Raw genomic sequence first — 55,833 nt, forward strand, 5'->3', positions numbered from 1 at the left:
CGCTCGCCGCCGCCCCGGCCGCCGCGGCGCCGGTCGGGGAGCCGTCCTTCCCCTCGGTGGGTGACAGATTCCTCCTCAGCGTGCGGGGGCCGCTCGACGGCGGCCGCGAGCGATTCGCGCGCCTCTACGCGTCCCCTGTCCGTGGCACGGACTATTGGACTACGACGGTGGTCTGCGGGACCAGGGACGTCCGGAGCGGAAAGGAACGCATCGAGATGCAGGGCGCCGGGAACGCCTGGCTCAACCGGGGCAAGCTCGGGGGCAACTGGTCGCCGGTCGGCGGCGGCGGCGGGTATGGCGAGAGCCAAATGCGGGCATGGAGCGTCACCCAGCAGGACGGGCTAAACGTGACGGTCGCGATGAGCGGGCCGTGCCCGCCCCTCGGCGAGGGCGACGTGAGCTCTGGTGACTAGCCAGCTGCCCACCTAGGCTGTCGCAACACCGGAGCCCCCCATGCGTCTCGCCATCGACGACCCGACCGTGGACGACCCCGAGCTCTCGGCTGAGGAATGGACGGCCCGCGAAGCCGCTCGCCGCCGCCGCGAAATCGGGGATGTCGTCGCTCGCTGCCGGGCGGCCCGGCGCATGCCCGTGCGGCGCCTCGCCATCGAGACCGGCGTCTCCGAGAGCACCATCCGCGACCTGGAGGCCGGGCGACCGGTTGACGTCGGGCATGCGGTGCTGATCGCGGAGGCGCTCGGGCTCGACCTGATGACGGCCCTGCGCCGCGCCGCCGCGGCGACGCCGGCCCCGGCCGAGCTCGACGACGAGGCGCTGCCGGCGCCGGGGGACTGACCGTGGACCAGACGCTCGCGGTGGCGCTCTTGCTCTGCGCGCTGGGTCTGGTCGTCGCCGGCGTCGCCGCGACACCCCCGGCGCCATCCGCCGCCACGGTCCTGGCGGCAAAGGAAAGGCCCGGCCCCCTCTCGGGAACCGGGCCGGTTCGGTAGCGAAGTCGGTTTCGCTACCCTTTACGTGCGCTGCTCCAAACCGGGCAGTTCGGCCTGGCGGTTGGCGACGGCGGCCTGGAGCCGGAGGGCCTGCCCGGGGCCGACGTACCAGCGCTGGCGTAGCCATTCGAGGCCCGGCTTCGTGACGTACGTCCGCCACTCCCGCCTCGTCGGCGTGACGTCGTGCCAGCGGATCTTCATGTAGCCCGACTTGCGCAGGTCGGCGCGGGGCTGGGCGAACCCGTCGGCGTCGAACAGGTAGCCCTTCTTGCGGAGCCAGGAGAAGAACAGCTTCTGGGGGGCGTCGATGGCCCGGGCCGCGGTCGACAGCGTGCAGAGCCCATCCGCGTCGAGGAATGCCTCGTAGGCCTCGATCTTGGGGCGGACCTCCTCGATGACCGCCTCGGCGAACGCGGCCCGCTTCTCGGTGACGACGAGGGCCTGGCGGGTCTCGGCGACCTCGGCCTTGGCCGCGATCAGCTGCTCCGAGTAGCCGAGCAGGAGCGTCCGGAGGGAAGCGGGGTCGTTGAGGTCGACGGCCGGGACCTGCGTCCGGCGCCGGAGCTCCTCCTCCATGCGGTTGAAGGCGTCGATGTAGGCCAGCTTCCACTGGAAGGCCCTCTCGCCCGTGAACCCCATGACGATGAGGCTGAAGGCGTCCCGGTCGAGGCGGTAGGCCAGGACCTCGCGAGAGGCACCGTTGCCGGTTCCGACCTCGTCGAGCATCGGCACAATTTTGTGCCCAAGAATCTCGGGGCTGCGGACCAGCGCGGTCCGCACGGCCACCAGGACGGCCTTATGGGTCCGCTTGAAGTAGGCGGCGATGTCGCGGGTGTCGGCCACAGCCTTGTCGCCGGCCAGGGCGACGGCGGGAAGGGAGGTCGTGGTAGAAATGAGAGCAGCCTGATTCACGGGTTCCATCCGTGTTCGGGTCAGGCCCCTGTCTTGGTGTTAGCGCACCGGCAGGGGCCGCCTCGCGGCGCGAGGTGCCCCCCATGATACCGATTCGCACGCAACCCACCTGGCCCGTCGCTTCCGAGCCCCGCCGGCGCCGATGTGAACGCAGTTCTGCGTCGACGTCTGCTCAAGATTGAGCACCCCCCGTCAGGCCTCCCGGGACGCTCCGCAGGCCCGCCCGGCATCCTCCGCCAGCTCGGGGAACAGGGCGCCGACGGCGAGCATGGCGAACACCGCCAGGTAGGCCTCGCCGGCCGCATCTGCCGGATTTCCGGCAAGGACGCCCCGGGCGGCCCGAAGCGCGTCCCGGGCGAACAGCTTGGCCTCCTCGACAGGCGTCAGCGCCCGGCGGCAGGGATCAGCCTCGGCCACGGTCGGCATCCTCTTCGTCGAGGGCTCGCACCGCCCGTTCGAGGGCGGCCTGCATGGCGTCGGGGAGGTCGCGGTCGGCCGGGAGGTCGAGGAACCAGCGCCTCGACCGGACGAGCTCCCGGGCGGCGTCGACGACGGCCCGCGCGGCCGGGGTGACGACGTCGGGGACGTAGGCCCTCACGCCGCCCTCGGGGGCCAGCGGGGCGGGTCGTAGAGGCAGGCCCCGATCAGGAACCCGACCATGAAGGCTACGGTGACGCTCACGGGTGCCTCCGGCGATGGCGGGCGGCCTCCCGGGCGGCCGCGGCGACGTCGCCCCGGGCGGGGGCCGCGGCGACGGGCTCGCCCCGGAGCACCCGGTTGACGTCGGACGTGACGAGGGGCGCCGGCGCGGCCGCGAGGCAGTACAGGGCGACGAGGGCGACCGGGGTCATTGGCCGGGCCTCGCGATGGACCTGACCGCGCCGAGCTTGCCCTGGCAGTCCCCGTGGGCCGCGCGCAGGTCGGTGACGTGGACGGCGACGTCGCGCTGGGTGCCGCCTCGGCGCCAGGCCAGCGCGCCCTGGCAGGTCAGGAGCTCGTCCGGGATCTCGGCGAGGGAGCCGCCACGGCTTTGGCAGCCGCCGAGGGCGAGTGCTAACAGAGCGGTGGCGATGATCGGCTTCACTGTCCGGCCTCCAGGGCATCGCGGAGAACCGGGGCGACGGGACCGTCGTCGGACGCCGGGGCGCGCCGGATGCGGTCATGGGCGGCCGCCGTCGCGCGGGTCCGCTTGGCCGCGGCCTGATGCTCGCGCTGGAGGGACTCGACGACGCGACCGCGGACCTCGGCGAGCTCGCGGGCCTCGGCGAGGTCCCGGCGGGTCGAGGCGACCTCATCCCGCAGCCGGGTGACGTAGGCGACACCGACGAGGATCACCGCCACCAGCGCGACCGGCACGGCCAGCCGGGGCACGTAGACCGCTGCCAGGACGGCGCCCGCCGCGGCGGCCAGCGCCGCAATTCCGGCAGGCGTCAGGGCAAGGGCGAGCGCCAGGTCGAGCATCAGACGTGCACCCCGGCGCGCAACAGCTTGATGCGGAGCCGGTAGGAGTGGACCGCCAGGGCGGTGTCGGCGGCAGCGAAGATCTCGGCCTCCAGGCGGTCCGCCATCTCAGGCGCGCCTGCCGCATGGAGGTGGTCCCCGATCCTGCGGGCCACGTCGAAGACCGCTTCGGGCTCGGGGTCGGGGCCGTCCATGGGCTTGTACCGGGTCGCACGCAGTGCCCGCGTGAGCTCCTCGGTCACGTCAAGCTCGGCCTTGGTCCAGGCGGCAGCTTCGAGGGCTTGGGCGTCCATGTCATTGAACCTCTCCGGCGCGACGCGCCATGCGGGCGAGGTCCGGGTGCAGGGACACCGCCTCCTTGGGCTTCTGGGTGAAGGAAACGAACCGTGGGTCGGCCTCGGTCGCCGGGGGGATCACCGTCCCGGGCGAGAGCTCGAAGACGGTCCCCGGGGTCAGGGTCAGGCTGGTGAGGTCCCGGCAGGGGCAGGCCGGGGGCTGCGCCCGGGCGACGAGGACCTCGCGGACGGCCTGGACGAGGACGCACCAGCCGATGAGGGTGCAGGCCGAGACGGCCAGGATCGCGGCGGTCGACATCAGATTCCCTTCAGGCAGAGAGCGCGTTCCTCGGCGCGCCGGCGGGTCAGGCCCTTCGAGACCTGGCCCTTGGCCTTGTTCCAGAGGAGGAAGGCGTCGCAGGACGCGCGGGTGTTGCCGGCGTTCGCCTGCCGGGCGACCGACGAGCCGCAGTAGCCGGCCCAGCCGATGTTGTAGGCGAGGCTCACGTGGGCGGCGTACCGCTCGACCGGCATCGTCACCGCCGACGGGACGCAGGCCTCGACGTGGGAGGCGAACTCGTCGAGGCGCTGGGTGAAGAGCGCGTTGCACTCGGCGACCGTCTTGGTCATCCCCATGCGGACGCCCTGGGTCTCGCCCCAGCAGATCGTGGGAATGCCGACGATGTCGCGGTAGGCCGTGGTCCGGAGCGCCTCGAAGCCCCCGACCAGACCGGTGCACGCCGCGGCGGCCGCCGGCACCAGGAGGATGCGCGACGGCTTCCGGCCGGAGGTCCTCGAACGGGTGACGGCAACCGTTGCCGGATTTCCGGCAACTGCCCGGGGCGCTGCGTTGGCGGTGCCGACGGCGACCGCGACGCCGAGGCTGCGAAGGAAGGCGAGCATCAGGCCTGGTCCCCGGAGAGGTGCCGGTTGGCGAGGAAGGGGAGGACGAGCGCGCCGAGCGAGACGACGGCGGTCGCCACCGCGAACACAGGCGGGCTGAAGGGCGGGTCGGCCGCCAGGCAGGACATGCCGGCCTGGACCGCGGAGAAGACGAACCCGGCGCCGGACAGCCAGACCACGCGGCTGTGCTTGGCGACCGTCTTCGGGTTCGGGACGAGCTTGGGCTTGCGCACGGTCAGGACCTCCGGCGGTTCGAGCGGGGCGGCCGCGGCGGCCGGGGCGGTGACCCGTCGCCGTCGTCGTCGTCACGACCGAACCGACGAAGGATCTCGCCGTGGTCGTGGAGGGCGCGGGTCAGGTCGGTGCCGGTCCGGACCAGCGTGAACCCGAGGTCCCGGTCGGCGGGGTCGAGGGCGATGCGGGGAAGCGCGAGGGCCTGCTCCGGCGGCCGGCGGGCTTCCTTGATCCGCGCGAGCACGTACGTGCCCCCGGCGAGCACGCCGCCGACGGCGACGGTGCCGATGGCCTTGAGGGCGTCGGCGGGCAGGCCGATGAAGGTGGCGACGAGGTCCATCAACGGGCGGCCCTCCGGACGATGGCGGCCCGGGCGTCGTTCGTGCCCTGGTCCCAGATGGCGCGAACGGCGCAGTAGGCGTCGACGAGCGCGAGGACGCCGTAGGCGCCGACGCCGGTGTTCCAGCCGGGGTAGCCGTCCCGGGCGAGGAGCCACGCCAGACCGGTCCAGACGCATGCGCCGACGGCGGCGGTGACGAAGCGGATCGAGGGGCTGTGTCGCTTGTCCCCGTTCGCCCAAAGGCCGAGCATGCGGACAACGGCCACGCCCAGGAGCGAGGCTCCCCAGGTGCCCTCGGGGGCGATGGCGGAGAAGGCGTCGAAAGTCGGACGGGAGAACGTCGCCCCGGGGAGGAGCAGCGCGAGCGCGACGCCCGCCAGCACCAGGGCCGCGACCCATTCGGCCTCGCGGCGCTGATGATAGCCCTGGAAGGGGAGACCTCGGTTCACGATGCGGACCCCTTGCCCTTGCCGGACGGGCCAGGCGCGGCCGCCGGGGCGGGGTCCGCCTCCGGGACCGGCTCGGACACGGGATCGGACGGGATGGCCTCGAACGTGTCCGGGAACGGCGACGGCGGCAGGAGCTCACCGTGCTTGACGATGCCTTGGCCGCCGCAGCGACCGCAGTGGACCTCGGACCAGTCCATGCCGGGGCGGATCACCGCCAGCATGCCAGTCTTGCAGGTTGTCGGGTCGGGGCAGGCGTCGAAGGGGAAGGGACGGTCGGGACGGTCGGGACGGTCGGTCACGCCTGGTACTCCGCGTCGAGGCACGTGCGCTGGCGCCGGGGCGGCACAGGCGTCGACGGGCCGGTGGGCAGGAGGTCGGCGCGAAGCTTCCGGGCCAGAACGGTCACCACGGCCCCGTCGGCGATGACGAGCTTCAGGCCCGTCTGGCCCTCGATGACGGCGCAGGCCCCGTTGGCGACCCCGAGGCCGCCGACGATGCTGAGGCGCCGGCGAATGGCCGCGACGTTGACCCGGCGGGCCTGCAGCGCCTTCACGGCCTCGGCGTCGTCGCCGTCGACCACGACGCCCAACGCCCGCTCGGCGTACCGGCGGACGGCATGGTCGGTGGCACGGGCGCGGACGCCGTCGGGATTACCGCGCTGGGCGGTGGTGGCGGTCGCAGGGGATGGCTGCACGAGACGCTCCTTGTGCAGGAAGCGTCCCCCCGGGGGCCGTATTCGGCCAGATGCGCGGAGCGATGTCGTAGGTGCGGCGGTCCCCGGGAAGGCTACCCGCGAGGGAACCAAAACGAGAGAGCCCCGCCGGCGCGAGGTGCGCAGCAGCGGGGCTCAAGCTGTGGTGCAGCTACCGGGTCACCGGATGCCCGCAGTGTAGGGCCACGGGGCGCGAGGGACAATGCCAGAGGGCAGCCCGGGGGCCACTTTTGGAGAGGGCGCGACGGGAGGCGTGTACGGGTCGTGCCCGGCGGCGATGAGGTCCTGCGCCATGGGGCGGAGCATGACCGGCATGCCACGGACCGGGGTGCCATCGACGTCGTAGATGACGTGAGGGTGCGGTGCGGGAATGGCGACGACGGCGGGATGGCAGGTGGTCATGTCGAGCCTCAAGGTCGGACAGAGACGGTCAGGGATGGCAGGTGAAGGGTCGCGAGGGTCTGATGAGGTCGAGACGGTTGAGGGGGCTGTACGGCCCGCCCTGGACGTCGGCTCGGGAGTAGGTTCCGAGGTGCTGGTGCGAGGGTCGCTAGATACGTCCTGCAAGGGCCAGGGGACGGCGAGGACGGCATGTGCGAGGATCCGGGTAGAGGTGCGCGGCTCCGGGTAGGAGACCGCGACGGACGCCTGCGGTCCATCCTGAGAGGGCGCGGGTGCGAGGGTCCGGGTAGAGACCGGGGGCTCGGACGGGGCCTCCCCGGAAGGGCCGGGGACCTCCACCGCGCCACGGTCCCGAGGTTCCACGGAAGCGTTCCCGAGGGGCTCCGCCCCCGGGCCGCCCGCCCCCGGGGGGGCATAGTGTAGGCGAACGACGGGATAAGTCGTTGTGCTCGTTCCAGAAAGCTTGTTGCGGGTCCGCTCCAGGACCTCGCCCATGACCCCCTTGACGAACCCCTCGTGGCGGCCCGGGACGGAGAAGCTATCGTGCACCGGCAAGCACGGGATGCTCGCCTTCGCGCAGGCATCCATGACCTGTCCGGCCATCTCGGCGTCGATGCGCATGAGCCTCACGCCGGCGTCGCTGCCGAACATCGCCCTGATGGGCTCGTGCCGCTCCTCGATGCGGGAAAGGACCTCCGCGGTCTGGTCCCATGTCATCCGGCGAGGCCATGCCGGCCGGCCGTCCTTGCCCGTCTCTCGCCGCTTCAGCATCAGCGACCGGATGGTGGCGGTGCGGTCGGCTGCGTTCATGTAGGCGTTGACGGCCATCTTGAGCTGACCGCGTCGGACACCCGTGGCGCCCCGCACCTCATAGGCGTCGCCGTCGAGCCGGGCGCCGCACATGGCGTAGGCGAGGTCGAGGTGCAAGCACCGCCAATCCGGCTCCTTCGCGCAGACAGCCTCACCGTTCAGGAGGAGCTCGGCCCGGCGCGCCGCCGGCAGGTTGCTCCACGGCCCGTACATGCGACCGTGCAGGTCGAAGCTGCGCCGGGCGAACATCTGGACCATGTGCGGGAACTCCTGGTGCAGGACACAGGTCCATTCGCCCTTGTCCGAGAGCGCCCACCAGTGGTGGTCCGAGAAACGCCAGAGCCCCTTCGCGACCGCCGCCGGGTCGACCGACAGACCGATGCCGGAGATGGCCTCGTTGCGGCGCTCCATTTTCCGCACGATGCGGTCGACCTCCTGGGCGCGCGGAAGCGGCATTGGATCGCCGTTCTCGTCCCGGAGCAGCACGGGCACGCGCGGGCGCCGGTGCTCGACGGCCTCGCCTCGCAGCGCCTCGACGAGGGATTCGGTCGCCCAGAAGGCCGACTGAAGCCGGTCCCGTTCCTCCTCGGCAAGGTGGGCGCCGGGCTTGGCCCTGAAGCTGCCGAGTAGCCCCCTGTCGGTGAGCGCATCGACCGTGCCGAGCACCCTGGACCGGCCGAAAGGGGTGCCCTCGTACCTGTCCAGCTTCCACCACTCGCCCGAGCGCGAATACGAGATGCGGCCGCCGCCACCATCGTGCCGGACGAGGGCCTGGCCGATGATGGCGCGCTGGACGGCGCGGTCGTCGCGCGTGCGACCGCGAGGGATGCCGAGGCGCGCGAGAGCGCTCTCCGGCACGAGATGGGCGAAACTCAAGGGCGCGTCGTCGCCCTGGACGAAATGCATGGAGATGATCCGTTGACCCGGTCTCGCGGCTCGACGGGGCACCACACCCGACGCGCGAACCCAAGCATCGTCCGCGCGTCGCAAGCATTTGAAAAGCCCGGGCAATCGGGCTCGGAAGGCAGGTCCGCAGACCACCCCTCGCAGAAGGCGGGGAAACGGGGTCTACGCCGGCCTCAAGGAACGGATGGGTCGCCAGTCGGAAAATAAAAATCCCCCCATCAGGCGAGCCTCCCTGGGCGCATCGGATGGCTGTTTCGCGCAGAAAAATTGCTCGGGGCGATGCGCCCCCTAGGAAAGGCCTTGCAATCCTGCCGACCAGCGCGTCGCGACCGGCTTCGGCGGGTCCGGCGGTCGCGTAGCCTGGAACGGGGCACGCATGCTCGGGCACCCTGCCGGGCATGACCTTCAAGTTCCGTGTCGAGATCGCCGCCGACGTCGCCCCCTCCATCGAGGCGTGGCGCGACCGCTTCGTGTCCACCGTCGGCATCGCCAAGTACCGGCGCGCCGCCGGCTGGGCCGTCGACGAGGTCGCCAAGCACGCCGTGCTCGGCATCAGGGAGCAGTTCCACAAGCACCTGAAGTCGAACACGCCGTGGACGCAGAGCGCGATCAAGTACCAGCGCTCGACCGCCGGGGGGCTGAACGCCATCGAGCAGGGCAAGGCCGACGGGCTGTTCTCGGCCGTCTACGTCATGCCGAAGCAGTCGACCTACCTGAAGTACCTGTTCGGCCTGCAGGACAACACGCGCCTCCCCGGCGACGTCGGTCTCGCCCAGCGCCACCTGCTGATCCCCTGGTGGGACAACATCAAGCTGACGCAGGGCGTCCAGCCCACGCGCTTCGGCGGGGTGCCCACGGGATTCCTCGCGCGCCTCGCCCGTGAGGCCCAGGGCACCAAGGCGCCGAAGCGCAGCGGCACCTCGTCGAGGTGGGGCGTCTACTTCGGCGAGATCACCCTGCACGGGCAGAAGCGCTTGGCTTACGTCGCCCGGCCGCCGCGCGTCGCCACGAGCGAGAGCATGTACATCCCCGGGCGTGATGGGGGTATGCGCCTCGTCGGCCGGCGCATGCGCGACATCGACCATCCCCGCGTGCTGTTCCTCGCCGTCGACCGGGCGACCTACAAGCCGATCCTAGAGCAGCCCTGGCAGGAGGCCTGCGAGGCGGCCGCCGCTCGCATCCCCCAGATCGTGGCCGAGCAGCTCGCAGACAATCTGTTCCATGCCGCCAAGATGGCAGCGGCCGGCGCACGACAGCCGTAGCCTGTCCGGAAATCCGGGCACGCCTCGGCCTCACGGATGCCGTGTGCGTGCCAGCGAGAAAATCCTCGACGAGATCGACAAGCGCGCCGGAAAACCGGCAACGCACCGGTGGAACTACAACTTAGGTCCGCGGCTTCGTTCAGATACCCCCACACCGCCGATCCGGACATGGCGCCGAAATCTCGCGTTAGGTAGCTCGCGACGGCCGGGCTAGGGATACGATGAACCGCGGGCTGGCAATGGTCTCGGCAGCGATCTTGGTCCGTCTCGCGCAGTCGGTTTTCCACCAAGCCTCGAAGCGCGCCAGCCTTGCGTCCTCCTTGGCTGCCGCCGCAGCTTTTTTCGCGGCGGCGACGGCGAGATTCCTTTCATGAATTTTTACTGCGCGCTCTTGGGCGGCGCTCCTTCGGCCCGCCTTGAGAGCGACCAAAGGGGTCGCGAGATCCGTTTCTCCAATGGCCACCAGTGCTTTGATCGCAATGCCAAGGAGATGGTCCCTCGCCTTGCCTATCTCCGCCTCGCCAGGCTTACCTTCCCCGTCTCGCCACCGTCGGATGATCCGCTCATCGCTGACACCGAGCTCGCCACTGGCCTTCCCGTGCCAGAGCGGGCCGAACACTGACGAGTACATGCGGTCGAGATTGGCGTAGGTTTGGTCCAACTCGGGCAGGGGAGCGATGACGGGATCGGCGGGAATAGGCTCGTCGGTCGGGGGGCCGTTCGCGCCGATGGAATGTCGTGCCGCCTCTACCTGCTGAGCAAGGATGATATTGTCGAGCAGGGGGATCATGTCAGTTTGTTTGGGGTGCTCGATGCGAGGACCGAACACTGGCGGGACTTTTTTTGTCATCAGCCCATCCTCGGCGTGAGATCGTTGTCCGCCTCCGGCTCGGCGTCCGGATCGGGCTCAAAATCGGGAAGTGGCGGAACTAGCACTCGCTCCAGGTGCTGGGCCTCGGCGTAGGTCGCTCGGGCCTGGCGCTGGAGTTCATGCGCCCGCCGTTTGAGCACCAGCACGATTGTGTCGGCGACCCAGGCGGGCACGGGCCTGGCACCTGACGTCCACTGATGGATCTGGGTGGCCGCGACGGTGCGACCGGCCTCGCGCGACAGGGCATCGGCGAGGGGAGCGGCCCAACGGAAGCCGAACGCGGTCGCCGCAGCGCCCGCGAGCTCATCGACTGTGAGGCGGCTCACCGGCGCGCTCCGGCAACGCGGAAGCAGCCGACGCCGTTCAGCGTTAGAGCGCCCTCAGCCATGAGGGGCAGACCGTTCGTAGTTCACGCCATCGTTGTCGAAGCGAACGAGCCTCACTGGACACCTCTCGTAATGCTGGGGCATTCCGGCAACCGCCTGTTCGGCGCTATTGGGCATATTTGATATGCCCAATAGCCGACAGAAACACAAGCCATTGAGATAAAAAATTTATGCCCTTGAAGTTGGGGGGCTATTAAGAAGCGGGTCGCCCCAATGATGGGAACTGGCCCGCTGAGGGAAGCGGTATGCCACGCTGCTCGGCTCCATCGCCTTCCGGGACCGGAGCGCAAACATTTACATGTACATGCCGCCCTCGGTGGAGGCCGCCCAAGCGGGGGCACCCTTACTTGCGCTAAAGGTACACCTCAGACTGCAACCGACGCCCGCTGCGTGCCGTCAGGCCCGAAGGGCGTTGTCGTCGGGGACGACAACCTGCCCGAATTACTGCGCCACCTGCTCCCGTCGCCGTGTAGCCTGGTAGCCACCACGCCTCGGGCCGCATGCTCCGGGCATGACTTGATCCATCGACATGGCCGTTCTGTCCGACTTGGGCTCGCAACCCGCCGTTTGGGAGGATTCCTACGTCTCGGCGGCGGGATTCGAGAAATACAAGCGAGCGTTAGCCTGGGCGGCGTCCGAGGCGGGCAAGAACGTCGCCACGCGAATGAAGGAGGCGACCGCCGAGGTCATCGACCGCCCGATGCCGTGGATCTGGCGCGCGTGGCGGTACACGCGCGCATTGAGTCAGGATGGCGACCGCGCGCTGGGGGCGATCCAGCGCGCCAGCGTCAGTGGCTTCGAGAGTCAGACCCAAGTGCTCCTCACGCAGGCCCGCGGCCCGCGCGCCTCGGCTGGCCGAGGCGCCTGATCGCGGCCGCGCCGGATTTTCGGACAAATGGATTTCTCAACCTTTGCTGCGGGTCAGGAATTAGTGCTCCCTTTGTTCGGCTGTGCGCCAGTTCCGGACCTCCCATTACAAACGCCGGAATGGCCGCTCTTCGCTCGCAAGCAGCCTCCCTATGGTGCGCTCACTCGACCGTTTATCGGCTGAGGAGTTCTGGAACCGCGTCGTGCAGGAGATAGCCGAGCTCCTCGTCGAGCGCGCCCCCCTGACGCCGACCGAGATCCTGCCGGAACTCAGAGCCGTGACGCTCCGCGGCGCCACCTTGCACAAGGAGCCGCTTACCCCCGGGACCCTCAAGAAGAAGATGGACGACCGCGTCTTCCACGGCCGGTACTTCGCGGCGAGGGACGAGGACCGCTACGCCCGCAGGGCCGGCTGAGGCCCGAAGACGCCTCCCCCGGGGGTGAGGCGCACGGCCGGCCGAACGGACACGACCGAGCCGCCGTCAGGTCGCGTTGATCGGCCCCGGGGGCTGCGGCGCCGGCGGCTCGGTGGGCGGGTTGCCCTCGGGCGGCGCCGGGTCCGGCGGCGGGTCGCCGATGGGCGGCAGCGGGTCGTCACCCGGGCGCGGCGTGTCGGAATGCATCGAGCGACCCCTGTCGGCTCCCGGAACGGAAGCCGAGGCCAACGCGCCAAACGCTCGGAAGTGGCGTGCGGCAAACCTCGTCGCCGCAGTCCGGCCGCGGGGTCGGTCCTCCTTCCATCGGCCCCGGCCGACCAGGGATGTGCCGCATCGTCACGACCGGGCTCCGGGGAAGATCCCACCCGTCGGGACCGCCGCATCGCCGGCCACGAGGCAACCGTCGTTCCTCGTCCTGGTTATGAACGACGATGGATTGGGTCGGCGCCGATCGTTCGCCGGCCGGGCCACCATAGCAGGTAGCGTCGAACGCCATGCCCCACACGACACATCCCGGCCCGAGCCGGCAGGACGAATCGGTCGATCCCGACCGGGAAATCCGTGCCTGACCTCCTGACGTTCCTGCCGCCCGGAAGCGAGACGGCGGCGGAGATCAGCGCCCGCGACTGGTCTGGCACCGCCCTCGGCCCCCCTGGGACGTGGCCTCCGACCCTGCGCAACGCGCTCTCGCTGATGCTCGACTGCCCGACGGCGATGTTCCTCGCCTGGGGGCCGGACCTGCTCTGCTTCTACAACGACGCCTACCGGCCGATCCTCGGCTACCGCCTGGACACCGCCCTCGGACGGCCGTTCCGCGAGGTCTGGGGCAGCATCTGGGACGACATCGGTCCCCTGGTCGAGGCCACCCTGGCCGGCGAGCGGCAGACCCTCACCGACGTGATGCTCGACCTCTCGCGCGAGGGACGGCCCGAGCGGAGTTGGTGGTCCTTCACCTACTCGCCGGTCCGGGACGACTCGGGCGCGGTCGCCGGCCTGCTCTGCGTCACCGCCGAGACAACCAACCGCGTGTTCGGCGAGGCCGCCTTGCGCGAGAGCGAGGACCATTACCGCCACACGGTCGAGCTCAACCCGCAGGTGCCCTGGACCTGCGACCCGGCCGGCAACATCACCTCCTACTCGAACCGATGGCTCGAACTCACTGGCCAGGCGCCCGGCGAACCGGATGGGGCCGGCTGGGCCAAGGCGCTGCATCCCGACGACGTACCGTGGACGATGACGGTGTTCGCGGCCTCGCTCTCCTCCGGCGAGCCCGTCGACGTCGATTACCGCATCCGCGTAGCCGCCACCGGCGAATACCGCTGGATGCGCGCCCGGGCGCGGCCGCGGCGGGACGGAACCGGAGCCATCGTCCGCTGGTACGGCGTCGTCGAGGACGTCCACGACCGCAGGCTCGCCGAGGCGCGGCTGCGCGAGGTGAACGAGACGCTCGAGCGGAGGGTCGAGGCGGCGCTGGCCCAACGCAAGCTCTGGGCCGATGTCTTCGAGACGACCGACGCGCTCGTCGCCGCCCTCGACCCCGACTACCGGCTCCTCGCCGTCAACCGGGCCTACGCGGACGAGTTCGCCGACATCTACGGCGTCCGCCCGGAGGTGGGTGACTGCCTCCTCGACATCCTGGTCGGCCATTCGGAACACAGGGACGCTGCTCGGGCCGTGTGGTCCCGGGCGCTGGCGGGCGAGGAGTTCACGACCGTCGGGGAGTTCGGCGACCCGAGGCGCAGGCGGTCCTGCTACGAGCTCAAGTTCACGACGCTGCGGGACGCCTCGGGCGAACGGATCGGCGCCTTCCAGTACGCGCAGGACGTCACTAGCAGGCTCCGGGACCAGGAACGGCTCGGTCGTGCCGAGGAGGCGCTGCGGCACGCCCAGAAGATGGAGGCGGTCGGCCAGCTCACCGGCGGCGTGGCCCATGACTTCAACAACCTGCTGACCATCATCCGCTCGTCGGTCGAGTTCCTCCGCCGGCCCAACCTCGCGGAAGAGCGGCGCGTCCGTTACCTGGAAGCGGTCTCGGACACGGTGGATCGCGCCGCCCGGCTGACCAGCCAGCTCCTCGCCTTCGCCCGGCGCCAGCCGCTCAAGCCCGAGGTGTTCGACCTCCGCGAGCGCCTGAGCGACGTGGCCGACATGCTGAACGCGGTCACCGGCGCGCGCATCCGCCTCGCCGTCGAGGTGCCGGACGGCGCTTGCCATGTCCGGGTCGACCAGGCGCAGTTCGAGACGGCGCTGATCAACCTCGCGGTCAACGCCCGCGACGCGATGGACGGCGAGGGCCGGCTGACCCTGCGCCTCGCCTGCGGCCGACCGCTGCCGGGCATCCGCGGCCACGCCGGCGCCCTGGGACCGTTCGCGGCGGTGTCCGTCGTGGACGAGGGCGTGGGTATCGCCCTCGGGCTACTCGACAGGATCTTCGAGCCCTTCTTCACGACCAAGGAGACCGGAAAGGGCACCGGGCTCGGCCTCTCCCAGGTCATCGGCTTCGCCAAGCAGTCCGGCGGCGACATCGAGGTGGCGAGCGAGGTCGGGCGCGGCACGACGTTCACGCTGTACCTGCCGCAGGTCGACCCGCCCGTTTGGAACGACGACGCCGGTTCGCCCGGGGCGGATGCCGAGGACGACGAGCGCGGCCTGTGCGTGCTGGTGGTGGAGGACAACCTCGAAGTCGGGCGCTTCTGCACCCAGCTCCTGGAGGATCTCGGGCACGGGACGGTCTGGGCGCACAACGCCGAGGCGGCGCTCGCCGAGGTGGAACGGACGCCGTTCCGGTTCGACGCGGTCTTCTCCGACGTGGTGATGCCGGGCATCGGCGGGGTAGCTCTCGCGCGGCGTCTGCGGACCAGCCATCCCGAGTTGCCGGTCATCCTGACGACGGGTTACAGCGATGCCCTGGCGCGGGACGACGCGCACGGCTTCGAGCTCGTGCGCAAGCCCTACTCTGCGGAGCAGGTCGCCCGCGCCCTGCGCGCTGTCGTCGCCCGGCATAGGCACGCCTCCCCTTGAAAGGCGGTGCCGGTCGCGCGGAAGCCCGGCAACGTCCCGCCCCGCATGGCGTCGGCTCGACACCGGACGACAGCCCCGGAATCCTTAGGGCCTGCTTAGGCCCCGGGGCCTGTCGCCATCGCTCAGGGCGGAGCGGCCTCGGCGCGATGCGGCTGCGGTCGGCGACGTGCCGCCGACCGCAGGGCGGCGTCCAACTGATGGGCCGAGTAGGGCTTGCGCACTAGGTCGAAGCCCTCGGCGTCGTCCGGTGCCGACACGTGGCTGTAGCCGGACGTGAGGATGACCGGCAACTCGGGATGCAGGGTCCGTAGGCGCCTGGCGAGTTCGAGCCCGCCCATGCCCGGCATCACCACGTCCGAGAACACGGCGTCGAAGCGGAAGGGGACGGCCTCGATCTCGGCCAGGGCGGCCTCCGCCGAGGGGACGAGGAGCGAGCCGTGCCCGAGGTCGCGCAGGACCTGGGTGCAGAAGCGACCGACCTCGACGTTGTCCTCGACGACGAGGACGCACAAGCCGGCGGGATCGGCACCCTCGTCGTCCCGGACCACGTCCTCCTCCGCTTCCGCGACCGGCCGCTCGGCCTGCGGGAGGTAGAGCGTGAACGTCGTCCCGCGCCCGACGACGCTGGCCACGTCGATGTCCCCGCCCGACTGCTTGGCGAAGCCAATGACCTGGGAAAGGCCGAGCCCCGTCCCCTTGCCGACGGCCTTGGTGGTGAAGAACGGCTCGAAGATGCGCCCGACATGGTCGGGGTCGATGCCGGAACCGCTGTCGGTCACCGAGACCGTCACGAACGGGTCCGCGGAGCCGGCGTGGCCGCGGATGGCCGGCTTCGCCCGGCCGCAGGCAAGGGCGAAGGTCAGAGTTCCCTCGCCGTCCATGGCGTCCCGCGCGTTCACCGTGAGGTTCACCAGGGCGGTGTCGAACTGGCTGGCGTCGGCCCGCACGAGGCAGGCGCCATCGGGTTTCTGGGTCACGATGCGGATGCGCGCGCCGGTCAGGGTGTCGAGCATGGAGGCCATGCCTGCGAGGCGCGCGCCGACATCGAACACCTCCGGCTTAAGCGTCTGGCGCCGCGCGAAGGCGAGGAGTTGCGCCGTCAACCTCGCGGCCCGGTCCACCGTGTCTGAGACCGCGTCCATGTAGCGGCGGCGGCGCTCCTCGGGCAGGTCGGGACGCCGGAGGAAGTCCATCGACGAGCGGATGACGGTCAGCAGGTTGTTGAAGTCATGCGCCACGCCGCCGGTGAGCTGGCCGATGGCCTCCATCTTCTGCGACTGCACCAGGGCGTCCTGCGTCTCGGCAAGGTCGCGGGTCCGCTCGGCCACCCGCCGTTCAAGGTCCTCGTTCATGCCCTGTAGAATCTCGCGCAGCCGTCGCTCGCTGACGATGCGCCGCTCGACGTCACGCGCGAGCCGGACACTCAGGGCCGCGAGGCAGATCGCCAAGACGATGACGATGAGCGCGGTCCCGGTCTCGGCCTCCAGCAGGCCCGAACGGGCGGCGTGGATCTGCAGCGAGCCGAGCAGCAGCGGCGCGACCACGACCACGGGCAGCAGCGCGCGCGCAACCTCGCCGCCGCCGAGGACGATGGCGGTCCACGGCCCATGCGGCCGGCTGAGCAGCACGCCGGCGGAGAGGACGCCCAGCGTGACGGCGGTGACCAGCGCCATCCGCGAGTAGGGACCGCCCTGGTGGAAGCCGCCGAGCCCGTAGGCGTAGCCGAGCGCCCCGACCGCGGCGCCGACGAACGCCGACAGGGCTGCCGCCGCGGCGACCTGGCGGAGCCGGCGGCTCCGCGCGTCCTGCAGCAGCAGGCCCGCCGCGGCGCCGAGGATGCAGCAGGTCGTCGCGAGGGACATCCCGTCCCCAGGTCCGAGCGGCCCTGAGAAGAGGCGCTGCACGCGGTCGTCGAGCCGGAACCCGTGCGGCGCGAGGTATTGGATGCCGCCGCCCAGCGCCAGCGCGCTGGCCCCGGCGGCGAGGCCGCGGCCGGCCCGCACGGCGAGGGACCGTCGCCCCGGCCAAGTGGAAAGCAGCAGCGCCCCGGACAGGAGGACGAGGGCCATGGCGGTCAGCGCCACCATCGGCGCCTCGCCCGGCAGGATGGTCCGCAGATCGGGGATGTCTAGCAGCCAGCCCGCCGTCACGGTCGCCGAGGCCGCAAGGCCGAGGCAGGCGGCCGCACGCGACGCCGCCCGCGCCTTGGCGACCGCACCCGCGGCCGGGCTTGCGGGTCGCTCGGGGTCAGCCATGCGCGACCGGTCCCGCACGGCAGCCGGGACCTGGTCCGTCCGTCCGTTCCATGTACTCAAACCGCCTCATCGACCTGTCGTCCCATCGTATCCCACCCGCCGGCATGGCCCTGAGGGAACGCGCCCGCCCACATGCCGTTCGCCGGCGGGGCACATGCTGCCCCAGGCACGTGCCCTCACCGGGTCGGGACCTCGCACGCGGCTGGGGACCCGGGACGCGCTGCCCGGGCACGGCCCACGGCCTCCGCGAGACGGCCCGGCGTGAACGGCTTCTCTAGGAAGGCCGCTCCCTCGGGCAGGTCGCCCGGCCGGGGCGTCACCGCCGCCGAGACCACCACGACGGCCAATCCTGGGTCGCGATCCGCCGCCAGCCGGGCCAGGGCGAGACCGTCGTGCTCGCCCGGCATGCGCACGTCGGTGAGCAGCAGCACGACAGGGCGTCCGCCGTCGAGGTGCGACAGGGCCGCAGCCGCGTTCGTCGCCTCGACGACCTCGTAGCCGGCCTCGTCGAGGAGGCTCTCGACGCCCAGGCGAAAGAGGACCTCGTCATCGACGACGAGGGCGAGGGGCCGGTCGGAATCGGTGCTCATGACGTCCGGCAACGGGCAGTCCGCGCCGGGGTTTCCCGTCCGCCGGTCATTCGGCCTGGAAGTTCCGGAGCGGTGCCTCGACGACACAGGTCACCCCCTCCGGCGGGTAGTCCAGCGCCAGGCGCCCGCCGACCTGCCCGGTCAGGCCGCGCTCGATCAGGCGGGACCCGAAGCCCTTGTGGGCCGGCGGGCTCACCGTCGGGCCGCCGGTCTCGCGCCAGGCGATGCGCAGCAGCGGACCTTCCTCGACGGCCGCGACGAGCGCCCAGGTCAGGTCCACCCTTCCCTCGGACACCGACAGCGCGCCGTACTTGACCGCGTTCGTGGTCATCTCGTGCAGCATCAGCGCCACCGAGAGCGCGGCCTTGCCGCCGATCTCGACCTCCGGCCCGGAGGCCAGAACCCGACCCGTGGCGTCCTCCTGCACCCCGATGCCCCCGCGCACCACGGTGGCCAACGAGGCGCGCTCGGCGGCGCCGCCGAGGAGCACGTCGTGAGCCTTGCCGAGCGCGACGAGGCGGTTGCCGAGCGCCTCGCGCACCACGTCGAGGTCGGTGGCGCCGCGCATAGTCTGCACCGCGATGGCCTGCACCATCGCCAGGATGTTCTTCATCCGGTGCGAGAGCTCGGAATTCAGCAGGTCCTGCCGCTCCGCCGCTCGCCGGCGCTCCTCGATGTCGGCGACCGCGACCACGGCGCCGGCGAGGTTTCCCGCGGCGTCCCGCATCGGCACGCCGACGATCTCGATCCATACCCGGCTGCCGTCGCCACGCCCGTACTCGCATTCGAGCGATGCGTGCCCGGCCCCGTCCCGGATGATCCGGCTGAGCGGGTATTCCCCGGGGGCGACCCGCCGACCGTCCGCGTGGAAGGCAACCCACTCGCCGTAGCTCTCCGCGTCGGCGGAGGGCAGGATCGGGTGGCGGAAGATCTCCTCAAGCCGCCGGTTGCCGCCGACGATGCGGCCGGAGGGTGCCTCGGCGAACAGGATGCCGACCGGCACGGTGTCGAGCACCGCCCGCAGCGTCGCCTCGCTGGCCTGGAGGGCCTGCTGGGACCGCCTCTGTTCCGTGAGGTCGCGCGTGACGGTGCCGTAGCCGAGCATGCGCCCGTCGGCGCCCCGAACCGGGAAAAGGTTGTAGTGCACCGGGACCGCCGCCCCGGTGGCGACGTGCCGGAAGTGCAACTCGCCCTCCCAGAAGCCGTCCCGCTCGACCGCGGGCAGCACCTCGTCGAGGACGCGGGCATGCTCTTCCGGAACGAAGTAGTCGACGATGGGCATGGCCCGGGCGGTGGCGAGGTCGGGCAGGCCGATGAGGCGACGGCCGGCCTCGTTGACGAAGTCGACGCCCCCGTCGGGGGCCGCCAGGCCGATGAAGTCCTGGCTTTGCTCGACCAGGGCGGCGAGCCGGCGCGTCTCGGCATCCGCCCGGCGCTGGTCCTCGACATCGACCAGCACGGTCACCGCGGCTTGGATCGCGCCCTCGGGGTCGCGGACCGGACCGCTCGACACCTCCAGCCGCCGGACCTCGCCGGTCACGGGGTTGCGGTAGCGCATCTCCTCGCCGCGAACGGTCTCGCCCTTCCGCAGGGCGCGCAGGGTCGGATAGTCCACCGGGTCGTAACGGCGGCCGTCCGGGTGCAGGGCGCCGTAGGATACGTAGCGCGCGTCGCCCTCGGTCCCCAGTCCGTGGCCGAGGAGCTCCTCGGCCTTGGCGTTGAGCGACGACGGCACCCCGGCCTCTGCCCCGGCGATGGAGATGCCGACCGGGGCCTGGCGGAAGATCGCCTCCAACAGGCCGCGCTCCAGCCCGAGGCGGCGCTCGCTCTCGCGCAGGGCGTCCTCCGCCCGCTTGCGTTCGGTCAGGTCGAGCATGGCGCCGATCATGCGGCAGGCCCGGCCCTCCGCGTCGCGGATGACGTAGCCGCGGTCGAGGACGGCGGCGTAGGAGCCGTCGGCGCGGCGGAAGCGGTACTCGTCGGTCCAGGCCGTGCCGGCGCCGTCGATGACGGCGTGGATCGAGGCGTCGACGCGCGCCCGGTCCTCGGGATGGATCTGGGCGATCCACCAGTCGCCGGTCTCCTGTTCCGGCACGAGCGCGTGGCCGTAGGCGGTCGTCAGCGCCTCGTTCCACAGCACGTGGTTCGAGACGAAGTCCCAGTCCCAGATCGCGTCGTTGGTGGCCCGGGCCGCGAGCCGGTAGCGCTCCCGGCTCTCCTGCAGGCGCACCACGCCCTCGCGCTGCTCGGTCCGGTCACGCAGGATCTTGACGAAGCCGATGGCCGGACCGTCCTCCTCGCGCAGCGCCATCATCTCGCCGTTGGCCCAGAAGCGGCTGCCGTCCTTGCGCAGGTGCCAGCGCTCGTCGATGCCGCGGCCCTGCTCAAGTGCGGCCCGCATCTCCTGCTCCGCGATGCCGGCCTCCCGGTCCTCGGGCGTGAAGAAGACGTCGGCGGGCTTGCCGCACATCTCCTGCGCCGTCCAGCCGAGGATGTTGGTCGCGCCCTCGTTCCAGTCGGTGACGCGGCCTTCGAGGTCGAGCACGACGATGGCGTAGTCGTGCGCGCTGTCGAAGATCGCCCGGCGCCGGCGCTCCACCTTCCGCACCTGTTCCCGGGCCTCGGCCTCGCCGGCTTCCGCGAAGCCCGCCGAGACCGTGCCGACGAAGACCTGGGCGAGCATGAGGTCGGCCTGCGCGAAGGCCGCGGGCCGGCTCGATTGCAGCTTGAGGACCCCGATGGGCTCGCCGGCCCGCAGGACCGGCGCCAGGATGCACGAGCGCAGGCGCAACGTCTTGACCAGGTCGCGCTTGACCCGGCCGTCTTCGAGGACGTCCGGCACCAGCAGTGCCTCCCCGGAGAGCAGGCAGGCCCCGCCGAGGCTCCCTCGCAGCGGAACTCGGAGGCCGCTCTTGTCGGATAGGACGCCAGCGGTGGCGCGGTAGACGAGTTCCTCGCCCTCCCGCGTCTCGATGACCGCGCCCTCGGCCTGGGGGAGGACGGCGAGCGCGCCTTCGACGAGCGCGTGCAGGATGCCGTCGATGTCCCCCCGCGCCGCGGCGACGGCGGACTGCGTCCGGATCACGGCCTCGCGCTGGTCGAGCACGCGCCGCTGGGCGAGATGCGAGCGGCGCAGCTCCAGTTGCGCCATGACCTGGCCGGCGAGGGCGCGCAGCGAACGTGCCTGGCGCTCGTCCAGCCCGGCGGGGCGCGGTACGTAGTCGATGACGCAGAGGCTGCCGAGCACCCGGCCTTCGGGCGTCCTCAGGGGCGCCCCGGCGTAGAAGCGCAGGTAGGGGTCCTCCGCGACGAGGGGGTTGGCCCGGGTCCGCGGATCCTCGGTCAGGTCGGTAATGACCAGCAGGTCGGGCTCGCGCAGTGCGTGAGCGCAGACGGAGGCGTCGAGGTCGGTCTGACAATCGGGGAAGCCGGCGCGCGCCTTGAACCACTGCCGGTCGCCGGCGACGAGGCTGACGAGCGCCACCGGTGCGTCGCAGGCATCGCGCGCGAGCTGGACGATGTCGTCGAAGCCCTGCTCGGGCGGGGTGTCGAGGATGCCGTAGGCATCGAGCTCGGCGAGGCGGTCCGGGTCAGTTACGTCCGACATGGCAGGCTGTTCGAGGTAGCGGCTTGTCCCCGCCGGACCTCGCAAATGGACGGGGGTGATCGATTGACACCATCGAGGGCGAGGCTTGCAAGCGCCGCGACGTGTCATGGTTCATGGAGGCGGCCCGCTCAATGGGCGGTCGGGACGGCGAGCGGGCTCATATAGTCCGCGCTGGCCTGCGCCAGCGGCACGACGATGGCGCAACGGAGGCCTTCCACGGCGAAGTCGAGCGCCACCGTCCCGTCGAGCTCGCGCTCGACGCTGACCGCAATCAGGCGCGTGCCGAAGCCCCGCCGCGACGGGACGGAAGTCGGCGGACCGCCACTCTCCGCCCAGTCGAGGTGAAGGCGCCGCGCGCCGTCGTCGGTCCGCTCGACGCGCCAGCGGACACGGATCCCGCCGCCCGGTACGCTCAGCGCGCCGTACTTGGCGGCGTTGGTGGCGAGCTCGTGCAGAGTCATGCCGAGCGAGAGCACGTGGCGCGGCGACAATGCCACGTCGAGACCTTCGAAGACGATGCGGCAGGAACCGCCGCGGTAGGGGCCGAGCTCGGCCTCCACCACCTTGCGCAGCGGCGCGCCGCTCCAATCGTCCCGGGTGAGGAGGTCGTGGGTCTTCGACAGGGCCAGGATGCGCGCCTCCAGGCGCTCGCCCGCCGCCTCCCCGCCGCGCGTCGATTGCCGCGCCAGCGCCTGCACGGTGGCCAGCGTGTTCTTCACCCGGTGGTTCAATTCGTGCAGCATCGTGACCTGGCGCTCCTGCATGTCGCGCCCGCGCCGGATCTCCTCGTGCAGGTCGCCCTCCTTGCGTTGCAGGACCACCGCCATGGCGTCGAGCGTCTCGCCGAGCCGGCCGAATTCGGTCGAGCCGGTCATGCCGGTGCGAGCCGCGAGGTCGCCGCGCTGCCAGGCCGAGGCCGTGCGCAGCAACCGGCCCACGGGTCGCCGGATGAAGGTGCGCCCGGCGAGCAGCGCCGCGGCGACGGCCAGCACGGCGCCGAGAAGAACTAGGGTGACGCCGCGCCAGGTCGCCTCGTCGACGTCCGCGAACGCGGCCGTACGGTCGCGCCCGACGATCAGCCACGTGTCCGCCGCGGCCCCGGGCGGCCGGATGGCGGCGAGCACCCGCTCGCGCCCGTCGAAGCCGTCGGCGACGCGTACGCCCTCGCCGCGTCCGGTCAGCACCTCGGTCCGCTCCGCCGGAAGCGGCCTGCCGACCCACCCCTCGTTGTCCGGATGGCGAACCAGGATCAGCCCGTCGCGGTCGACCAGCGTGATGCTGGTATCGTTGAGGCGAAGCGCCTGCCTCAGCCGGCCGCCCAGCCAGTCGAGGTCGATGGCGGCGCTAAGGACGCCGATGGTGCGACCGTCCTCGTCGAGGAGCGGCTGGGCGAAGTGGATCGAGTCCCGCCCGGTGGCCTTGCCACGCGCGTAGCCGCCCATCACGAAGAGCTGCCGGGCCACCGCCTCGCGGTGGTAGTCGCGCTCCCCCATTCCATAGGACCCCGGCGCGGCCCCGCGGCTGTTGCAGACGACGCGGCCGTCGGGTGCGGCCAGGGCGAAGGCGAGGACGCTGGGCATCCGCGCGGCAGCGCGGCGGAGGTAGGCGGTGCAGCCGACCGCATCCCGAGCCTTGATCGTGGGATCTTCTGAAACGAAGTCGAGGGCTTGGCGAACGCCCTCGGCGAGCTGGGCCAGGGTCTGCCCGACGCCGCGGGCGGTCGCGAGCGCATCGACCCGGATGGCGGCGTCGCGGCTCGCGCGCAGGGCGTACTCGTTGTAGCCCTGGATCGCCAGCGCCGGGGCCAGCGCCAGCAGGACGAGCAGCAGGATGCGGGTGGTCAGCGTCACGCCGTCCGGTCCCCGCCTTCGACGATGCCGCGTTCCCGAAATGTGGGGACCAGGGGGTCGAGCGGGACCGTCGTTACCTGCATGCCGTTCCCGCCCTGTGCCGGGACGCGACCCGATACCACCTCGACCCCAAGCCGCGACGGAGGGGTGGGTTCCCTCTCGTCCCACCGGTCTTGCCACTCAGGGCATCGAGGTCACGCCGACGTCTCATCCGCGCCGGATGCAAGGACACGGACCGCCTTGTGCCGTAGTTTCACGGCCCGCCACGGGCCGGCATCAGGTACACGTAGGCAAGGCTCGGCAGGCGTGACCGCAGGCGCCCGTGCGTCTCGTCGAGAACGGCGTCACGGTCCTCGGCGGAGGTCCCGTCGCGAAAGCCCAGGACCATGGCCAACACCACGCTGTCGGTCCCGATCTGCAGGCTGCGCACGTCCTCGATCCGCGCGATCCGACCGTCCTGCGCGACGAGGTCCCGCGCCCTGGCCAGGAGCGCCGCGGAAGCGCTCTCACCGATCAGGAGGCTGCGGGTCTCGCGCGCGAGCACGACCGCTACGCCGACGGGGAGCAGGCCGATGGCGAATGAGGCCACACCGTCCGCGCGGGGCTCGTCGAACCCCTCGGACACCGCCACGCCGATGGTGGCCACTACGAGGCCGGTCAGGGCCGCGCCGTCCTCCAGGATGACGGTGAAAGTGGTCGGGTCCTTGGACCGGCGAAGCGCAGACCACATCCCGACATCGGCGTGCCGCCGGCGCATCTCCCGCCACGCCACGCCGAACGAATATCCCTCGAACAGGACGGCCAGCCCCAGCACCGTGAAGTTCACCCAGGCGTCGCGGATCGGCTCGGGGTGTCAGATCTTCTCGACCCCCTCGTAGATGGCGAAGGCCCCGCCGAGGCTGAAGATCAGCAGGGCGACGACGAACGACCAGAGGTACAGCTACAACCCGTAGCCGAACGGATGGGCCTCGTCGGGCGGTCGCTTCGCCCGATGCATGCCGTACAGCAGCAGGCCCTGGTCGACCGTATCGACAAGCGAATGCAGCGCCTTTGTGAACATGGCGCTCGACCCGGTGTAGAGCGCGGCGCCGAACTTGGTCACCGCGATGGAGAGGTTGCCCCCGAGTGCGGCGTAGACGACGGTTGTCGAACCGTCCCGTTTCATCGGTGGTGCTCCGGAGGGGGGGCGGGGAAAGGTGGCGAAGCCGGCCGACCGTCGTCAGGCGGCGTCCCGCTCAGGCAGATCCTTGAGGGTCCGACGTGCCACCATGCCGAGCGTCGAGCCCTGGACGACGATGGTGAACAGCACCACCGCGTAGGTCGCCGCGAGGATGGCCGGCTTGGCGTCGCTCTCGGGGACGGACAGGGCCAGCGCCACGGAGATGCCGCCGCGCACGCCGGCCCATGTCAGGAACGGCACGTTGCGCGCCGACAGGTTGCCGCCCCAGCGGAAGGCCAGCAGCGGCGTTGAGACGGCCGCGAGGCGCGCGACCAGCACGATGGGGACGGCGCACGCCGCGAGCACGAGCCCGCCAGCCTCGAAGCGCAGCACCAAGACCTCCAGGCCGATGAGCAGGAACAGGACGGAATTCAGTACCTCGTCGATCAACGTCCAGAGCGAGGACACGTACCCTTGGGTCTCCTCGCTCATCGCGTCGCGCGGTGCTCGGTCGCCGACGAGAAGCCCGGCCGCGACCACCGCGAGCGGGCCGCTGAAGTGCAGCTTCTGGGCGAGCGCGTAGGTGCCGGCGACGAGCGCGAGGGTGATCAGCACCTCGACCGGGAAGTCGTCGATGGCCCGCATCGCCCGGTAGGCGACGTAGCCGGTGACCAAACCGAGGACGAGCCCGCCGCCGGCCTCTTGCAGGAGCAGGCGGGCGACGCCGCCGGCGCTGGTCGCCTCCCCGCCGGACCCGGCCGCGAACGCGACGAGGACCGTGAACAGCACGATGCCGATGCCGTCGTTGAAGAGGGCTTCTCCCTGCATCTCGACCTCGAGCGCCTCCGGCACCCGCACGTTCTTCAGCGTCGCCAGCACCGCCACGGGGTCGGTCGGGCTGATCAGCGCGCCGAACACGAGCGCCCAGGCGAGCGGGATGGGCTGGCCGAGGGCGTCGGCCACGAACCAGAAGGCGCCCCCGACGATGGCGGTGGAGATCAGCGTGCCGACAAGGGCGAGCGTCGCCACCGCCCAGGCCCGGTCACGCAGCGCCCGCAGGTCCAGGCTCATGGCGCCGGCGAATAGGAGGAACGCCAGCATGCCGTTCATCACCACGTCGGTGAAGTCGACCTGCCCAAGGACCTTCGTCAGGTCTTGGTAGAGGTGTTGCGCGGGGAAGGCGACGTCGAGGCCTACCAGCGCAAGGGAGGCGAGCAGCCCCATCACCAGCAGGCCGATGGTGTGCGGCATCCGCAGGAAGCGGTGATTGAACCAACCGAACAGGGCCGACAGGGTCAGCAGCAGGGCCGCGAGGTCGAAGATCGAGATGATGGGAGCCTCCGTGCCGCGAGGCTCCGCCTTTAGGGCTCGCGGATATACCTAACCTTCGCCGCCCGCCGCGACGCCGAGGTCGACCACGCCCGAGGCGGACGAGTGGGCCGGTGCCGACGCGTCATCGATGCCGAGGATGGTGGCCGCGGTCAGCCCTGTCGATTGCATCTCGTGCCGCGGGGCGTCGATCCATAAGCCGACGCCGACCAGCAGAGCCGTACAAGCCGCAATCACGGCCAATAACGTCGTCAGTAACCTCATGACACTTTAATGAATGGTCAAGCTAGAATGTTCCCGGAACTGAGTGGGGAGGGGTGGACCACCCGCCGTCGTGGACGGCCCACCCCGGGACTGTGGCCTACTTCGGCATCAGGACGCTGTCGATGACGTGCACGACACCGTTCGACTGGTTGACGTCGGCCTGTTCGACGAAGGCGCCGCCGCCCTTCTGATCGATCAGCGCCAGCCGGTCACCGTCCATCTTCACCGTCAGCACCTCACCCTCGACCGTCTTCAGGTTGGCGTCCGCGCCGCCCATCTTCGCCTTGGCCATTAGCTCCTTGGCGTCGAGCTTGCCCGGCACGACGTGGTAGGTGAGCACCTTCTTGAGTTCGGCCTTCATGTCCGGCTTCATCAGCTTGTCGACCGTGCCGGCCGGCAGCTTCTTGAAGGCGTCGTTGGTCGGCGCGAAGACGGTGAAGGGCCCTTTCCCATTCAGCGTGTCGACGAGGCCGGCCTCCTTCACGGCGGCGACCAGGGTCGTGAGGTTGCTCGCCTTGGACGCGTTCTCGACGATGGTCTTGCTGGCCATCATCGGCGCGCCGCCCACCATCGGGGACGTCTCGGCGAAAGCGGGCGCCGCAGCAGTCAAGCCGGAGGCGAGGAGGGCGGCGGTCAGGGTGATGCGTGTCATCAACAGTCTCGCTTGCGTTTTCGAGGCTCGTTCATCGAGGCTCGTCACGTCGCTACGAGACGACAGAAACGGAAGTTTCAAAGTCAACATTACAAATGGTTCATCGTTGAAACATCGCTCTAGCCGACTCGACGTGGACCACATTTACGATGGCCGCCTTGGTTCTTGCCATCCAGCAGGGTTGCACCGGGTTTTCATTCCAATACGAGACCACATTCAGCAAATTTGTAATGCGCACCGGCCCACTTTTTCTGAACGTTTCCTGAACGAGCGTGTTGTGCCCGGGAGCCGTGCGGCAGGGGATGGCAGTGGCCTCGTCCCTTCGATGGGCTCCCTCCGCACCTTCGACATCCATTTGGGAGAAGCCCTTGTCCTATCGTACGATCATCGCCGCCACCGCTCTCATCTGCATGGCCATGCCCGCCCTGGCCCAAACGCCGCCGACGGCCCCAACCCCCGGCACGGCGATGCCCGCCGGCACTGCCGACACCGGCATGAAGATGGCCGACACCGCGACGGTGAAGCTCAAGTACGTCACGGTGAAGCCCGCCGACGTGATGTCATCCAAGCTCGTCAGCACGACCGTCTACAACAACAAGAACGAGAACGTCGGCGAGGTCGAGGATCTCGTGATCGAGAACGGCAAGACCGTGACCGGCGTCGTCGTCAGTGTCGGCGGCTTCCTCGGGATGGGCGAGAGCTACGTGGTGCTCGACCCCTCGACGCTGGCCATCAGCAACAAGGACGGCAAGTGGGCGGTCCACGCCGACACCGACAAGGACACTCTCAAGAACGCGCCGAAGTTCACCTATTCGAAGAAGAAGAGCTGACCACGCGCATCGAAGGAGAGATCACCATGAAGCATACCCTCCTCGCCGCGGCGCTCCTGGCCGGCTTCGGCCTCGCCGCTTCGACCCTGCCGTCGTCGGCTCTGCCCATGAACGCCGCTGGCGTCGCGGCTCCGAACAGCAGCGACATTGTCCAGGCCCGTATGTCGCGCCGTGAGATGCGACGCCATCGCATGATGCGCCACCACCGCATGCGGCAGGGTTCGGCCAGCCGCGGCAACGCCGGCGTGCCCTCGCGCAGCAGGTTCGGTGGGCAGCAGTACGGCCAGACCACCGGTGGCCCGCGGCGCTGACCAAGGGACCCCACCGCTGCGCGGCGGCTAGATGCTGCCGCGGGTGACCATGCGCTGCCGGATGGCACGACCGCCTCCGGCGGCTTTCTCATGACCCCCGGTACCCCATGATCTTCTCCGAAGCGCTCGGGCGACTTGAGGAACTCGGCCGCTCGGCCGTGGCACTCCTGCCCGGGCTGGCCATCGCGCTGGTCCTGTTCGGCATCGGCCTGCTGATCGCCAAGGGCGTGCGCGCCGCCGTCCGGCGCGCGGCGGAACTGCGCGACGCCTCCCCGGGCTCGGCCTCCGTGCTCGGCCGCATCGCGGGGGGCGTGACGGTCCTGGTGTCGTTTCTGGTAGCCGCTTCGGTCGCCTTTCCCTCGGTCTCGGCGGCCGACCTGTTTAACCTGCTCGGCATCGGCGGCGTGGCCATCGGCTTCGCCTTCCGCGACGTCCTCCAGAACCTGCTCGCCGGCATCCTGATCCTGCTGACCCGGCCTTTCGTGATCGGCGACCAGATCCGCGCCGGCTCGCACGAGGGTACCGTCGAGGACGTGTGGGTGCGGGCGACGGTGCTCCGGACCTACGACAACCAGCGCGTGCTGATCCCCAACGCGACGCTGTTCGTGGACAAGATCACGGTCATCACCGCCCACGACAAGCGCCGGCTCGCCTTCCCGCTGACCATCGGCAACGGCGACGACATCCGCGAGGCGCGCCGGGTCATCGTCGAGGCCCTGCGCGGCACCGAGGGCGTGCTGGCCGACCCGCCGCCCGAAGCGCTGGTCACCGGGCTCGGCGCGGCTGGCGTCGACATGACCGCCCGGTTCTGGATCGACCCGCCCCGGCGCCGGGACGCCGTCGACGCCCTCGACCACGCCATCTCCGACGTGAAAGACGCGCTCACCGCGGCCGGCATCGACCTGCCGTACCCGACGAGCCAAGTCTTGTTCCACGACCAGACCGAGGAGACCGACGGCGACCGCTCCCGGCAGCGGGAGGGCTGGCCCGCGGGGAAGAGTCCGCCGCGCGCCCGGTGGCGTGTGTTGCGGGAGGAAGAGGACGCCGGCCGCCGCGCGCAGGAGCGGGCATGAAGGCGCGGCTGCAAGCCTGGATCGAGATCCTCGGCGACCTGTTCTGGCTGCGCCCGGCGCTGATCGTCCTCGGCTGCATCCTGCTCGCTCAGTTCGGCGTCTGGCTGGAAACTGCCCACGTCGCCGGCTACGACCCGTCCTCCCCGGACGCCAACTGGGGCTACTCCGGCGGCGCAGAGGGGGCACGGGCGCTGTTGAGCGCCATCGCGTCCTCGAACATCGGGGTCGCCGGCACGACCTTCTCGATCACCATCGCGGCACTGACCCTGGCCTCCGGCCAGATGGGCCCAAGGCTCCTACGCAACTTCATCCGCGATGGCCGCAACCAGACGGTGCTGGGCATATTCCTTGGGACATTCGCCTATTCGCTGATGGTCCTTCGAACGGTTCGGACGGTGGAGGAAGACCCGTTCGTCCCACACCTCGCCATCACCGGTGCGCTCGTCCTGGCGCTCATCGCCATCGGCACGCTGGTCTGGTTCGTCCACCACATCGCCACGAGCATCAACATCGAGACCGTGGTCGACGCCGTTCAGCAGGACCTCTGCAAGGCCATCGAGGCCCGCACCCTCGACGCGGCCGATGCGGCAAGGCCCTCCGACGTGCCGACCGGCAACGCCGTCGCTAAGACCGGCGGCGGGTACCTGCAGGCCGTCGATACGGACGCCCTGGCCGATTGGGCGGAGGAGAACCGCATCACCGTCGCCCTGCGGGTCCGCCCCGGCGACTACGTGCCCAGCGGCTTCCCCGTCGCCTTCCTGTCCGCGGGCGTCGAGGGCGCCGACGGGGCCATCGCGCGCGCGGTCACCCTCGGGCGCCGGCCAACCTCGCTCCAGGACCTGGAATACTCGATCCGACAACTGGTCGAAATCGCGGTCCGTGCCCTCTCACCCGGGATCAACGACCCGTTCACGGCCGGCAGCGTTGTGGACCACCTCGGCGACGCCCTGTGCCGTATCGCGCCACGCTACCTTGCGACCGGCGCGGTCGTCCGGGAGGGACAGGTGGTGCTCGTCCATCCCGTGACCGATTACGATGGCCTCTGCGACGCGATGTTCCACATGATCCGGCAGAACGCCGCCGGGTCCGTGCTCGTGCTCGGACGGATGCTCGACGTCCTCGCACGCGTCGCCGAGGTCGAACGTCTTGCGGACCGGCTGAGGGAGTTGCGCCGTCACGCCGACCTCGTCGCCGACGCGGCCCGGCGCGGCGTGGCCGATCCGCAGGATCTCGGTGACCTGCTCGAACGGCATGCCCGGTTCGTCCTGGTGCAGGAGACCGGGCGACTGGCGTGATCGAGGGCGATCTCCACATCCGACCTGGGGCAGGCGGGGCGCCCTGTCCATCGAACGACGAGGATATGCCATGAAGCGGTTCAGCTTGATGCCCTTGCTTTAGCTGATGTCTGCGCCGGTGATGGCCGGACCATCGACCGCTCCAGCCCTGGATGACGACGTCAGGTCCGGGGGATGGGCGTTGGGGCGAGATTTATGGCACCGGTCGCGAAGCCCGGAACCGATATGACGACGGCGGGTTCCGGGACTGGCGAGGGCAAGTCTGGCGCAACGTCGAAGGCCACCGGATCACTCGACGGCGGGTCACCACAGCCGCGTTAGGCTGCGCAGTCATGGATCTGGCCGCAAATTGCGTAATCGCCACGTCGGCCGGATCTGCAAGCGACCGGAGGGTCGACAAGCGGCCCCGGGCAATCTCGCACCATCGAAGCACCGCGCTCGGCCGTTTCGCCGCCGTGATGTCGTCAGAGAGCAAGGCCAATACGCGACCAGAACACGAGGTAGGCGACAACCATCAGCGCAGCATAGGCAGGCGCCAGGAACGCGCTCAGTCGGAGAAGGTCCCGGGACGAGAAGGCCGGTCGGTCGCCGTCCTGGAAGATCAGCAGCGCCTTTGAGCTGACCGGCAGGGTCAAGCAGTAGTCCATCCCGACATTCGCCAAGAACGCCACCGCGAGAGGGTTCAGGCCCAGACGGTGCGAGAGGAGCAGCAGCGGCGGGAGCAACGCGGCCACCCGGGCCGTGTGGGACACCATGTAGAGGTGCGCCGTCATGCCGAGGGCCAGCAACCCCAACATGACCAGCAGCGGCGAGCTACCGCTATCGACGCCGCTCGCGCCCAACGCCGAAGTAATCAGCCACTTCGCGGCACCCGTCGAGATCAGGGCGCGACCGAGCACCAGTGAGGCGGTGATGAACAGGACCAGCGACCAGTTCACGGCCTCCACGCCCTCGTTCCAAGTAAGGACGCCGAGGCCCGGCATCGTTAGCAGAACCGCACCGGCCACCGCCACGGTCGCGATCCCGAACGGGTGGTATCCCTCGGTTAGCCACAGTCCGAGCATGGCTGCGACCACCGCTCCCGTCCGCCATTCCGCGGGCGAGAGAGGACCTGCGGGGGCGTCGACCTCGCCAATCGGCCGGGCCCGCGCCTCCCCGTCGAGGAACAGGCGACTGACCAGGAACGTCGTCATCAGGCTGGCGGCCAAGCCGAACGGCAGCCCCCAGAGCATCCACTGACCGAACCCGATGGTCCGGTCCGACAGCCTCTCCAGGAGGTCGACAGCGACGAGGTGCGAACCGGCGCCCGTCAGGCTGCAGATCGTCGAGATGACGATGACGGCGGGGATCAGCAAGCCGACCGCCCTGGCGACGCGCTCGTCGTCGTCCGCCTCGGTCAGCCCTCGATAAAGTGGCAGCAGCACGGTGGCGCGCCCCGAGGTCGAGGGGATCAGGAAAGCGAGCGGGACGATGCCGAGGGTCAGGCGCCACATCAGGCCCCCGACCGTGGTCCCGCGTCCCGCGACCAAGGCGGTGAGCCGGCCGGCCAGCCCGCTCTTCTCGACCGCGGCGCCGAGGACGAAGGTCCCGATGACCAGCCAGACCACCTTCGACCCCAGGCCGTCGATCAGCGCCTGCTGCTCGACCCCCCGGACCGCCACGAGGAACAGCGCGGCCGCGACGGCGACGTAGCTGCCGCTCAAGTCCGTCAGGGTCCAGAAGACCGCCGCCCCGCCGAAGGCCAGCAGAGCGGCCCGGGCCGGCCAATCAAGCCCCTCCGGCAGGGTCACGGCGATACAGAGCGCCGCGAGGGCCCCCACCGCCGACAGAGTGCGCTTGGACGGATGGGTCAAGCCTGCGACCCGCTGTTCTGGCGGCGACCCAGTGCGACGCCGGCGAGGAAGGTCCGCATCATCTGCTCAGCGGAACGCCCGAGCTGCTCCTCGACGTCGCGCATGGCGTCGTCCAGCGACTGAGGCCGGCCGATGACGGAGAAGTACGCGCAGACGCCCTCGTCCAAAACCTCGCCCGAGCGCTCCCCCAGCGTTCCGGCCAGCACGACCACGGCCTTGCCGGCGGTCGCCCCGCGCCTGCCCATCTCGGACGGGATCTTGCCCCGGACGGACTTGTAGTCGAGGCCGCCCTCCGCGGTGACGATCAGGTCCGCCCAGGCCACGGCCTCGTCGACCCCGTGGAACGCGAACAGCAGGTCGAACCGCGACCGCAGGGTGCCGCCGACCAGGGCGTGGAGCCCGGCCCCGGCGCCCCCGGAAGCTCCTCCGCCCGGCATGAGGCGGACGTCGACGCCGCAGTCGCGTTCGACCACGGCGGCGAAGCGGTCGAGCGCCGCCTCCATAGTGCGGACATCGTCCTCGCTCGCGCCCTTCTGCGGGCCAAAGACGCGGGCGACGCCCCGGGGACCCGTCAGGACATTCTCAACGTTGCAGGCGACCTCCATCGGCACTCGGGCGAGCCGCGGGTCCCGGCCGGCGAGGTCGATGCGGTCAAGTTCGGCGAGCCCGAGGCCGCCGCCCACGATGTCCTCCCCGCTTCGGTCGAGGAGACGCACGCCGAGCGCCTGCGCCAGACCGGCGCCACCGTCGTTCACTCCGGAATCCCCGCACCCGACGATGACCCTCGTGGCCCCGGCATCGAGCGCGGCCAGGATCAACGCGCCGACGCCGCGGGTCGTCGTCCGCATCGGATCGCGCCGGTCGTGGGGCACGTGGCTCAGCCCGGCCGCGGCGGCGAGCTCGACGACGGCGGTGCCGTGATGAGTGCCGCCGAGCATGGCGAAGGATGTGTCCAGCACCTCGCCGAGCGGTCCGGTGACCCGGGCCGGCCGGAGCTCGCCGTCCGTCACCCGGGCCAGCGTCGCCGCCGTGCCCTCGCCGCCATCCACGAGCGCGAGTTCGCGAACCTCCACGGCGTCGGATGCCCGTCGCAGGCCGGTCGCTATCGCCGACGCGACGTGCTCGGGGTCGAGGCACCCCTTGAACCCGGACGGGGCGACGAGGACGCGGATGTTCATGGTGTCGTGGGTCCTCGCGCCGCGCTGGTCTCCCGGCGCGGGTGACCGGACACGGCAAGGGCCCGCCACGGCGATCCGGGCGGGCCCTTCGGATGGAAACTCAGGCGGGACCGCTCGCCTCAGCAGCCGTCGTCCTTGGCGGCCTGGTCGCCAAGCTTCTGGTTGGCCCCGGCGTTGTTCATGGCCCCGACCGTGCCGGGCGAGGCAGGCTGCCGGCCGCCCGCGAGGTTCTTGCTCGACGTCCCGACACCCGCGCCCTGGTCGTTCTTGGCTTCCGACCCGGGCTTCTGCCCGACCATCTGGTTGGCCCCGGCGGCGTTCATGGCCCCGACCGTGCCCGGCGAGGCGGGCTGCTGGCCGCCGGCAAGGTTCTGGCTCGACTTGTCGACGTCGGAGCTTTTCGGGTTCACCTGCCCGGGCGTCGGGTCCTTGGCCTTGGTCGCTCCGGTGTTGCACGGGGCCGCCAACGCCGGCGCCGCGAGGGCGAGGCTCGCGATGGTCGCCAAGACGAACGTCCTCATGGGCTCTCCGCCTGTTCCGTTGTGCACCTCCAAAGGGGGTGGCCGGGCCGAAGTTCCATTTCGCGGGGTACTCATCGGCAATTCGCGATTGCCGTCCGCGAACGTTCCCGATGCCGGACCGTTGAGAGCCGGGCCCGCAGAGCCGTCCAGGCGCGGGTCGGGGGAGACCATCGATGTCCGCTGGCGCCACGACCGAACCCACCGCGCACGACACATCGACTCCCCCCGTGGCGGGACACGGCCCCCGGACCGGGTTCTGGGCGCTGGCCCTGGGCTCGGTCGGCGTGGTCTACGGAGACATCGGGACCAGCCCGCTCTACGCCCTGAAGGAGTCTCTCCATGCCGCCAGCGGCGGCCACGCCCCGACCCGCGAGATGGTGTTCGGCGTCGTCTCCCTGATCCTCTGGGCGCTGATCCTCATCGTGACGCTGAAGTACGTGCTCATCGTCATGCGCGCTGACAACGACGGCGAAGGCGGGACGCCCTCCCTGGTGGCCCTCGCGCAGAGGGCGCTCGGCCGGTCGGGGGGCTTCGTGATCGTCCTCGGCATGATCGGCGTCAGCCTGTTCTACGGCGACGCCATCATCACGCCGGCCATCTCGGTGCTCTCGGCCATCGAGGGGCTGAAGCTCGTGACGCCCGCCCTCGACCCCTACGTGCTACCCCTCAGCATCGCCATCATCGTCGGCCTGTTCGCAGTCCAGAACCATGGCACGGCGAAGGTGGCGTTCGTCTTCGGGCCGCTGACCGCGCTGTGGTTCATCGTCATGGCGCTCGGCGGCCTCGGCCACCTCCTCGACGACCTGAGCATCGTGGCCGCCTTCAACCCAACGCACGGCATCGCCTTCCTACTCAGCCACGGTACCGCTGGCCTCCTCGCGCTCGGCGCGGTGTTCCTGGCCGTGACCGGGGCGGAGGCGCTGTACGCGGACATGGGCCATTTCGGCCGGCAGCCGATCCGGGCGGCGTGGTTCGGTCTCGTCCTGCCAGCCCTGGCGCTGAATTACCTCGGCCAGGGCGCCATGTTGCTGGCCCATCCCGAGCGGATCGAGAACCCCTTCTTCCTGCTCTACCCGTCCTGGGCGCTCCTGCCGATGGTGCTGCTCGCTACCGTGGCGACGGTCATCGCCAGCCAGGCGGTCATCACCGGCACGTTCTCGATCACGCAGCAGGCCATGCAGCTCGGCCTCCTGCCGCGCATGCGGGTGCTGCGCACCTCCGAGACCGAGAAGGGCCAGATCTACATCCCGCGGGTGAACTGGTGGCTGCTGACCGCGGTCGTGTTTTTGGCAGTGCTGTTCAAGTCGTCGAGCTCGCTGGCGGCTGCCTACGGCATCGCCGTCACCGGGGACATGGTGATCACGGCCTGCCTAGTGTTCGTGGTCGCGTGGCGGTTCTGGCGCTGGCCGGCGGCGGTCGCGGCCCTCGTCCTCGCACCTTTCCTCCTCGTCGAGTTCGTGTTCCTATCGGCCAACGCGCTCAAGATCCTCCACGGCGGCTGGGTGCCCCTGACTATCGGCGCCGCGCTCGTCACGGCGATGTGGACTTGGCGGAGGGGCTCGGCGCTGATCGCCCGGCACATCCACGAGCACCGCGTTCCCCTGGCCGACTTCACGCACATGGCCGAGACCGGCTCAGTCCTGCGCGCTCCGGGAACGGCCGTGTTCCTCACCGGGTCGCCGGACGACGCGCCGGGAGCGCTGATGCACAACGTGAAGCACAACCACGTGCTGCACGAACGCAACCTCATCCTGACGGTGGTGACCGAGGAGGTGCCCAAGGTGTCCGGAGCCGGGCGCGTCACCGTCGAGCGTCTGTCCGACGCCTTCACCGGCGTGACCGTGCGCTTCGGCTTCACGGAGTTGCCCGACCTGCCGCGGGCCCTCGCCAACGCCGGCATGGACGAGGACGGCCTGTCCTACTTCCTGAGCCGCCGGGTGCTGGTGGCCTCGCCGACCACAGGCATGCCGGTCTGGCAGGATCGGCTCTACATCGCGATGGCGCTGGCGGCGACGGACGCATCCCGCTTTTTCCGCATCCCGGCCGAACGGGCCGTCGAGATCGGCGCCCGCATCGACATCTAAGCCTTTATCTCTGCGGCCTCGGCCCGGTCGTGGCGCTTGGGCGACGTGCCGATCCGACGGAACGGTGCGGGATTCCAGGCCAAGGTTCGGCGAGCGCGTCACATAGGCTCGTATTCGATCCGGCTCGTCGCAAGATGTCTCGGCAAACGAGGTCACCGGCAAAAAGGAGCCGCCTTATGCTCGACACGACCCGCAGGGCCACCGTCTACCGGATGGTGATGGAGAAGCACGTTTGTCCGTTCGGGCTGAAGACCAAGGACCTGCTCGAACGCGAGGGGTTCACGGTCGACGACCACTGGCTGACCACCCGCGAAGAGACGGACGCATTCAAGGCCGAGCACGGCGTGAAGACCACGCCGCAGACCTTCATCAACGGCGAGCTGGTCGGTGGCTACGACGACCTGCGCCGTCATCTCGGCAAGGAGGTCAATGACCCGAAGGCCACCAGCTATGCACCGGTGGTCGCCGTATTCGCGATGACCGCCCTGATAGCGCTGGCGACGAGCTACGCCGCCTACGGGACGCCGCTGACGGTGCGGGCCGGCGAATGGTTCATCGCCTTCAGCATGTGCGTCCTGGCCATCCTCAAGCTGCAGGACGTCGAGAGCTTTTCTTCGATGTTCCTGGGCTACGACCTGCTGGCCCGACGCTGGGTGCGCTACGCCTACGCCTACCCGTTCTGCGAGGCGCTCGCCGGCATCCTGATGGTCGCCGGCGCGCTGAGGTGGTTGTCGATCCCGTTGGCCCTGTTCATCGGCACCGTCGGCGCAATCTCGGTGTTCAAGGCGGTCTACGTCGACAGGCGCGAGATCAAGTGCGCCTGCGTCGGCGGCTCGGGCAGCGTGCCCCTCGGGTTCGTCTCGCTGACCGAGAACCTGATGATGGTCGCGATGGCCGTCTGGATGCTGGTCGCCCACCACTGACCGGGACGCTTGCGATGGTCCCGTCACGGCATGGTCCCCTACGGAATGTAGCCCGGGTTTGACGAGCATCGGCCTCGCGATCCTCGTCAACCTGTGGTCCATGACGCCCGGGCTCGCCGAACGGCGGGGCAAGAAGGATTTGAAGCGTTACTGCGCCGGGGGCACTACGACACAGCGTTGGGACGTCGACCCTGGCGGACAAGCGATGGACGCCTACTTAGAGAAGCACCGCAAGGAGCTCCCGGGTTATTGTCGCCGGGCGGTCGATGCCAATCAGGCGCAGGTCGGCCGATGAGCACCGGGCGCTACCTAACTGTCATGCTCGCCTCAAACTGTTCGGACGCCCCGACGCAGAAACGACCGGTCACGAGCCCGCAGGACGCATAAGGCGGTGGCGGGGCGCGGGACAGAGTGTTCACCGTGCCGAACCCGCATGGCCTGACCCCGTTCCCGCTGGGGGCGAAGATCTACCATGCCTGCATGCGCCGCCTCGGGGCCGAACCCAAGCCGCCGTGCGAATAGGCGCGGTGGTCGGGGTCAGCGGGCGTCGATGGGTCCGGGTGGCTGGGGCGCCGGCGGGTCGCCCTCGGGAGTTGTGGGACCGGGCGGCGGATCGCCGATGGGCGGGGCCGGGTCGTCGCGTGGCGGACATGCGTTCGTCTCCTTCTGCCGACCCATCGTGACGCGTCGGCCCCCGATGAACGCGCGGCCCGCCAAGACGGTCCCGACCCACGGTCGTGACCGTCCACGTGGCGCCCCGACCCATCGGGCAACCTTCCACGACCGGACCGGTTGAACGTCGCACGCTTCCGCATGGCCCCGCACGGGCCTGGCCGCGTTCGTGGCCCCGGGTACCTGGAGACAGTCGCGCAGTGTGGGGTAACGACAAGGGGTCGGGCGCGGTCGACCTCCGGCTGCTGCGCGCTGTGGTCGAGGCGTCGGGCGAGGCCATCATCGTCACCACCGCAGGGCTCGACGAGCCCGGGCCGTGCATCGAGTACGTCAATCCCGCCTTCACCCGAATGACGGGATACGAGGCACACGAGGTGAGCGGGCGGTCGCCCCGCCTCCTCCAGGGCTCCCGGACGGAGCGCGCGGCCCTGGACAGGTTGCGCCGGGCCCTCCAAGCCGGCGAGGCGACACGTGGCGAGGCGCTCAACTACCGTAAGGACGGCACCACCTACGTGGTCGAGTGGCTGATCACCCCGGTGCGCGCGACCGACGGGGCCATCACCCACTGGGTGTCGACGCAACGCGACGTCACCGAGCGGCGCGCCTCCGAGGACCTGCAGGCGATGATGGTGCGCGAACTGCACCACCGCGTGAAGAACACCCTCGCGACGGTCCAGGCCGTGTTGAACGCCACGCTGCGCTCGTACGCGACTCTGCCGGACTTCACGCGGGCGTTCTGCGGTCGGATCGACTCCCTCGCCAGGACGCACGCCCTCATCACCGAGGACGCCTCCCAGGCGGCCTCGTTCGACGGGCTCCTGCGGGGGGAACTCGACGCCTACGACGAGCACGGGCGCGTCGGCCTGGACGGGCCCACGGTCGTGCTGCCCTCCGAACTCGCGGTGCCGGTCGGCATGGCGCTGCACGAGCTGACGACCAACGCCTTGAGGCACGGGGCGCTCGCCGTCCCGTCCGGACGCCTGCGCGTCCGGTGGCGGATCGAGGAGAGCGAGGCAGGCCGGTTCCTCCTCTGGGACTGGCAGGAGCATGGCGCGCCGGCGGCGAGCGGTCCGGGACGCCAGGGCTTCGGTTCCCGGCTTCTGAACAAGGTCCTTACCGCGCAGGCCGCCGCCGACGTGGACGTCACCCACGGCGCCGACGGGATGCGGGTCTCCGTCCGGTTGCCTCTCTCACGGCGCCCGGCATAGCGCGCGCGGGGATTGCGACGGCCGGCCCCCGGGGCAGGACGGACATCGTCCACCTTGGCCCCTCGTCGGGGAACCCGTCCCCGCGGAAAACCCTTGGCCTGCCGAGCCGGCATCCGGCCGGCGCGGAGACCGACATGTCGAGCGATACCGAGAAGCACCGTTCGTTGCTGACCGCGCTCAAGGACGCGCAAGGCAAGGGCGACGGATCCTTCGATCAATCCGTGACCGCCGCGTTCGAGCACGTCTTCGAGCACCTCGGGCGCCTGAACGACCACGTTTCCCAGGGTGGTCCCGAGGGCGGAGAGCGGCACCTGCGGCCCGGCGAGTCCTCCACCTTGCGGTAGGTGGGGAACCTCGCGGCCGGTCGTCCGACGGCCGGCCGCGGATGTCGCGGCGGTCGCGGAAGCCTCCACGGCAAGTTTATGCCGCGGGTACTGCCGGCCTCGCCGAGCGAGGGACCCGGCGTGCGGTCAGGTCGGCGATGCCTCGGCGAAGGTCCGTGAAGGCTTGGAAGGTATGCCGGCGGGCAGGCGGAAACGGAACGTCGTTCCGCGGTCGACCGCGCTGCTGACGGCCAACACCCCGCCCTGGCGCTCGACCAGGTCCCGGCACAGCAGGAGCCCGAGGCCGCTGCCCCGCTCCCCCGCCGTCCCGTTCGTCGTCGTCCGCCGATCCAGACGGAACAGGTCGTCGACCTTGCCCGGCGGCATCCCGACGCCGGTGTCGGCGACCGAGATCTCGACCTCATCACCGAGGCGACGGCCGAAAACCGTGACGGTCCCGCCGGGCAGCGTGAACTTGACGGCGTTGCCGACGAGGTTGCGCAGCACGGTGGTGAGCATGTCCCGTTGCGCCCGGACGGCGATGCCCGCGCACGAGGCGTCCAGGGTCAGCCCCTTGTCGGCGGCGGTCTCGGCTGCGCCCTGCATCACTTCCGTGGTCACGGCGTCGAGGTCGACGTCGGTCAGGGTGACCGCCAGCGTGTCCATCTGCAGGCTCGCCCAGGAGAACAGGCTCTCCAGCAGGGCATAGGCCTGCGTCGCCGCTTCCTGGATGCCCTTGGCCCGGCGCTCGATGGAGGCGGGGTCGCGCGCGGCGACCGCCTTTCCCAGCACCTCCGACAGGCCGAGCAGCGCCTGGAACGGGTTGCGCAGGTCGTGGGCGATGATCGAGAACAGCAGCGACTTCTGCCTGTTCAGGGTGTCGAGTTCGAGCGACTTGGCCTCGGCCTCCCGCCGTGCGTCGGCGAGCTCCGCCTGGAAGGCCTGCCGGGCCTCGGCGAAGCGGATCGCCCGCGCCAGCCCGGATGGGGTGACCTCGGCCTTGTCGATGTAGTCCAGCGCGCCGGCCCGCATCAGCCGCGTCGCAAGGTCCGGGTCGGCCTCGCCGGTCAGCATCAGCACCGCCCGCGCCTGCCCCTCGACCGCGAGCAGGGTCTTGAGCAGCGCGAAGGTGTCGATGCCCGGGAGCCGGTAGTCGAGCAGCACGCAGTCGAAGGTCGCCTCGGCGGCGAGGCGCCGGCCTTCCTCGCCGCCCGCGGCCTCCGTCAGGGTATGGGCGAGGCCGGACTTGGCGAGCGCCCGCCGGACGGCCGCCCGGTCGACCGCGTCGTCGTCGATCAACAGGATGCGGGTCGGGTTCGTCACGGTGACGATTATGCAGGAAACTCGACCACCTTCCAGTAGTGCTCCAGCAACGCCACCGCCTCCATGAAGGTGTTGGCCGGATCGCGCTTGACGATGTAGCCGGCGACGTTGTGCCCGTAGGCGCGCATCCGGTCCTCGTCCGCCTTCGACGTGGTGATCATGAACACCACCGCCGAGCGCAGGTCCTCGTCGGCGCGCACCGTCTCAAGAAACTCGATGCCGTTCATGCGCGGCATGTTCAGGTCGAGCAGGATCAGGTGCGGCTTGGGCAGGCGCTCGCACCCGTTCTCGCCACGCAGGATCTCCAGCGCCTCGATGCCGTCGCGGGCGACCGTGATCGGGTTGCCGATCTTACTCTTCTTGAAGGCGCGCTTGAGCCCCTGGACATCGACCTCGTCGTCGTCGACCAGCAGGATGTTAACCGTCGAGCCCATCGGCCTGTCCCTTCCGGCCGTCGCGCGGCCACGTGAAATGCACCGCCAGCCCACGCCCGTCCGACCCGTCGGCGAGCCAGACCTTGCCGCCCTGACGGTCGACCAGCTTGCGCACGATGGCCAACCCCATGCCGCTGCCCTCGACCTCGTCGCGGGGCCTCAGAGTTTGGAACATTCCGAACACGCGCTCGCGGAACTGCTCGGGGATGCCGGGACCGTCGTCGGTCACGACGAACTCGACCGCGTCCCCTCCCGGCTTGGTCTCAACCCGGATGCGCCCCTCGCCCGGCCGGTCGTGATGCTTGATGGAGTTGCCGATGAGGTTCTGCAAGGCCTGGGTCAGCGGGGCCCTCGCCGCCTGTAACGTCGGCAGGGAGGCGTCCGCCGTGATGGTGAAGCCTTCGGGTGGACTGACCAGGACGGCAAGCTCCTCGACGAGGGCCTTGCTATCGACCGTGTCCATCGTCGCGTCGGCTCGACCCGCCCTGGAGTAGGCGAGCAGGTCGTCGAGCAGGCTGTCGAGTCGCCGCACCCGGCTCTTGAGGAGCTCCATGTTCGTCTGGACGTCGCCGGTCAGCGAGCCTTCGAGGTCCTCCTCGATCCACCCGACGAGGTTCTCGATGCCGCGCAGCGGCGCCTTGAGGTCGTGGGAGGCGACGTAGGCGAACTGCTCCAGTTCTTCGTTCGAGCGGCGCAGGTCGATGGCGTGCCGGGCGAGCCGCCGTTCCAGACCCTTGCGCTCGGTGATGTCGGTGTTCGTCCCGAACCAACGCAGGATGGCGCCGTCCGGCCCGCGATGGGGCGCGGCTAGCGACAGGAACCAACGGTACTCCCCGTCGGCGCCGCGCAGCGGGAAGGTGTCCTTCCACGGTTCGCCGGTCCGGAAAGCCTCGCTGATGCGCTCCACGACGCGCTCGACGTGGTCGGGATGGTGGACGTCGCGCCAACCCCAGCCGCGCATCTGCTCGATTGTGGTGCCGGTGTAGTCGTACCAGCGCCGGTTGTACCAGATGATGTCGCCGCTCGGTTCGGCGACCCAGGCCATCTGCGGCAGCGCGTCGGCAAGCGCGCGGAAGTCGTCCGCCGTCAGGTTAGCGGCTCGCTCCACGCAAACTCTCCCTCATCGATGGATCGGCCGGGACGATGACGCCTGCCAACTTTGGTACAGGCGTGGCGCCCCATGTCGTGACAAAGCGGCGGCGGCAAGGCCTTTCATAGCGTAACCGTATAGACTGGCCGTGGTCGCGACGACATCTCCGCGGCAGCGGTCCCGACTCACTTGGACCGCGAAGCGACGTGGGTCGAGATGCACGACGGGGAATACGGTTCGATGCGCCGCTTGCTGGACGAGGCTGTCGGTCGTGAAGTCCATGCCGACGCCTTGGCGGACTTGGCGGCATGCAGGCCCGGGGACGTGCACGTTCCGACTTTGCGCGTACTGGCTCGCAGCCAGCGCATCCGCGCCATGGAGTTGCGCGGCAATGCAGCCGCCTTGCTTCGACCGCGAGGCGTCGGCGGAAATCCCGGCCAGGGCTGAAGGACGCCCGTTGCGCTTGGTGCAGGCAACGCCAAGTCCGCCCCCGCGCGGCCTCGACAGGTCGCGGCGTGGGCGTAGGGGTAGTTGGCCTGCCGAGCGCATCGCTCGTCGGTCGGCACAGTGGCCTCCCCTCCGTTCGGTCGGTCAAGGAGGGGCGGTACACCACTCAGCTGCGGGCGTCGCCGTCCCGCATCTGGCCTGTTGGCTCCTGGATGTGGGCCTCAAGGAACCAGAGGTGCTTGTCGACGGCGCGCGACACCTCCGTGAACAAGTCTGCCGTGTCGGGGTCGCCGGCCTCGTCCGTCTCGTTGATGTTCTCGCGCACGGCATTGGCGTACGCGGCATAGCTGTCGATCAGCGCGGCGATGTGGTCGGCGATTGCGTAGATCCCGGTCGGGTAGGCCGGGAGCTTGGTCGATCCCGCCACGACCTGCGCGGTTCCAAGGGCCGTGCCGCCAAGTTGCACTGCCCGCTCGGCCACCTTGTCGTTGAGGCCACTGATCTCGGCGCGGAACCCGTCCAACATGAGGTGGATGCCGATGAACTGCGGTCCCTTGAGGTTCCAATGGGCCTGCTTGATCGCCAGGGCGAGGTCGATGCCGTCGGCCAGCCGTGCGTTCAGCGCCTCGATGGACACCCTCTTGGCGTTGGAATTGGTGTTGTTGCGGGTCTGATGAGTACGCGGGGTGCTGCTTATAGCCATGCCTGTGCTCCACTGTATCGAGGCGGCAATAGCAGAGCGTACGGGAGGTTCCCCCAGCCGGAGCCTGACCTGCGGGGTTCGTGAGCCCGCCCCGTCTAGGGTGCAGCCGCCGCCAATCCGGAGGCGCCCGCGGATGCCGTCGCCATCGGTCCCTGGGACGTCGAGGCCATCTCGAAGGGCCACAAGTTCGAGCGGTGCACGATGAGCCGGACGACCGATCAAGGGGTCGACGTCCGCTTCACCCGTGACGCGGACGGGCTCGACCTGACCATGAGTTCGCCCAAGTGGAAGCTCGGGCGCGGCAAGAGCTACCCGGTCGAACTGGCAGCCGGGTCCTCGACCCTCCAGGCGGACGTCGCCGCCTCCGGCAACGCGGTGTCGCTGCCGGTCAAGGACGACAAGTTCCTGCGTTCGCTCAGGCTCGCCGACGGCCTGGACGTGAAGGGAGAGGGCGCGACCATCAAGGTCGCTTTGGACAAGAGCGCGGCCGGCCTGGACCGGCTAGAGGCGTGCTACGCCAAGAACGGATCGGCCACCGAGACGAACCCGTTCGTCGCGCCCAAGGGCAAGCCATAGGATCGGCAGGCCCGGTCGGGCGGGACGGCACCGGGGCGCATCTCCGGATGACGGACCCGCTCGACCGGCCGTGGGGATTGCCGGGAACCGGGCGGCACCGGCTTGCGCTGGCCATGGTTTCGCCGGGTCCGGCAAGCATTCCGAACTCACGCCGATTCAATAATTTCGATCCAGGCCCGTGTCCGACAACGTCCTTCCCTTCGCGCGTGCCACCGTGGACGCAGACGACCTCGCGGCGGAGAACGCCCGTTTGCGGGCGCTCCTGCAGCGGGCCGGCATCCCGTCCGACGCACCGGCGCCCGCCCCCGATACCGGCTTCATCGCCGGGGGCGGCGAGATGGGCGCGCTCATGCGCTCCATGGACTGGTCGCAGACGACGTTCGGTCCCGTGGAGACCTGGACCCAGGCCCTGCGCTCGGCGGTCAGCATCTGCCTGACCACCCGCTTCCCCGTCGTGCTGTACTACGGGCCGGAGCGGGCGCTGATCTACAACGACGCGTGGCGCCCGGTCGTCGGCGACAAGCATCCCTGGTCGTTCGGCCGCGCCGGCACCGAGGTCTGGGCCGAGATCTGGGACATCATCGGCCCGATGTTCGACGCCGTCTTCGAGACGGGCGAGGCGACGTGGTCCGACGACCAGCTCCTGCCTCTGAACCGCTTCGGCTACGTCGAGGAGTGCTACTTCTACTACTCGTACAGCCCGATCCGCGGCGAACGGGGAAGGGTCGAGGGCATCTTCACGGCGGTGACCGAGACGACGCTTCGGGTGCTGGCCGACCGGCGCACGCGGCTGCTGCGCGACCTCGCGGCCCGGTCCATCAGTGCCAAGTCGACGGAGGAAGCCTACGCCATCGCCGCCGCCGTCCTGGCGGACGATCCGCACGACGTGCCCTTCGCGCTCCTGTACACGCACGACGCCGACGGCGAGGGCATGACGCTGGCGGGCCGGGTCGGCATGCCCGCGTCGGCGGGCAACCTCGCCATGTCGGGCACGGACGGTGACGACGCTTGGTCGATCCGGCAGGTCGCGGCGACCGGTGTCCCGGTCCTTCTCGAAGGGCTCGACCTCGTGATGCCGGGCCTGCCGGGCGGGCCCTGGCCCGAGGCGGCGACCCAGGCGCTCGTCCTCCCGGTCACTGCCGGCGAGGGCGGACGCACGAGCGGCATCGCCGTCATCGGCATCAGTCCCAGGCGACGGTTCGACGAGCGGTACAAGGCCTTCTGCGAGCAGGTCGTCTCCAACCTCAGCGCCGCCGTCTCGAACGCGCTTTCCTATCAGGAGGAGCGAGCCCGCGCGGAGCGGCTGGCGGAGATCGACCGCGCCAAGACCTTGTTCTTCTCGAACGTCAGCCATGAGTTCAGGACCCCGCTGACGTTGATGCTGAGCCCGCTGGAGGAAATCCTCGCCCTGCCGGCGGCGAGCCTGCCGGGGGACGCGCGGGACCTCACGGCGGTCGCCCATCGCAACGGCCTTCGCCTGCTTCGCCTCGTGAACGGGCTGCTCGACTTCTCGCGGGTCGAGGCCGGCCGCGCCCGGGCGGCGTTCCGCCCGACCGACCTGGCGCGCACCACCTCCGAGCTCGCCGGCAACTTCCGCTCGCTCTGCGAGCAGGCCGGGCTCCGGCTCCTCGTTGACTGCCCGCCGCTCGACGCGCCGGTGCCGCTCGATCCCGACATGTGGGAGAAGGTGGTGCTGAACCTCCTCGCCAACGCCTTCAAGTTCACGTTCGAGGGCGCGATCACGGTCGCCGTGAGCCGGGTCGGCGACCGCGCCCAGCTGCGGGTCGCCGACACCGGCACCGGAATCCCCGCACAGGAGCTCCCCCGGCTGTTCGAGCGCTTCCATCGGGTTGAGGGCGCGCGCGGCCGTACCTTCGAGGGCAGCGGCATCGGCCTCGCCCTGGTGCAGGAACTGGTCAGGCTCCACCACGGCGAGATCCGGGTCGAGAGCGAGCCGGGTCGCGGGAGCGCCTTCACGGTCACCCTGCCGTTCCACCAGGACGAGGCCCCGGCCGCGGAGGCCTCGTCCATGCCGCAGGTATCGACCGCGGTTCGGGCGGAGGCGTTCGTCGCCGAGGCGCGGCGCTGGATGTCGGGCGAGGCCGGTAGCGACTTGGCGTCGGAACCCGACGAGGTACCGGCCGAGGCTCTGTCACACCTCGACGTGGGTCGCATCCTGCTCGCGGACGACAATGCCGACATGCGCGAGCACGTGCGCCGGCTCCTGGCCAACCGGGGCTACCAGGTCGAGGCTGTCGCCGACGGCGAGGCCGCACTCTCGGCCGCGCGGTTGCGGGTCCCCGACCTGCTCCTCACCGACGTGATGATGCCGCGCCTGGACGGCTTCGGCCTGCTCGCCGCCGTGCGTGGCGACGCCGGGCTGCGCGACCTACCGGTGATCATGCTCTCGGCCCGCGCCGGCGACGAGGCCAAGGTCGAGGGGCTTGGCGCAGGTGCGGACGACTACCTGACCAAGCCGTTCTCAGCCCGCGAGCTGCTCGCCCGCGTCGGGACGAACATGCAGCTCGCGCGCGTCCGCCGCGAGGCGGCGCAAGCGCTGCGGCGCGCCAACGAGGGCCTGGAGGCCGAGGTCGCCAGGCGGACCGCGGAGCGCAACCGGATCTGGGAGACCACGAACGACCTAATGGGGACCGCCGGCCTCGACGGCTTCATGAAGGTCGTCAACCCGGCCTGGGCGAAGATGCTCGGCTGGTCGGAGGAGGAGTTGCTGGGCCGGCCCTTCCTCGACATCATCGATCCTGCGGACCATGCCGAGACCGCCGAGGTGGTGGCCCGGCTCGCACGCGGCGAGACGGTGACAGGCTTCGTCGACCACGTCCGGACCGCCGCAGGCGATTGGCGCACGGTGATGTGGACCGCGGTCCCCGATCCCGGCACCGGCCTGTTTCACATCGTCGGTCGGGACCTCACCGACCAGCACCGCGCCGAGGAACAACTGCGGCAATCGCAGAAGATGGAGGCCGTCGGGCAACTGACCGGGGGCATCGCCCACGATTTCAATAACCTGCTCACCGGCATCTCCGGGAGTTTGGAGTTCCTAGAGAACCGGATCAACCAGGGCCGGTACACCGACGTGCCTCGTTACGTCGCGGCCGCGCAGGGCGCGTCGAAGCGGGCGGCGGCGCTGACACACCGGTTGCTTGCCTTCTCCCGCCGGCAGACCCTCGACCCGAGGCCGACGGACGCCAACCGTCTCATCGCAGATATGGAGGACCTCGTCCGCCGGACTATCGGACCCTCCGTCCGCCTGGAGGTCGTGGCGGCCGGCGGCCTGTGGACGACGCTGGTCGACCCGCCGCAACTTGAGAACGCACTCCTGAACCTCTGCATCAACGCCCGCGACGCCATGCCGGAGGGCGGCCGCATCACGGTCGAGACCGCCAACAGGTGGCTCGACGACCGCGGCGGCAGGGAGCGCGATCTCGATCCCGGTCAGTACGTCTCGATCTGCGTCACCGACACCGGCACCGGCATGACGCCGGAGGTGGTGGCGAAGGTGTTCGACCCGTTCTTTACCACCAAGCCCATGGGGCAGGGGACGGGCCTCGGCCTCTCGATGATCCACGGCTTCGTCCGACAGTCGGGGGGCCAGGTCAGGGTCTACTCGGAAGTCGGCCAGGGCACCACGATGTGCCTGTACCTGCCGCGCCATTACGGTGACGCCGAGAACGTGGACGCCCTGCCCGAGTTGTCGGACGCCCCGCGGGCCGAGCAAGGCGAGACGGTCCTCGTGGTCGACGACGAGCCCACGGTGCGGATGCTGGTGACCGAGGTGCTGGAGGAGCTCGGCTACACCGCCATCGAGGTGGCCGACGGCGCGGCTGGCCTCAGGGTGCTCCAGTCGGATGCCCGCATAGACCTGTTGGTCACTGACGTCGGGCTGCCCGGCGGCATGAACGGCCGGCAGGTCGCCGACGCGGCGCGCCTCACCCGTCCGGACCTGAAGGTGCTGTTCATAACGGGCTACGCCGAGAACGCGGTTCTCGGGAACGGCCATCTCGAACCCGGCATGGCGTTGCTGACCAAGCCGTTCGCGGTCGAGACACTCGCGGTGCGCATCCGGGAGATGATCGCGCGGGGATGAGCTGCCGGGGGCGGCGAGGCAACCACGCCGGGCCTGCGGACGGTGTGCCGGCAAGGGCCTACGCGGTACGGCGCCCCATGCCCGGCCTGCCAAGGATGTTCGTCGCCATGAGGCCCGGCACCAGCCTTGCCCCGCCCCGCCCCGCCCCGCCCCGCCGGATGATCCATGCCGTTCGGAATCACCGCCATGTCAGCTCTGAAATCACTTAATGGGCCATAACATGCTGATGTCATGGCCTCCGCTTTTCCCCTAGAGCGGACGTCCGAAGAGGCAGGGAGGAAGGTCCGAAAGGGGTCAGGAGTTCGCCCCCGACTTGTTCGGCTGTGCGCCATCAATGGATCTTCAGTTGCAACCACGCGAATGGCCGCTTGGAGCCCGATAGCTACCATTGAGATGGAATGGTCGCTCCGGCGGCCACATCCAGGACCTTGGCTGCCTTCTGAATCTGCCCGCTGGCCTCGTCGATGGCGTGCCGGACCGAGAGGGCCGTCAACGCACGGGTGATGGCCACCGCCATGACCGCCAGCAGCGCCCCGGGGGTGAGGAAGCCCGCCACCGGTGCGGGTTCAATGATCTTGGGCCAATGGCCGTTCGAGGCTGCGTCGAGGCAGCCGTGCCGGTCGAGTAAGTAGACGGTGCGGCCGCAGGCGTTGCGCCGCTGGACTGCGCGGTCGCGCGGTACCGCCGCGTCGTGCCGGTTGCCTCCAATCGACCCGCGTGGGTTGCATAGCATCCTGCGGCACCCGACGAACCGGTGCCCTCCACCCGCCGCCAAGCCCTGCACCATGAGCCTGTTCCGATCACCTGAGCAGGATGACCGGTCACGCTCCGCCCAACCTCTGGGAGCTGCCGGCATACCAGGGCGTGCAGAGCCAGGATGCCTCGACGGACCGCTCCGGGGCCGCCCCGCGGCGCGCAAAGCAATTTCTGACGTTCACGACACGGTCACGGCAAGCGGTTCCTCCTTGGGAGCCTGCGCTCTCGTGGCTCCCTCATAGTAACGCCTGAACTGCTCATGCCGGGCCAGGACGTCGGGCCTGTAAGGCCTGAGCCCGTCGCACTGGACCACGGGCCCAGCGGCGAAGCGCGCGTCGACGCTCGGGTGGACGGGGGCGTCCGGCTTCGGGTCGCGGGCTTCCTCCTCCCACGACTTGTCCTGCGCCCACCGCTGGATGCGAGCTGGCACCCACGAGGCCTCGGTGCGCGCGGCGATGGTGTCGCGCATGCCGGCCACCTCGCAGTGCTGCGCGCCGGTCGGCGACGGGTGCAGCCGCAGGCGCGGGATCGACATGACCTCGACCGGATGGTGCATGTCCGCCACCGCCGGCATGCCGTCGACCTTCAGCCCGTCCGGGATGCCGACCGCCTGCTCCAGCATCCACTTCAGCGCGATGTCGGACAGGCGCGATTCGGTCTCGTCGTAGCTTCCGCCGATGTCGGAATGGCTGCCCGCAAACCAGACCTGCCGGAACTGGCCCGGCACGCCGGAGGGGCGCGGGGGGCTCGCCTCCGTGGTTCCCCACTTCACCCGCCGGAAGTCCGCCCGGCGCTCGTCGATGGCGATGGCCGCTCGCGCGTAGCCGACCTGCGCGCTCAGGTAGCGGTCGAAGTTCTCCCCCTTCCATTCGGCGACGTGGCTGCGCTCCTGCCCCGCGACCGGCCAATCCTTGATCGTCTTGGTCCTGGCCGCCCGGAGCCGGCGGGCCACCACCCAGGCCACACCACCGGCGGCGAGCGAGAGCACCGCGGCGACGCCGATGTCGACCTTCCAGAACGGGCCGCCGAGCAGGAACGAGAGACCGCCGGCGAGCGCCGCCGTCGCGGTGATGGCGAGGCCGACCGGGATGATCACTGCGGCCGCCAGACCGGCCTTGATCAGCGACCGCTTCGCCCCGGCGACGCCGAGGGCCGCGACCGTGTCGAACGTCCCGATGAAGTACGGCTCGATGTTGGACTTGCGGTCGGTCGGGTCGCCGGCGTGATCGGGATGGTGCGAGGCATAGGTGTCGCGGAAGCGGCGGGCGAGCTCGGCCCGCTCGGCGTCGAAGTCGGCGCGCGGGTGGCCGGCACCGTGCTCCAGCACCGTCCCGACCGCCTCCCTGGCGATGTCGGCGGTCATCTTGCGGAACCGCAGGAGCGGTCCCTCCTTCCCCCGGGTCGGGACGCCGCAATACATCAGCAGGTTCGCCACGCACCGGACTGTGTAGGCCCCGCGGCTGAAGCCGATCAAGAACACCCGGTCGCCGGGCTCGTAGTGGTCGATGATGAATTTGTAGCAATCGGCGATGTTCTGGGCGATGCCCCGGCCCGAGAGCGAGGCCGCCATCTTCTGCGCGAACCGGACCGGCGCCGTCAGGGCGGTGGCGCCGATGTCGGTGCCGAGGCCGGGGTCGTAGAAGGCGACCTGCTCGGCCGGGTCGATCCCGCTCTCCGGGCCGACCTTGCAGACCCGGTACATCTTGTAGACGTTGCTGACGCGCTGCTCTGGACGGACGCCGCCGTCCTGTCCCGTGCCGTCCGAGAAGACCACGATGTTCTTGGGCATTCATCCGCCTCGTCGCAGCGCCACCGCCCGGGATCGCCCCGCGGGCTACCCGTCTCGAGCGGCGCCGCCCGGGACGGGGACATCGTCATAGTCGGCACCCGACGGTCGGTCGGGATGCCCCAAGCCCTGCGTCACGCCACGGGGCATGGCACGTAGGGTTCGACCTCGTCGTTCAGGAAGCACCGCTGGATCTCGCGGCCAGCCCCCTCGACGAGGGACCGGGCCATCAGCGGCAACTCCGCCTTGGCGCGGAGGTAGTCGTCGAGTGCGATGGGCGACGAGCTCTCGGGGGCATCGACGCGCATCAACTGGTCCCGGCCGATCAGCAGCCCGGTCTGCCCGAGGGCATTGTGCGACTGCGCCTTCATCGCCGCCGAGATGACGCCGCGCCACTGGATCATGCCGCCGGAGCCCTTGTTCGCGTCGACCTTGAAGGCGGTTTCCCCGCAGCCGAGGCTCAGCACCTGTATCTGGCGCCTGTCCAGGTCGAAGCAGGCCAGCGCATCCACCAGGGCGTTCATTGTCGGATTGTTGGACCACAGGCCGCCGTCGACCATGACGTAACCGTTGTTCGGCAGGGCCTCGAAGTAGGTCGGCGCCGCGGCGGTGCTCAGGGCGACTTTGACCATCCGCTCGAACCGGTCCTTCTTGTAGGCCGGATGGTGTGGGGTCTTGAAGATGAAGGGCTCGCCGTGGAACCCCTCGAACGCGGGGATGCAGAGCCTGGTCCCGGACTCGCCGAACGTCGTCTCGCCGAAGATGCGCAGCAGCTCGTCTTCCAGCGGCTTGCGCTCGTAGACGTAGCGATGATGCCTGCGCACGAAGCGCGTGAGCCGCTCGATGCGGGAGGGCGGCGGGAAGATGTTGCCGCCGCGCTCGACGTAGACGTCCCGGATCTGGCGAGCCGTCAGGCCGTGGGCCAACGCCAGCGCAACGATGCCGCCGGTGGAGGTGCCCGCGATCATGTCGAAGTGCCTCGCGACGGAGCGACCGTCCAGGAAACGGCCCTCCAACTCCGCCAGCACCGACGCGGGAAGGATGCCGCAGATGCCGCCGCCGTCGATAGACAGGATGCGGAAGGGGCGGTCCTTCGGCCAGGGCAGAGGTTCCCTGCGGCCCTGCTGGGTGCCATCGGACCGGCGCGGGGGAACGTAGGTCACTGACGCGCCTCCTGCTCGTCGAGGAGGGGCGCATGCCGGCCGCCCCCGGACCACTCCCCCGACGCCCGCCAGCCCTCGTAGCAACCGAGCCAGTCGAGGGCCCAGGGGATGGTGGTCTCGGCGAGAAGCCGGAACGGGGTCCACTCGCCGGTCTCGTGGTCGAACAGGCAGAGGACCGGATCGCCCGCCCGGTCGACGTAGACGTGGGGAAGCGGACCCTCCGCATCACCTCGCCGGGGCTTCAGGGGCGGCGTGACCACCCGGACCTCGGGCTGTTGCCTGAGCGGGTCGATGCGCTCGATCACGAGCGGGATGCGGTGCGACACCCGCACCTCGTAGGCGAGCATGAACGGCTTGAGGGTTCCTTGCCAAGTGGCAGTCCTGTCCGTGCGCGTGATCAGGCGGAACGTCGGCCAGGCCGCCCGGATGGCCGCATCCTGCTGCTCGATGGAGGGGAAGATGGTCACCACCGGCGCCCCCCGCGGAAGGTGTGGGCGACGGCCCGAGCCGGCACCGTCGCGGCCGCGCCGCCCAGGCCGATGAGCGCCGGCCGGCTCGGCACGTAGAGGCTCCCGCGGGACGTATAGGCGTGCGATCCGGACTGCACCGCCCGGCCGGTCCGGTCGTTGAAGCCCCGGATCGAGGCCGAGACCACGTGGCTGCCAAAGCAGCCCCTCAGCCAGTCCTGGGTGTCCTCAAGGCTCGAGCCGTGCCGCTTGACGTACTCCAGGCCATCTGCGAGCGCGGTGAGCTTCCCCGCGTAGTTGTCCTGCTGGCGCAGGTTCTCCGGCCAGCGGTCGGTGAAGCAGTCCTTCGGGAAGACCGGGTTGACCACCGAGACCTTCTCGCGGCGGGCGGACGCGGCGTTGAGCTTGCGGGCGATGGCTCGCGCCAGTCGGATCACCATCTCCGAGAGCGGGAGGCCCGGGCTCGCGACCTCGCCGGCGATGCAACTCAGCATGACCGAGGGCGGAATGCGGCCCTTCTCGCCCGCATAGACCACGTTGCGGTGCCGCTTGATCAGCTGCAGCGCGACCGTGGTGACGCTCTTCACGATCAGCGGCACCTGGTCCGGCACCTCGTCGAACTGTGCGTCGGCGCGGATCTCGATGCCCGCTGCCTCGGCGATCCGCCGGTTCACCGCGTCGGCGAACCGACGTTCGACCGGTGTACGCGCGTTGTACCAGTCGCCGAACCCGAAGGCGTTCATCGGCACGTGGCGCTGCTCATGCGCCGGTTTGTCCGGGTTGGCGTGGAAGATGTGGCTCTCGCGCTCTCCTCCGTACGGGAGCAGCGATGACGGGGTCACGTCGACATGCATGCCATCCGCGAAGAAGACCGTGACGCAGCGGGTCTGCCGCTCGACCGGCTTCAGGGTCGGGTAGTCGCGCAGGGCCTCGTAGACCAGATCCAGGACGGCACCGGGCGGCGCCAGGTGGTGGACGTCGAGTTCCGCGACGTAGTCGAGGTCATATTGCTCGTCGGTGCCGCGCGTGGAGATGGTCGCGTCGATGCGCATCGACCCCTGCGGGTAGTAACGCCGGACGCGGTTCTCCAGGGGGCTGCCCTTCCGATCCATGTGCCTGCAGACCGACTCGCCGCGGCCGCAGGCCTTCTCGTGCAGGCCCGGGGGCAGCTGCACGCGCACGGCGATGTCGACGAGGAGGGCGTCAAGGGGATCCTGCAACGGATCAATCTCGAACCTCGGGAGCGGGTGGTTCATCTCGGTCTCCTCGGACCTGGGTTTCGCCCCCGGCGACATGCCGGACCGGCACGGGGCGATGACCGGGAGGAGGGACCGTGACGCGGTCCTCGCCCTCGTATTCATCTCGTTATGTCGAAGAGATTAACGAGATGCGCGCCTCTGTCAAGCCGCGGGCCGCCTCGTCCGGGTCCGTCAGGCGATGCGCTGGTAGACGAACTCCGTGCCGCCTGTGTCGGCGGCACTCTCGCGCCGCATCAGGAAGCCGCTCGCCCAGAGCTGCTTCATCTTGGACGACGCGTTCGCGATGGTGATGCCGCGCGTCTGCGCGAACTCGGCGGCCCGGGCCTGCGGGCGTTCCAGCACGAAAGCGAGTGCCTCCTGGTTTCCGGGACTGACCGGGAGCCCAAGGAAACGCGCCTTCCGTCCGTCCCAGATCATCAGCGGCTGCTCGACCCGGCGCGCGGCGGCGTCGAGGTTCTCTTCAAGGTCGGAGGTTGCCACGTCGACGAGGCAGAACCCCTTCGCACCCTTGAACCGTCTGGCCAGCTCGACGACGCTCTCCGAGCAGAACGACACGTCCGCCCGCTTCACGCCCTTGAGGGAAATCCTGAACGTCGACTGGTCCGGATGGCTCTCGACATGGGCGAGAAGCTTCTGGAAAACCTCGCGACCCATCGCCCGGCCCCAACCGTCCGCACGGCCCATGAGCTCGTTGAGGGGGATCACGGCTGCCTCTCGTTCATGGTTGCCATTTAAGCAGGATGCCTTGATCGCATCAAGTAGCTAGCCCGAAGGTAAAAGCGATGTGAGTGCCTCTCAGAAGCGGTAGGCCCACGGAGCAATACGCAGTGGTGGTTTCGTAGGCACCGCGCGACGGCCGCAGGCGCACGTTCTGCCGGGCCAGCCGCACATCGAGTTCGGCCTGGAAATGAATCGCCTTCGTGGCGCAGTCCTTCAGGCCTTGGCCGTGCTTCGGGTCGGGGTGCCGCGACAGCCCGTTGCGGAACATCTCGACCAGGAGGTCGACGTCGGTCATGGCGGCGTACGCATCGGTCCTGGCGTTCAGGGCCGGACGCAGCGTCTCCATCAGCCCGAGGCCGTCGTCGCAGACCACGACCTTTACCTTGCTGCCCCCGGGATAGACTTGGAGCGCCACGTGCCCGTTCGTGCGGGTGTGGTCGTACACGTTGCCGATCAACTCGGAGAACAGCGTCGATGCGGCCTCGCTCAACGGCCCGGCGTCCGCACGTGCGGCGCAGGCTTGACGAAGCACCCCGGTCAGCCGGTCCGGCAAGTCGTCGTCGCGATGGGCAGCCGCGATGGGCACGATCTCGACCAGTCCGTTGTTGCCGCCTCGGAAGATGCTCGCGCCGGACACGAGGGGACGCTCGGGTACCGTCTCGACCCGCGGATCGAGACGGTCGAAGAACCCCATGCGGTCGATGTAACCCATCACGCCGCTCTGGCCGCCGAGAAAACTCAGCCTCACGCGCAGGGCAACCCCGGCCATCTGGTTGCAGTGCGCCAGGAGCCGGAGGACCCCGTCGAGCCAGAGCTTGCATCTCTCGTGCAGACGGAACTCGACCTCGGTGGTGCCGGGCGCGTCCGTGTTCGCGGCCCTGGCCACGGCCCAATCGACGTTCGCGGCGCTGGCCCACCCGCCCGACAATTCGACGACGCTGATCACGCTCGGTGCCGCACGCCCCGTATCGACCCCTCACATGTCGCCGAACGAATTCGGGCGAGGCTTGAGCATCGCCTCCCGAACGAGCCGGGGCCTGCGCCGGTTCCCCTCCGAGCCCAGGGTTTGCGAACAAAGGCCGGGTTTCGGGGCAACCTAGCGGACGACGAGGTCGCCTGGTCCGGTCAGCGAACGAGCCACTCGGTGGCTCGCTCAGGTCGACGTTCTGAGTGACGTCCGCGATCTCGCGCAGATCGCCCTCGGCATGGCCAGCCCGTCCAACGCACAGCGGATCTCGATGGTCTCTTCGCCGCCGTTCCTCCGGTCATCGCGCCGCAGGCTGACGCGACCTGAGAAGATATCGAGCACGTCGAGGTCCCGGATCGCCTGGGCGACCGTGTCCGCCGTCGCCATGTAATAAGTCCAGCCCTCGCCCCCATCGCCGGCCTACCAGTGGTGCTCGCAGACCATCCAGTCCGGAATTTCGGGAACCCGCACGAGCTTGGCAGCCTCGATGTTACGCCGGATCGTTGCGTTGTCGTCCTTAGCGATGCTGATGAGGGTGTTCGTGCCGCCCTCCTGCGGCACCGCGCTGAAGACGGCTTGGATCATCAGCCGCATAGCTAGCAACATCCGCTGCACGCCGATGGGTCTCTAGCTATAGGGGTTGGGTCCGCTCGTTTCAGTGCCGGCGTCAAGAGAGCATCGGCCACCTGTGGATCCCCCCGCCTTCGGCTTGCGCAGCTAGGAACGCCGAGACAGGGTCGCCGTCCACCTTAGAGCCTGTTTGAGGACGAAACCTCAGGCTGGATTGTTGAGGGCGTTGGCGGCCATGAGGCAGGCGACGCAGGCAAGACGGCCGGTCGCGACATCAAGGCGGCCGGCGCGC

The 55,833-nt window shown here is 70.0% G+C and carries 58 protein-coding genes and 1 pseudogene (1 of these 59 only partly in view); 17 read left to right on the plus strand and 42 right to left on the minus strand.

The genetic code is table 11. The features are described from left to right. A protein-coding gene (locus MFF56_RS03670) for a hypothetical protein (RefSeq protein ID WP_238229493.1) crosses the window boundary here: on the plus strand, positions 1 to 413 show its 3' portion. It extends 31 nt beyond the left edge of the window; the window shows 413 of its 444 coding nt (coding positions 32-444); its start codon lies off the left edge, out of view; the stop codon is at positions 411 to 413. Positions 414 to 453: 40 nt separating this feature from the next. Next, on the plus strand, positions 454 to 795 hold the full coding sequence (locus tag MFF56_RS03675) for a helix-turn-helix domain-containing protein (RefSeq protein ID WP_238229494.1): 342 nt from the start codon (positions 454 to 456) through the stop codon (positions 793 to 795). Positions 796 to 971: 176 nt separating this feature from the next. Here MFF56_RS03675 and MFF56_RS03680 read toward each other — a convergent pair whose 3' ends face one another. The 15 genes from MFF56_RS03680 to MFF56_RS03750 form a co-directional block, all read right to left on the minus strand. Further along, entirely contained in the window at positions 972 to 1,871 is a 900-nt protein-coding gene (locus MFF56_RS03680) for a phage regulatory protein/antirepressor Ant (protein ID WP_238229495.1), read from the minus strand. 183 nt (positions 1,872 to 2,054) lie between these two features. Beyond that, on the minus strand, positions 2,055 to 2,288 hold the full coding sequence (locus tag MFF56_RS03685; protein WP_238229496.1) for a hypothetical protein: 234 nt from the start codon (positions 2,286 to 2,288) through the stop codon (positions 2,055 to 2,057). Continuing rightward, positions 2,266 to 2,460: a hypothetical protein gene (locus MFF56_RS03690; RefSeq protein ID WP_238229497.1), complete on the minus strand. Its 195-nt coding sequence runs from the start codon at positions 2,458 to 2,460 to the stop codon at positions 2,266 to 2,268. The genes MFF56_RS03685 and MFF56_RS03690 overlap by 23 nt, the downstream gene beginning before the upstream one ends. A 79-nt stretch (positions 2,461 to 2,539) precedes the next feature. Beyond that, the gene (locus tag MFF56_RS03695) at positions 2,540 to 2,713 is read right to left on the minus strand and encodes a hypothetical protein (RefSeq protein WP_238229498.1); all 174 of its coding nucleotides are present in this window, start codon (positions 2,711 to 2,713) and stop codon (positions 2,540 to 2,542) included. Beyond that, a complete protein-coding gene (locus MFF56_RS03700) occupies positions 2,710 to 2,946 on the minus strand; it encodes a hypothetical protein (RefSeq protein ID WP_238229499.1) in 237 nt (78 codons plus the stop codon). Before MFF56_RS03700 ends, MFF56_RS03695 begins: the two co-directional genes overlap by 4 nt. Next, complete coding sequence (locus MFF56_RS03705) at positions 2,943 to 3,323, minus strand: hypothetical protein (RefSeq protein WP_238229500.1); 381 nt, start codon at positions 3,321 to 3,323, stop codon at positions 2,943 to 2,945. Before MFF56_RS03705 ends, MFF56_RS03700 begins: the two co-directional genes overlap by 4 nt. Beyond that, positions 3,323 to 3,616 (minus strand): hypothetical protein, encoded by a 294-nt coding sequence (locus tag MFF56_RS03710; RefSeq protein WP_238229501.1) that lies wholly within the window; start codon positions 3,614 to 3,616, stop codon positions 3,323 to 3,325. Before MFF56_RS03710 ends, MFF56_RS03705 begins: the two co-directional genes overlap by 1 nt. A 1-nt stretch (position 3,617) precedes the next feature. Further along, a complete protein-coding gene (locus MFF56_RS03715) occupies positions 3,618 to 3,917 on the minus strand; it encodes a hypothetical protein (RefSeq protein WP_238229502.1) in 300 nt (99 codons plus the stop codon). Beyond that, entirely contained in the window at positions 3,917 to 4,501 is a 585-nt protein-coding gene (locus tag MFF56_RS03720) for a lysozyme (protein WP_238229503.1), read from the minus strand. The genes MFF56_RS03715 and MFF56_RS03720 overlap by 1 nt, the downstream gene beginning before the upstream one ends. Further along, on the minus strand, positions 4,501 to 4,734 hold the full coding sequence (locus tag MFF56_RS03725) for a hypothetical protein (protein WP_238229504.1): 234 nt from the start codon (positions 4,732 to 4,734) through the stop codon (positions 4,501 to 4,503). The genes MFF56_RS03720 and MFF56_RS03725 overlap by 1 nt, the downstream gene beginning before the upstream one ends. A 2-nt stretch (positions 4,735 to 4,736) precedes the next feature. Next, on the minus strand, positions 4,737 to 5,075 hold the full coding sequence (locus MFF56_RS03730; protein WP_238229505.1) for a hypothetical protein: 339 nt from the start codon (positions 5,073 to 5,075) through the stop codon (positions 4,737 to 4,739). Further along, positions 5,075 to 5,524, minus strand: a complete 450-nt coding sequence (locus MFF56_RS03735; protein ID WP_238229506.1) for a hypothetical protein — start codon at positions 5,522 to 5,524, stop codon at positions 5,075 to 5,077. The genes MFF56_RS03730 and MFF56_RS03735 overlap by 1 nt, the downstream gene beginning before the upstream one ends. Continuing rightward, positions 5,521 to 5,823: a hypothetical protein gene (locus tag MFF56_RS03740; RefSeq protein ID WP_238229507.1), complete on the minus strand. Its 303-nt coding sequence runs from the start codon at positions 5,821 to 5,823 to the stop codon at positions 5,521 to 5,523. Before MFF56_RS03740 ends, MFF56_RS03735 begins: the two co-directional genes overlap by 4 nt. Beyond that, positions 5,820 to 6,218 carry a hypothetical protein gene (locus MFF56_RS03745; RefSeq protein WP_238229508.1) on the minus strand — a complete coding sequence of 133 codons (399 nt, stop codon included), beginning with the start codon at positions 6,216 to 6,218 and terminating at the stop codon, positions 5,820 to 5,822. Before MFF56_RS03745 ends, MFF56_RS03740 begins: the two co-directional genes overlap by 4 nt. Before the next feature lie 177 nt (positions 6,219 to 6,395). Further along, positions 6,396 to 8,354 (minus strand): hypothetical protein, encoded by a 1,959-nt coding sequence (locus MFF56_RS03750; RefSeq protein ID WP_238229509.1) that lies wholly within the window; start codon positions 8,352 to 8,354, stop codon positions 6,396 to 6,398. A 398-nt stretch (positions 8,355 to 8,752) separates the two neighbouring features. Here MFF56_RS03750 and MFF56_RS03755 point away from each other — a divergent pair, with 398 nt between their 5' ends. Further along, the gene (locus tag MFF56_RS03755) at positions 8,753 to 9,616 is read left to right on the plus strand and encodes a hypothetical protein (protein WP_238229510.1); all 864 of its coding nucleotides are present in this window, start codon (positions 8,753 to 8,755) and stop codon (positions 9,614 to 9,616) included. Positions 9,617 to 9,803: 187 nt separating this feature from the next. Here MFF56_RS03755 and MFF56_RS03760 read toward each other — a convergent pair whose 3' ends face one another. Further along, positions 9,804 to 10,466 (minus strand): hypothetical protein, encoded by a 663-nt coding sequence (locus MFF56_RS03760; protein WP_238229511.1) that lies wholly within the window; start codon positions 10,464 to 10,466, stop codon positions 9,804 to 9,806. After that, positions 10,466 to 10,813, minus strand: coding sequence for a hypothetical protein (locus tag MFF56_RS03765; RefSeq protein ID WP_238229512.1), 348 nt, complete (start codon positions 10,811 to 10,813; stop codon positions 10,466 to 10,468). The genes MFF56_RS03760 and MFF56_RS03765 overlap by 1 nt, the downstream gene beginning before the upstream one ends. Positions 10,814 to 11,402: 589 nt before the next feature. Here MFF56_RS03765 and MFF56_RS03770 point away from each other — a divergent pair. Together MFF56_RS03770 and MFF56_RS03775 are read left to right on the plus strand one after the other, a co-directional pair. Next, on the plus strand, positions 11,403 to 11,741 hold the full coding sequence (locus MFF56_RS03770; RefSeq protein ID WP_238229513.1) for a hypothetical protein: 339 nt from the start codon (positions 11,403 to 11,405) through the stop codon (positions 11,739 to 11,741). Positions 11,742 to 11,943: 202 nt separating this feature from the next. After that, positions 11,944 to 12,156 (plus strand): hypothetical protein, encoded by a 213-nt coding sequence (locus MFF56_RS03775; RefSeq protein WP_238229514.1) that lies wholly within the window; start codon positions 11,944 to 11,946, stop codon positions 12,154 to 12,156. Positions 12,157 to 12,222: 66 nt separating this feature from the next. Here MFF56_RS03775 and MFF56_RS03780 read toward each other — a convergent pair whose 3' ends face one another. Then, positions 12,223 to 12,363, minus strand: a complete 141-nt coding sequence (locus tag MFF56_RS03780) for a hypothetical protein (RefSeq protein WP_238229515.1) — start codon at positions 12,361 to 12,363, stop codon at positions 12,223 to 12,225. A gap of 528 nt (positions 12,364 to 12,891) precedes the next feature. Here MFF56_RS03780 and MFF56_RS03785 point away from each other — a divergent pair. Further along, entirely contained in the window at positions 12,892 to 15,198 is a 2,307-nt protein-coding gene (locus tag MFF56_RS03785; RefSeq protein WP_373324018.1) for a PAS domain-containing hybrid sensor histidine kinase/response regulator family protein, read from the plus strand. Positions 15,199 to 15,320: 122 nt separating this feature from the next. On the opposite strand, the gene MFF56_RS03790 is transcribed toward MFF56_RS03785, so the two are convergent. The 8 genes and pseudogenes from MFF56_RS03790 to MFF56_RS03830 form a co-directional block, all read right to left on the minus strand. After that, entirely contained in the window at positions 15,321 to 17,453 is a 2,133-nt protein-coding gene (locus tag MFF56_RS03790) for an ATP-binding protein (RefSeq protein WP_238229517.1), read from the minus strand. 176 nt (positions 17,454 to 17,629) lie between these two features. After that, entirely contained in the window at positions 17,630 to 18,043 is a 414-nt protein-coding gene (locus MFF56_RS03795) for a response regulator (protein ID WP_238229518.1), read from the minus strand. Positions 18,044 to 18,089: 46 nt separating this feature from the next. Beyond that, entirely contained in the window at positions 18,090 to 21,650 is a 3,561-nt protein-coding gene (locus MFF56_RS03800) for a PAS domain S-box protein (RefSeq protein ID WP_238229519.1), read from the minus strand. A gap of 128 nt (positions 21,651 to 21,778) precedes the next feature. Continuing rightward, positions 21,779 to 23,500, minus strand: coding sequence for a sensor histidine kinase (locus MFF56_RS03805; protein ID WP_238229520.1), 1,722 nt, complete (start codon positions 23,498 to 23,500; stop codon positions 21,779 to 21,781). A gap of 253 nt (positions 23,501 to 23,753) precedes the next feature. Continuing rightward, positions 23,754 to 24,665, minus strand: a pseudogene (locus MFF56_RS32425) (cation diffusion facilitator family transporter). Between the two features lie 54 nt (positions 24,666 to 24,719). Continuing rightward, entirely contained in the window at positions 24,720 to 25,991 is a 1,272-nt protein-coding gene (locus MFF56_RS03820) for a cation:proton antiporter (RefSeq protein ID WP_238229555.1), read from the minus strand. A 48-nt stretch (positions 25,992 to 26,039) separates the two neighbouring features. Next, positions 26,040 to 26,252, minus strand: a complete 213-nt coding sequence (locus tag MFF56_RS03825; protein ID WP_238229523.1) for a hypothetical protein — start codon at positions 26,250 to 26,252, stop codon at positions 26,040 to 26,042. Positions 26,253 to 26,349: 97 nt separating this feature from the next. Continuing rightward, a complete protein-coding gene (locus MFF56_RS03830) occupies positions 26,350 to 26,904 on the minus strand; it encodes a fasciclin domain-containing protein (RefSeq protein WP_238229524.1) in 555 nt (184 codons plus the stop codon). Positions 26,905 to 27,272: 368 nt separating this feature from the next. Here MFF56_RS03830 and MFF56_RS03835 point away from each other — a divergent pair, with 368 nt between their 5' ends. The 4 genes from MFF56_RS03835 to MFF56_RS03850 all read left to right on the plus strand — a co-directional run bounded on the left by MFF56_RS03835 (position 27,273) and on the right by MFF56_RS03850 (position 30,413). Further along, on the plus strand, positions 27,273 to 27,734 hold the full coding sequence (locus tag MFF56_RS03835) for a PRC-barrel domain-containing protein (protein ID WP_238229525.1): 462 nt from the start codon (positions 27,273 to 27,275) through the stop codon (positions 27,732 to 27,734). A 26-nt stretch (positions 27,735 to 27,760) separates the two neighbouring features. Next, positions 27,761 to 28,045 (plus strand): hypothetical protein, encoded by a 285-nt coding sequence (locus MFF56_RS03840; RefSeq protein ID WP_238229526.1) that lies wholly within the window; start codon positions 27,761 to 27,763, stop codon positions 28,043 to 28,045. A gap of 107 nt (positions 28,046 to 28,152) precedes the next feature. Beyond that, on the plus strand, positions 28,153 to 29,118 hold the full coding sequence (locus MFF56_RS03845) for a mechanosensitive ion channel family protein (RefSeq protein WP_238229527.1): 966 nt from the start codon (positions 28,153 to 28,155) through the stop codon (positions 29,116 to 29,118). Next, positions 29,115 to 30,413 carry a DUF2254 domain-containing protein gene (locus tag MFF56_RS03850; protein ID WP_238229528.1) on the plus strand — a complete coding sequence of 433 codons (1,299 nt, stop codon included), beginning with the start codon at positions 29,115 to 29,117 and terminating at the stop codon, positions 30,411 to 30,413. The genes MFF56_RS03845 and MFF56_RS03850 overlap by 4 nt, the downstream gene beginning before the upstream one ends. A gap of 464 nt (positions 30,414 to 30,877) precedes the next feature. On the opposite strand, the gene MFF56_RS03855 is transcribed toward MFF56_RS03850, so the two are convergent. From MFF56_RS03855 to MFF56_RS03865, 3 genes are all read right to left on the minus strand, one after another. After that, positions 30,878 to 32,266: an SLC13 family permease gene (locus MFF56_RS03855; protein ID WP_238229529.1), complete on the minus strand. Its 1,389-nt coding sequence runs from the start codon at positions 32,264 to 32,266 to the stop codon at positions 30,878 to 30,880. After that, positions 32,263 to 33,444 (minus strand): glycerate kinase family protein, encoded by a 1,182-nt coding sequence (locus MFF56_RS03860; RefSeq protein WP_238229530.1) that lies wholly within the window; start codon positions 33,442 to 33,444, stop codon positions 32,263 to 32,265. Before MFF56_RS03860 ends, MFF56_RS03855 begins: the two co-directional genes overlap by 4 nt. A gap of 119 nt (positions 33,445 to 33,563) precedes the next feature. Next, positions 33,564 to 33,965 (minus strand): exopolysaccharide production protein YjbE, encoded by a 402-nt coding sequence (locus tag MFF56_RS03865; protein ID WP_238229531.1) that lies wholly within the window; start codon positions 33,963 to 33,965, stop codon positions 33,564 to 33,566. Positions 33,966 to 34,138: 173 nt separating this feature from the next. Between MFF56_RS03865 and MFF56_RS03870 the strand changes: the two genes are divergently transcribed. The 5 genes from MFF56_RS03870 to MFF56_RS03890 all read left to right on the plus strand — a co-directional run bounded on the left by MFF56_RS03870 (position 34,139) and on the right by MFF56_RS03890 (position 39,196). Then, the gene (locus tag MFF56_RS03870) at positions 34,139 to 36,049 is read left to right on the plus strand and encodes a potassium transporter Kup (RefSeq protein WP_238229532.1); all 1,911 of its coding nucleotides are present in this window, start codon (positions 34,139 to 34,141) and stop codon (positions 36,047 to 36,049) included. A 176-nt stretch (positions 36,050 to 36,225) separates the two neighbouring features. After that, a complete protein-coding gene (locus MFF56_RS03875; RefSeq protein WP_238229533.1) occupies positions 36,226 to 36,972 on the plus strand; it encodes a glutaredoxin family protein in 747 nt (248 codons plus the stop codon). A 58-nt stretch (positions 36,973 to 37,030) separates the two neighbouring features. After that, a complete protein-coding gene (locus tag MFF56_RS03880) occupies positions 37,031 to 37,267 on the plus strand; it encodes a hypothetical protein (RefSeq protein WP_238229534.1) in 237 nt (78 codons plus the stop codon). 577 nt (positions 37,268 to 37,844) lie between these two features. Then, positions 37,845 to 38,852 (plus strand): HWE histidine kinase domain-containing protein, encoded by a 1,008-nt coding sequence (locus tag MFF56_RS03885; RefSeq protein ID WP_238229535.1) that lies wholly within the window; start codon positions 37,845 to 37,847, stop codon positions 38,850 to 38,852. A gap of 134 nt (positions 38,853 to 38,986) precedes the next feature. Continuing rightward, entirely contained in the window at positions 38,987 to 39,196 is a 210-nt protein-coding gene (locus MFF56_RS03890) for a hypothetical protein (RefSeq protein WP_238229536.1), read from the plus strand. Between the two features lie 126 nt (positions 39,197 to 39,322). On the opposite strand, the gene MFF56_RS03895 is transcribed toward MFF56_RS03890, so the two are convergent. From MFF56_RS03895 to dps, 4 genes are all read right to left on the minus strand, one after another. Then, complete coding sequence (locus MFF56_RS03895; protein WP_238229537.1) at positions 39,323 to 40,498, minus strand: hybrid sensor histidine kinase/response regulator; 1,176 nt, start codon at positions 40,496 to 40,498, stop codon at positions 39,323 to 39,325. Positions 40,499 to 40,506: 8 nt separating this feature from the next. Further along, positions 40,507 to 40,932: a response regulator gene (locus tag MFF56_RS03900; protein WP_238229538.1), complete on the minus strand. Its 426-nt coding sequence runs from the start codon at positions 40,930 to 40,932 to the stop codon at positions 40,507 to 40,509. Further along, positions 40,916 to 42,040: a sensor histidine kinase gene (locus tag MFF56_RS03905; RefSeq protein WP_238229539.1), complete on the minus strand. Its 1,125-nt coding sequence runs from the start codon at positions 42,038 to 42,040 to the stop codon at positions 40,916 to 40,918. Before MFF56_RS03905 ends, MFF56_RS03900 begins: the two co-directional genes overlap by 17 nt. A 595-nt stretch (positions 42,041 to 42,635) precedes the next feature. After that, the gene (gene dps / locus MFF56_RS03910; protein ID WP_238229540.1) at positions 42,636 to 43,172 is read right to left on the minus strand and encodes a DNA starvation/stationary phase protection protein Dps; all 537 of its coding nucleotides are present in this window, start codon (positions 43,170 to 43,172) and stop codon (positions 42,636 to 42,638) included. A gap of 201 nt (positions 43,173 to 43,373) precedes the next feature. On the opposite strand from dps, the gene MFF56_RS03915 reads away from it, so the two are divergent. Both MFF56_RS03915 and MFF56_RS03920 read left to right on the plus strand, forming a co-directional pair. Beyond that, positions 43,374 to 43,748: a hypothetical protein gene (locus tag MFF56_RS03915; RefSeq protein ID WP_238229541.1), complete on the plus strand. Its 375-nt coding sequence runs from the start codon at positions 43,374 to 43,376 to the stop codon at positions 43,746 to 43,748. A gap of 178 nt (positions 43,749 to 43,926) precedes the next feature. Then, positions 43,927 to 47,853, plus strand: coding sequence for an ATP-binding response regulator (locus tag MFF56_RS03920; RefSeq protein WP_238229542.1), 3,927 nt, complete (start codon positions 43,927 to 43,929; stop codon positions 47,851 to 47,853). 382 nt (positions 47,854 to 48,235) lie between these two features. On the opposite strand, the gene MFF56_RS03925 is transcribed toward MFF56_RS03920, so the two are convergent. From MFF56_RS03925 to MFF56_RS03965, 9 genes are all read right to left on the minus strand, one after another. After that, positions 48,236 to 48,640, minus strand: a complete 405-nt coding sequence (locus tag MFF56_RS03925) for a hypothetical protein (protein ID WP_238229543.1) — start codon at positions 48,638 to 48,640, stop codon at positions 48,236 to 48,238. A 147-nt stretch (positions 48,641 to 48,787) separates the two neighbouring features. Beyond that, complete coding sequence (locus tag MFF56_RS03930) at positions 48,788 to 50,398, minus strand: T6SS phospholipase effector Tle1-like catalytic domain-containing protein (RefSeq protein WP_238229544.1); 1,611 nt, start codon at positions 50,396 to 50,398, stop codon at positions 48,788 to 48,790. A 131-nt stretch (positions 50,399 to 50,529) separates the two neighbouring features. Then, a complete protein-coding gene (locus MFF56_RS03935) occupies positions 50,530 to 51,612 on the minus strand; it encodes a CBASS cGAMP-activated phospholipase (protein ID WP_308445263.1) in 1,083 nt (360 codons plus the stop codon). After that, positions 51,555 to 52,025, minus strand: a complete 471-nt coding sequence (locus MFF56_RS03940; RefSeq protein ID WP_238229546.1) for a type II CBASS E2 protein — start codon at positions 52,023 to 52,025, stop codon at positions 51,555 to 51,557. Before MFF56_RS03940 ends, MFF56_RS03935 begins: the two co-directional genes overlap by 58 nt. Next, complete coding sequence (locus tag MFF56_RS03945; protein ID WP_238229547.1) at positions 52,022 to 53,281, minus strand: nucleotidyltransferase domain-containing protein; 1,260 nt, start codon at positions 53,279 to 53,281, stop codon at positions 52,022 to 52,024. Before MFF56_RS03945 ends, MFF56_RS03940 begins: the two co-directional genes overlap by 4 nt. Before the next feature lie 174 nt (positions 53,282 to 53,455). Beyond that, positions 53,456 to 53,989 carry a hypothetical protein gene (locus tag MFF56_RS03950; RefSeq protein WP_238229548.1) on the minus strand — a complete coding sequence of 178 codons (534 nt, stop codon included), beginning with the start codon at positions 53,987 to 53,989 and terminating at the stop codon, positions 53,456 to 53,458. A gap of 49 nt (positions 53,990 to 54,038) precedes the next feature. After that, the gene (locus MFF56_RS03955) at positions 54,039 to 54,950 is read right to left on the minus strand and encodes an ATP-binding protein (protein ID WP_238229549.1); all 912 of its coding nucleotides are present in this window, start codon (positions 54,948 to 54,950) and stop codon (positions 54,039 to 54,041) included. Between the two features lie 207 nt (positions 54,951 to 55,157). Continuing rightward, the gene (locus MFF56_RS03960) at positions 55,158 to 55,358 is read right to left on the minus strand and encodes a hypothetical protein (protein ID WP_238229550.1); all 201 of its coding nucleotides are present in this window, start codon (positions 55,356 to 55,358) and stop codon (positions 55,158 to 55,160) included. Between the two features lie 33 nt (positions 55,359 to 55,391). Beyond that, complete coding sequence (locus MFF56_RS03965) at positions 55,392 to 55,565, minus strand: hypothetical protein (protein ID WP_238229551.1); 174 nt, start codon at positions 55,563 to 55,565, stop codon at positions 55,392 to 55,394. Positions 55,566 to 55,833 lie beyond the last annotated feature (268 nt).

Origin of the sequence: Methylobacterium hispanicum, assembly GCF_022179285.1 — a bacterium.
Lineage (GTDB): Bacteria > Pseudomonadota > Alphaproteobacteria > Rhizobiales > Beijerinckiaceae > Methylobacterium > Methylobacterium hispanicum.

Bases quoted from the DNA above. Each gene is read 5' to 3' on its own strand.
- MFF56_RS03715 (WP_238229502.1), bottom strand. From the start codon at position 3,917: ATGTCGACCGCCGCGATCCTGGCCGTCTCGGCCTGCACCCTCATCGGC.
- MFF56_RS03760 (WP_238229511.1), bottom strand. From the start codon at position 10,466: ATGACAAAAAAAGTCCCGCCAGTGTTCGGTCCTCGCATCGAGCACCCC.
- MFF56_RS03865 (WP_238229531.1), bottom strand. From the start codon at position 33,965: ATGAGGACGTTCGTCTTGGCGACCATCGCGAGCCTCGCCCTCGCGGCG.
- MFF56_RS03825 (WP_238229523.1), bottom strand. From the start codon at position 26,252: ATGAGGTTACTGACGACGTTATTGGCCGTGATTGCGGCTTGTACGGCT.
- dps (WP_238229540.1), bottom strand. From the start codon at position 43,172: ATGGCTATAAGCAGCACCCCGCGTACTCATCAGACCCGCAACAACACC.
- MFF56_RS03695 (WP_238229498.1), bottom strand. From the start codon at position 2,713: ATGACCCCGGTCGCCCTCGTCGCCCTGTACTGCCTCGCGGCCGCGCCG.
- MFF56_RS03720 (WP_238229503.1), bottom strand. From the start codon at position 4,501: ATGCTCGCCTTCCTTCGCAGCCTCGGCGTCGCGGTCGCCGTCGGCACC.
- MFF56_RS03860 (WP_238229530.1), bottom strand. From the start codon at position 33,444: ATGAACATCCGCGTCCTCGTCGCCCCGTCCGGGTTCAAGGGGTGCCTC.
- MFF56_RS03930 (WP_238229544.1), bottom strand. From the start codon at position 50,398: ATGCCCAAGAACATCGTGGTCTTCTCGGACGGCACGGGACAGGACGGC.
- MFF56_RS03875 (WP_238229533.1), top strand. From the start codon at position 36,226: ATGCTCGACACGACCCGCAGGGCCACCGTCTACCGGATGGTGATGGAG.
- MFF56_RS03925 (WP_238229543.1), bottom strand. From the start codon at position 48,640: ATGGTGCAGGGCTTGGCGGCGGGTGGAGGGCACCGGTTCGTCGGGTGC.
- MFF56_RS03840 (WP_238229526.1), top strand. From the start codon at position 27,761: ATGAAGCATACCCTCCTCGCCGCGGCGCTCCTGGCCGGCTTCGGCCTC.
- MFF56_RS03850 (WP_238229528.1), top strand. From the start codon at position 29,115: ATGAAGGCGCGGCTGCAAGCCTGGATCGAGATCCTCGGCGACCTGTTC.
- MFF56_RS03790 (WP_238229517.1), bottom strand. From the start codon at position 17,453: ATGGCTGACCCCGAGCGACCCGCAAGCCCGGCCGCGGGTGCGGTCGCC.
- MFF56_RS03680 (WP_238229495.1), bottom strand. From the start codon at position 1,871: ATGGAACCCGTGAATCAGGCTGCTCTCATTTCTACCACGACCTCCCTT.
- MFF56_RS03870 (WP_238229532.1), top strand. From the start codon at position 34,139: ATGTCCGCTGGCGCCACGACCGAACCCACCGCGCACGACACATCGACT.
- MFF56_RS03795 (WP_238229518.1), bottom strand. From the start codon at position 18,043: ATGAGCACCGATTCCGACCGGCCCCTCGCCCTCGTCGTCGATGACGAG.
- MFF56_RS03830 (WP_238229524.1), bottom strand. From the start codon at position 26,904: ATGACACGCATCACCCTGACCGCCGCCCTCCTCGCCTCCGGCTTGACT.
- MFF56_RS03965 (WP_238229551.1), bottom strand. From the start codon at position 55,565: ATGCGGCTGATGATCCAAGCCGTCTTCAGCGCGGTGCCGCAGGAGGGC.
- MFF56_RS03685 (WP_238229496.1), bottom strand. From the start codon at position 2,288: ATGCCGACCGTGGCCGAGGCTGATCCCTGCCGCCGGGCGCTGACGCCT.
- MFF56_RS03710 (WP_238229501.1), bottom strand. From the start codon at position 3,616: ATGGACGCCCAAGCCCTCGAAGCTGCCGCCTGGACCAAGGCCGAGCTT.
- MFF56_RS03915 (WP_238229541.1), top strand. From the start codon at position 43,374: ATGAGCCGGACGACCGATCAAGGGGTCGACGTCCGCTTCACCCGTGAC.
- MFF56_RS03900 (WP_238229538.1), bottom strand. From the start codon at position 40,932: ATGGGCTCGACGGTTAACATCCTGCTGGTCGACGACGACGAGGTCGAT.
- MFF56_RS03890 (WP_238229536.1), top strand. From the start codon at position 38,987: ATGTCGAGCGATACCGAGAAGCACCGTTCGTTGCTGACCGCGCTCAAG.
- MFF56_RS03780 (WP_238229515.1), bottom strand. From the start codon at position 12,363: ATGCATTCCGACACGCCGCGCCCGGGTGACGACCCGCTGCCGCCCATC.
- MFF56_RS03675 (WP_238229494.1), top strand. From the start codon at position 454: ATGCGTCTCGCCATCGACGACCCGACCGTGGACGACCCCGAGCTCTCG.
- MFF56_RS03705 (WP_238229500.1), bottom strand. From the start codon at position 3,323: ATGCTCGACCTGGCGCTCGCCCTTGCCCTGACGCCTGCCGGAATTGCG.
- MFF56_RS03750 (WP_238229509.1), bottom strand. From the start codon at position 8,354: ATGCATTTCGTCCAGGGCGACGACGCGCCCTTGAGTTTCGCCCATCTC.
- MFF56_RS03755 (WP_238229510.1), top strand. From the start codon at position 8,753: ATGACCTTCAAGTTCCGTGTCGAGATCGCCGCCGACGTCGCCCCCTCC.
- MFF56_RS03785 (WP_373324018.1), top strand. From the start codon at position 12,892: ATGTTCCTCGCCTGGGGGCCGGACCTGCTCTGCTTCTACAACGACGCC.
- MFF56_RS03845 (WP_238229527.1), top strand. From the start codon at position 28,153: ATGATCTTCTCCGAAGCGCTCGGGCGACTTGAGGAACTCGGCCGCTCG.
- MFF56_RS03960 (WP_238229550.1), bottom strand. From the start codon at position 55,358: ATGGCGACGGCGGACACGGTCGCCCAGGCGATCCGGGACCTCGACGTG.
- MFF56_RS03800 (WP_238229519.1), bottom strand. From the start codon at position 21,650: ATGTCGGACGTAACTGACCCGGACCGCCTCGCCGAGCTCGATGCCTAC.
- MFF56_RS03730 (WP_238229505.1), bottom strand. From the start codon at position 5,075: ATGGACCTCGTCGCCACCTTCATCGGCCTGCCCGCCGACGCCCTCAAG.
- MFF56_RS03770 (WP_238229513.1), top strand. From the start codon at position 11,403: ATGGCCGTTCTGTCCGACTTGGGCTCGCAACCCGCCGTTTGGGAGGAT.
- MFF56_RS03945 (WP_238229547.1), bottom strand. From the start codon at position 53,281: ATGAACCACCCGCTCCCGAGGTTCGAGATTGATCCGTTGCAGGATCCC.